Raw genomic sequence first — 55118 nt, 5'->3', positions numbered from 1 at the left:
CATGAATGTCATCTGAAGAGTTTACCGTAACTCCTTGGAGCGTAGAAGGAGAGATTGACTATGATAAACTCATGGTAAAGTTTGGCACAGAAAAAATTTCACCCGAATTAGAGGCACGAATTGAAAAGATTACTGGAGAAGTTCATCCAATGCTAAAGCTGGGTTATTTCTTTAGCCACAGAGATTTGGATAAAATCATCACAGAATATGAAAAGGGAAACAAGTTTTACTTGTACACAGGAAGAGGTCCGTCTGGAAAGATCCACATGGGACACTTGCTACCCTGGATTTTCACAAAATATCTCCAAGAAAAGTTTGATGTTAAATTAATATTCCAATTAACTGATGATGAAAAGTTTCTCTACAGCGACCAAAAGTCAATGGAGGATGTTAAAAAATTCACTGAAGAGAACATTTTAGATATCATAGCAATAGGATTTGATCCAAAAAAGACCAAAATTCTAATTGATACCAAAGACATCAAGAGAATTTATCCTATAGCACTTGAAATAGCAAAGCGAATTACTTTTTCAACTGTAAAGGCAGTATTTGGATTTGAAAATTCTACAAATATTGGCATGATTGGATTTCCTCCAATTCAAGCAGCACCATGTTTTCTTCCATCAATAATAGAAGGCAAGCCAACTCAAGTTTTGATTCCCGCTGCAATAGACCAGGACCCATACTGGAGAGTTACAAGAGACATTGCAGAAAAGATGGGATACCCCAAGCCTGCGCAGATCCACTCCAAGTTCTTGCCAGGATTAGGAATGCAAGGAAAAATGTCATCATCAATTCCAGAGACTGCAATATTTACAACAGATGATGATAAAACAGTAGACAAGAAAATTAATAGTACTTTTACTGGGGGTCAGCCTACTGTTGAACTTCAGAAAAGTCTTGGAGCAAACTTTGCCATCTGTCCAGTGTTTTGGTATTTGAGATACTTTTTTGATACTGAAAAAAAGTCTGATGAAAGGGCAAGAAAGTGCAAGAGCGGAGGATTGCTTTGCGGAGAATGCAAGGGCAACCTAAAAGATGCAACAAAGCCATTTCTTAAAGAATTTCAAGATAGAAGAGAGAAAGCCAAAGATATAGTAGATAAATTCATGTTTGAATAAAAATGAAGAAAAACATAACCTGCGCAGACAGTTACGAGGCACAAAAACTCGCCAGCCTGATATACATCAAAGACGATAATGAAATTTTCATCAGTGGAATTTTAGAAATTATTGAAAACGAGATTGTTATATCTCTAAAGGATAAATCTGCACACAGTGTTTTATTCCGAGATAAAACACAAGCTGATGAATTTGCAGATTTTATCCAGTCTGTAATTGATGGCATAAACAAAATTATCAAGACCGAAGTTATCGAAGATATAATAGAAATAACTAAAGAATAGTTTTAGACTAGAGCCTTGTCCATTTCCTGAGTAACCAGTTCTTGTACTTTGAGAAAATACAATCTAGTGGTATACGGCATGGCATCCAGATTGTCTTCAATTGCCATCATCAGATATCGAACAGCTCGCTTTGAGATATCAAGATTAAATTTCAAATATAGTATAGGATCTTGCTTTACTCCAATCTTATCTACTAGCCACGGTGGTGCCATCTCTTTTGCCTCTGCTATTACTTTTTTGTACCAAAATGCAATATTCTGAGGATCAAGACCATCCTTTAGACCTATAATATCTGAGGACATTTTGCCCATCATCCTATCTGTGAGTTCTTTCAATGATATATCAGAAATTCTAGAGTTTTATGGAAACGACTCAAAGATTGAAAAGTTATTTGTCAATTTAGTATATTGCCATCAGAATCAATCTCAGACTTTTTGATTCTTGTCGTAGATATCCTAGTGCCGTCTTTTGCAAGTACTAGTGGAATTACTATTATCTCCACAGGCGGAGAGTTCTTGGCAGCTCTTAATTTATTCAACTCTATTCCCTTTGATGAGGTCTCATCACTTACAACTAACGCCTCGACCTCTTTTTCTAGCACAGCCGGTCCAAAATCACTTTCAAGTTTTGCTATATGATATTTAGAATTTGCAAAGTTTTCTCGTATTATATTTTCTAGCGTTTTGTATCGTTGGGAGTAGTCATTTTCAGGATCTTTACCTTTCTTTTTGGCAAACTCGTCACTAGTCAGACCGATTATTACTTTATCAGATATGGAAAACGCGCCTTTGAGAAGTTCCAGATGGCCTTTATGTACAATATCAAACGTACCTCCCATTGCAACAAGTTTGAATCTAGTCATGGAAACAATTTGTATTTACTATATTATCATCTAACAAGTACTAGATTAACTGATGGCACTGATGAAGACAGAGGAATATTACCATAATCCCACACATAGGTCTCTATAAAATACGAACCTGCTACATTTGGAGTCCAGTTTACAGAGACTTTTTGATTGTCAGAGCTAACAAGTACTCCCTCATATTTTCCTATGAATGCTGTTTGTCCACCAAAGTGTTTGACTTGAACATAATAGACAAACGATTGTGTTGAAGTGAGAAGATAATTTACGTTACTGGATATAGTTACTGGAGTATTTACCGGTATGGCACTAAACGATGTATCATTAGGACCAGTGACAGTTGTATTGCTTACTAGAACAGGCAATGAAACTTGAACAGCAGTTACAGGAGTTAGTTTTGATTGATAACTATCAGACTCTGCTACAATCATGTATGATTTTGCCTTGGGACTAGAATCTGATACAATACTGAATTGGGAATTTTGATTAATGCCAACATCAACCGGAGAAGAAACTCCAATGCCAACTATTCTTTGAAATGCATCATATGAAATTAAATAAAATATTGTATTGGTAGATTTTTGGGCCCCGTTGTTTGTTACAGTACCTGAAACAATCAAGCTGTTAGATACTTGAAGAGAACCAGGAGAGACAACTAGTGATAGTGGTCTGTCAGATGATGACTGGAAACCCGCAATTTTTACCTGGATTTGTGAAATGGAAGAATCTGCTTTAGTTGAAGACATTGAAAATGGAACCATTCCTCCAGGCTGGACTACCTGTAAAAGTGTCGAGCCAGTCTTGTATTCTATTTGGTTAGAGTTATCATCCATGAATGTAACACCAATAGTTACACGATTAACTGGAGAACTGAGATTATTTTGAACTTCGCCATATACTATAGTGGAACCATTAATTGCCTTGTGAGAGTAAACAGTTGCATCAAGTACTACAACTCCCAGATTTGTGGAAAGGGGAAGATTCTCCTGAGCCCAAACAAAGTTTGGTGTAAATAATGTTATAATCAACATACCAGAAAGAATTACATTTCTCATACCCACTTTTAATGATATTAAGGCATTAATCATATACTGCATTCATAATCTATACAACCTAGTATAGAAGGTTCTACTAACTTTCGTTAGGATCTCAAAATTATAAAAAGAAGATAAAAGATTTGGTTGATTTACTTGTGTTTCTTTGCGGTAATTACACACCAGTAAATGAATCCTGGAATTAATCCTACCATCAGTGGTATGTACACGCCCGCTTGACTCCAATCTTGCATATCTAAATTACCTAATCAACAAAAAAACAGAATAGTATTTAAATCCATCTTTAAGACGCCTAATTTTTGCCAGATCGCCCGTGGATATAATTACAATCATAGTTCCTTAAATAAAACTTGAGCGTGATTTTGAATTACATTTGGAAATTATAATTGAACCATGGAAGCAACTTGTCATTCATGAAGTACTGGAACAGAAATTTGAAGACTGGATTACACAGATTATAGCAGGTGCAAGGTCTGGCGGTGGTGGAATACCAACAATATTGTGGGCAGGAGGAATAGCATTTCATTTTGCGACATTTCCGGATACTGAAGCTATAGTGCAAGAGAAACTCAAAGGACGAATTCATTATTCATCGGTGACATTTGCCATCAAGGAAAAGTTTGACAAACAAATAATCCGTGAAGGAGGAACTGTTAATTTCTCAGATGTTTCCCACAATGAGATATTTAGTAGTTTAACAGAAAAATTAAAGACACAATCAAAGTTTCGTACCTAGTTCCTTCTTTCTAGATTTATGAAGAACCAATATCCCACCTACTACAATCAGTCCAAGACCTAGAGCCAGATAATATGGAGGAGGGTACGCAATGAAAAAGATGCCAGCTGTAATCATGCCAAGGTAAACAAGCATTGTCCGGTCAATATCAAAAGGCATTAACAATAGCCTCTTTTTTCCGTGCTATAAAGAATACTAATGTTTTTTATCATTTACTTGTCCTTATCTCAACTTCACTTCCTTCATAATTTACAATCATGCTAGTAAATGGATACTGTCCAAGGTTTTCATCTAAAACTCCGCCCCGGAATTTTTTGACCACAGTAGTGTTATAGTATAAATCTGAAAGTTGCTTTCCAGAGTTTAGATTTGATGTAAAGTGAAGATCTGAAATTAAAAGAACATGACTTGTGGGAGCAGGATAATACAATAAGGCTCTATAATCTGGTAAAACGTCACTGATGTGGTAAACGTACTGGAATACCCACGAGTAAATTGGGCTAGAGACAATTGTTATGTTGTTTGGATCATTTTCAATATTACTATTGTGAACATTTTGAAGAACATATGCTGCAGCGTCATACTGGCCTGATACATTTGAATTAATCAAGAAAAATGACATTGTCAATCCAAATATCCCTATACAGGATATTACAACATAAGGAGCAATATGCCGAAAATTTTCTTTTGCTTTTGCACAAAGATCTATGATGAATCTAGCTGCAGCAATACAGAGAACTGGCAAGACTGGAATCCAGTAAAAATACTGGGCATATCCTACAGAGGCAAGAAATACTAGAAACGGAACAAACCACAATAAAATTACAGAGTCTTTTTTTAGTATAGCATAAAGTATCCCAGCCAGTCCTAAAATTAGCAAGACAGGATCAAAGAAAAAGAAATTTTCCAATATGTTGACAAAATTATTATTTTGTCTATGTACTTGGGATATAATATCACCAATAAACAAGTGAGATTGATTGTCAGATAAACTCTGGATTGGCCAGATCATAGGAATCAAAATCACCGGAATCAACCACAGTCCCAACATTTTGCGATTCTTGGCACCCTGATACACCATGATTGCAATCAATGGAATCATGACAGCCATCGTCTCTTTTGTAAATAGTGCTATTCCAAGAAATATTCCAGAGAGTATGACAAGTAATTTTTTATTTTTAGAATCTTTTGCGTATATTGCAAATAAAATAGATGATAGCAAAAATGGCAATAAGATAGAATCTAGTAAAATTCTCCGCGTAAGCCAGGTAATTGGCATTACTGCAAACATGACAGATGCCAGCAGGGCGACATTTTTGGAATAACGTCTCTCGGATATTTTGTATATCAAAAAAGTATCAAAGATTGCAAGTATTCCCATCAATACACGCGGAACAAGGTAGAGCATCTGTATTGAATTTGCATCAGTTGTGGGATGGAGTGAATTTGGATATCCCGTTAAAGATAATATGCCTGCCAAGAATAGCTGCCCAAAGAAGGGATGATCATGAAAATAATCAATCTGTAGTCCACCTCCAGACATCAAATGCATTGCTCTGTACATGTAAACTCCCTCATCATAGAAGATATCTGGAAACCCAACTGGATTCCATAGATGTGTAAATGCAGCCAAGACCAAAGGTATTGCAATAAAGAGAATGGCGGTATTTTTTATGTTCATAAAAATGTCTTGTACATTTTCAGACTATACTATACATTAGCATATTGATGACATATGCAACAAAAAGATTTTCCAATTTTATTGATAAAAGAGTGGACTGGAGGGGATTTGAACCCCTGACCCCTCGCGTGCAAGGCGAGTATTCTACCGCTGAACTACCAGCCCATTGCATGATTTGAAAACCGCTTAGATTTTAATTGTTCCCTTTGTGTGGGCAAAGATTTTATTGATATTATCTTTCAAAATATTCATGGTACTACTAAAATCAGAGGTTGTCCTAAAAGCAGGAGACAAGGCTCCAGATTTTAATTTATTAGGAATTGATGACAAGAATCATTCTCTTTCTGAATACAAAGACTATAGCGCCAAGTTGATAATTTTCATGTGCAATCACTGTCCATATGTTCAAGCCAAAGTAGATGCATTAAATGAGATATATGAAAAATTCAAGGGAAAGATTGCCATGATTGGAATTAACAGTAATGACGCGGTAAAATATCCAGATGATAGTTTTAGCAGCATGAAAAAATTTGCAAAAGAGAAAGGTTTTGGATTTACGTATCTAGTTGATGAAACTCAAGAGGTTGCAAAAAAATATGGCGCAGTTTGTACTCCAGATCCGTTTCTTTTTGACAAGGAAGGAAGATTAGTTTTTCATGGTAGAATTGATAACGCAATGAAACCAGAAGACAAGCCCACAGAGAAAACAATGATTCAAAATATAGAGCAAGTTCTTTCTGCAAAGAAGATAGAGAAAGATTTTGACCCATCGATGGGTTGTTCAATAAAGTGGAAAAGCCAGCAGACTTAAATGACAGTCGGATAAAAAAAAATTTGGGCCGATAGCTCAGCTTGGCTGGAGCGTTCGACTGATAAAATTATTCAGATATCGAAAGGTCGTGGGTTCGAATCCCATTCGGCCCACTAGTTTTCAATCTAAAAATGATAGATTTCAATAAATAGGAACAACCCATTACACTTTTGTTGTCAATATTTAAGCTATCAATATATCTCTCAGACGAGGAAATAGCATAACATGGACAAAGACGAGTTGTGCAAAAAAATCCTCGAGTTAGAACCATTGATAAGATTTTCAGGTTTGATCAATACAAACGGTAGACTGATTGCAGGTGGAATGAAACCGGGGTTTGAGTCTTTAGAAGATGCAAGAGATGATGAAATGATGTACATGGAACTAGTTTTGAGGGCAAAGATGCGAAGGGAATTTGACAAAGTATTGGGTCCAGTAAAATTTGCAATGTCATACAGAGACAAGCTGATAATAATGAGTTTTCCAGTAAATGAGAATATACTTTTGATTTCAGTTGAAAAGGAAATTGATTTTTCCAAACTTCCATTCAAGATTTTAGAACTTATCAATCACTGATTTTGGTAACTTTCATACACAGTCTGGCACCACTGCAATAAAGTTTCCACATCAGCAGATACAAAATCAGCACTAGTCTTTGTTTTTTTTCCAATCCTAGTACACAGTGCAAGATGAATATTCTTTCCATATTTTCCCTTGCTTGCTTCGATGGCTTGAGTAAAGAATTTGATTTCAGCTTCCTTTGAAGCAAATACTACTATAATCATTATGCCATCGCGCTTGGGCCAGATTTTATTTAGAAATCTTTGCAAGTCTATATCAAACATTACATCAATTGCAGAAGACATGTCACCAAGCAGGGATACTTTCCATTTTTCAGTACGAAGTGCGCCAGAAGCGGCTTGTGCAACTAGAGCATTCTGATAATCACTAGACAAAATGACAATATTCTTTTTTTGATCCACCTCTTCTTCTGATAGACCAATCAGAGAGATTGAAGTTGATATTATTTCATCATAGAAATTCTTCTCTGATCTTCCCATCTTTCCACTATCATAGGAATTTTCAATTGATTCAATTGCTGGAATTATAACTTCACTTACTAATTTAGTAGGCGTGGCTCCAGAATGAAGCGACGTTCGAATTAGAGTATGTGCCTCTGGAGTTGATCCCGATAAGACATATTCCAGATACTTGTTTTTAACTTGGAAAAAATCTGCTGGAAAATTGAGTTTGTCGGCACCCTCTTCAATGAACCAAAGATTGACACTGCCCATATTTTTTTGTTTTATCAGGCCCTCACCTGCAAAAACTCTGAGATATTTTGACATTGTTACACGATTTACCTTGAGTTTTTCTGAAATCTCAACTCCTGTCAGCCCAGTCTTTGATTGACTAAGAGCATCAATTAGTTTTTCACGTATTTTTTCTGTACTATATTCTCGTACCACAAACTTTGTGTAATTTTCTGGTATATAGCATTAATAAAATCAGCAAAGGACCTGTGATGAAAAGGTCCCCGCTGACCGGTACTTTGGTATGGTCTGGTTGGTCCAAGTAGTGGTGTGGTATGTCGTATACTACAATCGCACTGTTTGTATTATATCAAAAAAGTAATTAAGAAAACCTCAGAATTCATACTAAACCCTTAATAGTTTGATCACAGAAATTTGGTTTTCAAACGTATCACGGGATATAAATCAAATTATATTTTGAATATTTTTTTAATTAAATTTTAAAATTATTTTAATTATAATATAATTAACATCTACAACACTGTACATCTCATTATATAATTAGTTGACATGGAGCTGACCTTTGGTTGGAATCTTTACAGCCAAAAGTATTAAATATTAGTACTTTAAAGTACGGTATAGATAAGTAATGCCAAAAGCAGGTTTTAAATCAATAACAATTTCAGAAGAAGTGTACAACAGATTCCACGATACATACAAGAAAAGTAAACACGACCTTGCAATGAAGGGTGTAAACAGTTTTGCAGGATACATTACTTTCATGATGGAAGACCTCATGCAGAAGGATGATACTTTTGCAAGATATGCTCCAAAACTTGAAAAGATTTCAGTTGATGATGACAGAGTTGTAGTAAAAGACAACATCAAAAATAGAATAGCTGAAGTTGCTGTCCAGAATAATGAGCTCTATTGTTTATTGTGTGAAGAGAAAAATTGTGTCCATGTTGGATTTGTATTTTCTCTTCCTGAGATTTATGAAGTTCTAAATGCTAGAGGAATAAAGCACCAAAGATAAAGAGGTGCAGGAGGTGGGATTTGAACCCACGAACCCCTAAGAGACGGGATCACCCATTTGTATGATCTTAAGTCCCGCGCGTCCAAAGGCCATCAGACCTACTTTGGCCAGGCTCGGCGACTCCTGCGTTTTATTAGCGAGATGTCGGAGAAATTAAACGTTTTATGAAAATTTTTTCTAAAACCAAGTAAGATTAATAAGGATTCACAAGAGCGAGCTTGTCATGCTTCGATAGCTCAGCCTGGTAGAGCGTTACCTTGGTAAGGTAAAGGTCGCGGGATCGAATCCCGTTCGAAGCTTGATGTTTTCTAATTATATCATGAAAGAATTGAGAAATAAAATGTCGTACCTTCCGCTTCTTTAGTGTCAAACCAAATTTTTCCACCAAGATGTTCAACAATTCCTTTACAGATAACCAACCCAAACCCACTACCGCCATATTTTCTCTTATATGTAATATCTACCTGATAGAATTTTTTAAAGACAAAATCTTTCTTTTTCTCCATTATTCCTATCCCATTGTCTTTTACATGAAACACCATAGAATCGCCCTCCTCCTTGGCACCTATCTCGATTCTTCCTTCCTTTGTAGGCACAAAATCAACTGCATTTTGTACTAGATTAAAAAAGACCTTACTTAACAGGGCTTTGTCACTTGTTATTGTTTTTTTGGTGCTAGAAGAATCTACAAACTCTATATTTTTGTCAGCCATCATAGGTTTACACAATTCAACAACTTGTTTCATCAAACCGTCAACATCAAATGATTCCTTTTTGAATTCCATGGTTTTGGTGTTGAGTTTTTGTACGTCGATTATGTCAATCATTAATTGATCCAACTTGGCTGCATTATCATGAATTTCAGTTATCGCCTCGACTTGTTTTGCAGTAATCTTTCCACGCGGAATCTCCTTTAGAAGCTGCTCAGAATATTTTAAAATTGGAGATATAGGAACTTGTGATTCTTTTGCAACCGTCATGTAAAATTCTGCTTTAGAAGAATCCATTTTTTGTAGTTCATCAATCTGGATTTTTTGTCTTTCATGTTCTTCCAGAACTTTATGAGCCTGATAAATTTCAGAGATATCTCTTATTGCGGTATTGCTTCCTATCAATTTTCCTTTATCATCATAGATATTATTGGCACTAAGTAGTCCAGGGAAAGTTGTCCCGTCTTTTCTTTTGAACCATATCTCAACATTCTCTACCCTATTAGATTTCTTCCAGGCTTCAAAGCATTTTTTCATATCATCCAAACTTTTTTCTGAAACATGATCAAAGAGAGATTTCCCAATGATATCTTCTCTTGATAATCCAAAATTTTTCACATATGCAGAATTACATTCTAGTATTACTCCAGAAGTATTTACTGTCCTTTGTGGAACAGGTGATCCTTCATAGATATTTTTGTATTTTGAATCTGCATGGGATGATGTTGTTTTTTGAGATATCACCTGATATGGTTGTGTTTGAAATGTTTTTCCCTGTCTCATACTAGACCATACAATAACACCTCCACTTGCAACACAACCTACTCCAAGAATGAATGCGTAAGTTGAGAAATGTCCTTGCACGTTTAATCCATAGGCTGCAATTAAGAGCCCAAAGATTGCCAACAACAGTCCACCAATATTTCCAAAACCGGCCATCTCTTATTTGCAAGCCTCCATCGATAGATTTTTGTTGCATAGATTTGACTGCAAAACATGTAACAGGAAATTGAATTTTATTATTGATGAATTATTTTTGATAATAATTCTAGTAACAACTAGCAGATTAACTTTTCATGGCATACAGATTATTGCATCTCTAGTAAAGAGATAATCATATCAAGCAACTCTTGAATTCTCTTCTTTACACCTTCTAGAACATGTTTGATCTCATCTTTTGAGATTCTTGCTTCATAAATTAAAATTTTTGAGATCTCATCCAAACCGTATTTGGATCTGAAGTTGTTAAATTTATCTAGAAACTTTGCTTCAACCACTATAGGATTGTTACTTTCCAATTCCCTAATTGGATGATATATTGTAGACTGTCCAAAAAGAGCAACTATTGTGGGGGACAGAGAGATCAAGTTCCCATAAAGATCATGAAACTTCCAGTCAGTCTTCCTATATGACGGAAGATTTTGGCACAGATCATCCATTGTCTTGCATTTTACCAAATAGCCATTAATCTCAAGGTCTATCCAGGTGTTTTGATCAGATATTCCAGCCATCTTACAGATACTCTTGCAGGTCTCCAAGATTCCATGCAAAGGCCTTGTTGATTCCAAGAGTTCTATGCTTGCAATTTTGGCAGCTTTTAGAGCCTGTTCTTTCTTACTTGAATCCAATTCTATCAAGACTGGAAAATTATCTTTGATTTTACTCTACTGGTTGTCTGGCATAATGACTATCCTTAGTAGTTTTTAATCAATAGTTCAGTATGACCAGTTCTATTTTTTGAAACAGAGTTGATGAATCTATTTGCGTTAATTTCCATAATACCATCGGAGAACTCTTGGAATAGATCTATAATTTCATCAGATTTTGAATTTGATAACAATACCTTGACGCCCTTTTTGTCAAGAGACTTGAATTTGTTATAGAGCCTCTTTTGGTCACTAAAATCAAAATCACTGTCTGTATAGCTTGTAAAACTTGCTGTAGAACTAACCGGTTGATAAGGTGGGTCTAGATAAACAAAATCTCCTTGTCCTACTCCTTTTAGGGCATCTTCAAAATCCTGACATTTTATTGATATGTCCTTTGATTGCAATATCTTGCTTACCTCAAAGAGATTTTCCTTGTTTACAATGTTTGGGTTTACATATCTTCCAACAGGGACATTGAATTTCCCTTTACTGTTTACTCGGTATAGTCCATTAAAGCAAGTCTTGTTGAGAAATATCAGTCTTGAAACTTTATCAATCTCATTTTTGGGATTGGCTTCTCGTATATTGTAATAATAACCGCTTTGATTTTTAGAATAATGTGCAGTATGATTTTCTAACGATGAAACAAGTTCCTTTACTTTATCTCTAATGGTAACATATGACAAGACCAAGTCAGAGTTTAGATCAGAGATGAACCACTTTGCTTTTCGCTCTTTTGCAGCCAAAGAAAAAAAGACTGCACCCCCGCCTAGAAACGGCTCAAAATATCTATCAAATTTAGTAGGAATATTTTCTGATATTACTGGCAATAGCTGTCTCTTTCCGCCTGCCCATTTGACAAACGGTCTTGGAGCAACAGAGATTACATGATATTGTTGTTTCAATATCAATTAATTGTTAAATTATATTTCCTTTAATTAGATAACAAAAGATCACACCTTGTGTAACTTTTTTTAATCAAAAATAAAGATCAAGATAGCTTAGTAGTACTAAAATAATAAAAGTAAAAGGAAAGGGAAGTTAGTCCCACTTAGACCAAGCTGCCATCCACCTGTAAGTCCATGTTGTTAGTTTGGTTCCTAACGCAGTCATTGTTACCGTTAATACGGCACTAGCGCCTGCACCCAAAGCTACGGGACTATCATAGAACTTACCTACTTGTGGTTCTATCGGTGTCATGTATGGAGGCAATGTGGTTCTCGGGTATTTGAAAGCAGTCTCAAGAGGATCATCTATTGTGATTAGATTGATCATGTTGAACAACGACATAGACATTCCACAGAGCACACCGCCTATAAGGATCAAAGAGTGTTTGTTTCTCTTTGTTGCCCAATATGCCAGATCCATCAATATTGCAGATGGAATCCATATCGGAACAACGATGAAGCTGTATGGGTATCCTAAGGAGAACCACGCACCTTTTGCAATCCACGTATACACCGTCATTATCAGTGCATAGTATGTTGCCGTTCCTGGTACACCAGTGAACGTAAGGTAATATGCTGCACCGACTGCGAGCATCAATGATTGTGATAGTGTAAATATCACATATGATGTCCATGCCCAATCAGTGTAGAATATGTAGTCTCCTGCGTTGATTACCAACAGGGTCGAGTTGACTGCTACCACTACTATGAATAAGTAGTGAGTACATCGTCTTAGCCAGACCATTGGATTGTATTCAGGAAGTGATGTATATAAAATTTTATCATGTGCGAGATCAGCAGAAATGATCTTAACTAAAGTTGAATCTTAATAATAAAAGAAAAGATGAAAAGGGAAATTTTCTAACCGAAGAAGAAGCAATCTGTAAGCAGTGTGGCGATTGCTACTGCTGCGATTATGCCAGCGATTGCACCATTGTATGTCTTTGCTTTTGATGTACCTTCAGTTACTACTTTAACACAGAACAAGTAACCTATTGCCTCGATAATTGTAAGGCAAGTCAATGCAAAGTGTGCGCTTGGCGGTGGATATGCCCAAGGATAGTAGACGCATGCGACTGCTATTCCAGCCCATGTTCCTCCCCATAATGCGAGGAAGAAGGCAGTAATAATTCCGAAGTGATCTTCTACACGTCGCCCTATCATCTTGCTTATGTCGGAACTTGAAGCTCCGCCACCAGTACCGAATCCTTTTGGTAAGGTCATTTGGATTTATTGACAGATGTATGCTTTTAAATCTTTTCCCAAGATGAGACATAACTTACGTTAATTTGATCGAGAAAAATAAAAGAGAAAAAAGCGCTTGTGCGCGTTTATGGGATTGATCTGCTGTACAATTTGCCCTCTAAGGCCATCTTGTACATTTCTGCAACATATGGGTTCTCACCTGGGGTTTCTGCTCCAAGTTCGACGAGTCGTGCATATACTCTTACTACATAGGCAAGTGCGCCCATGAAAGCAACGACGACACCCATGTTAAACATCCAGTGGTTTGGAACTGCAAAGATCTCCTCTACATACCAGAAGTGCCACATCTCATTAACACCAATGGTAAACATTGTTGCCAAGTAACCAAGGATAGTCATCTTAAGACCTGTGTTCATTGAGTTGTTTGGACCTCTCAGGATTGGTACCTTTCTATCATACATAGCTACCATTCCCCATCCTAATGGAAGAGCAATGAAGTGACTGTATAACCACCAGTGTGCTGGTGTGAAGGCACTGTCTCTGATTGATGTCTGGTGTAAAGATCCGTCTACGAAGTTATCAACCTCTACTGATGCTGCAATCGATCCCAATGCGATGATGATAAGCCAGATCTTCTTCAGTCTCTGGATTTCAACTTCTTTTGGAATTAGTGCGGGCATTTGTGCCATGGAGTAGTGAGTGGTTGATACTTATTTAAACCATAAGTTATAATTTCTGTAAAATATAGTATAATTCCTATATTTTTATGCCCAAAATAATATTAATAACACTTGAATCTATACCATAATATGATAATAATAATACAGATAAAATCATTCTATTCATGATTAACATGGATGCTATACACCATTACTATCGTCAGATGGATCAGGCAGGGCAAAATATATATCGTTGTAGTTTCTCATTTGGTTTAGTTCAATATGGTCGATAAGAAGTTTATTGTGGCTGCAATAAGTGTGATAGTAGCACTTGGAGCAGTTGGACCATCAATGGCACAAATGTTCCAACATGCTGAGGCACATGGTGTCCAGGCACAACTACAGAGTCGTTTCGTTAGAATAGATGGTGAGACTTGGTCAAAACAATCTGTTCACACCGGAGACACTCTGACAGTATCTGGAAAATTTGTAAGTCTTGTAAATAGAGACTTACGAGGATGGTACACCGTATACGGTGACTCACCAAACGCTGGTAATAGATGGGAAATTATGGCAAGAGATCCACCTGGTAACGTAATTACAATACCAGCAAACGGAGTGGTTCCATACAAGCTAACCATCATGGCACTTGAACCAGCAGTATATCACATGCACACACAGCTTAACATAGCAAGCATCGGTCCAGGTCTAGGTCCAGGACAAACAGTCGTGGTAACAGGCGATCCAATCGTAAAACCAATTCCATATGTCAATGTAGCCTATCAATCGATAGTCATTGCAGTAGGATATGCGGTTACTTTCGCAACAAGACCTTGGCAAGTGATTTAAAAACAATCACCCCCTCTCTTTTCATTTTCTTACTTTGATGTAGTGTAAACTATTTTTTTAGAACATAGACGGAGTTTTATTAAATTCCAAAGTCCACTTTCGCACAAAGTAAACAGGAATTAAAACAGATATTGGTAGTACAATCATCACTCCAAATGGCCACGATATATTCATCTGCAGTACCAAGTCTACAAAAAATATTATCACTTCAATTATGATACCATAGGTTAGTTTTCGTATTCTATAAAATGCAAATAACTGGGTCACAAATGTAGGTATGACTGCAAGTATCATCTGAGTCTTGAGAAATTTTTCTTGGGCATCATTTGATTCCATATTGTTGTAACTTGAGTTTATACAAATCTCTTGCAATTTTAGTGTAAGTACCTTAGAACCAGTTTTAGAACAAATTTGTAATGTTAATAGCACTCACTTGACATTATAACATCACGAAAAATAAGACAATAGAAATAATTGCATTATGTTTTGCCCTTGTACTTGTTACTACAATTCCTGCTTCATATGGTTATACTCTGAAAAACAATGAGTCAAGTAAATCATACATCATCTCCATCATAGGATGTCTGATAAACGAGTCTTGTTTTATTCCATGTCAAATAACCATTACAACAGGAGACACCATCACATGGATAAACAAGGATACAGTTAACCACATGATAATAGGCGGAAATGGACAAGGTGGTTCAGATGGACAGTTTTCAAGTTTTATCATGCCACAAAATGGAATATTTTCACATGTGTTTGATAGAAAAGGTGCGTTTACCTACTATGATAGTATGAATCCTTTAGCACAAGGTGTTGTAATAGTAGATTCTTCATTAAACTCAAATTTTGTCAAGCTTCAAGAGTCATACTTTACAGATTGGTGGTGTACTAGATAGAGACAGGTTTGTCTAGTATTCTATTTTAAGATCATCAAAAAGTGCATTAGTGTCTTTCTTAGTCCACAGTCCAACTTGTCCTTGCAAATAATTGTGATCATTTGCTCGTAGGATAACCTGACCATCAAGATATGCAGCTATTCCCTGCGAAGATACCAATGCTTTGAGGGTATGCCATTCCCCGGGAGTAATTGTGACGGTTTTTTCATAAATACATAATAAAAAGTCAGGAGTATTCTTGCATAAAGAGAGCCTGTTTTGGCCAGAATCTGCCATCAAAACAAAATAATGTTTCATGTCAATGAATCGAAGAATCATACCTGCAGACTTTGCATTTTCGCCTGATACAATTTTAAAACTCATGGTAACATTTTCAGTATCAACATTAGGCGAATTTGGAATTAATTGCAGATGATAGTCATTTGTATCATTAATCGGTAATTTTTCCAATACATTTGGTGGAGATGGTGCACTAGTGTCCGATATTATTACCCAAGAAGGTATTTGATCAGTAGATAGTGCAGCAAAGCCTTGGGGAATTGTTCCATTTTGATATGAATCAAAGTTCCATGTTACAGTATGTTTAAAGCCAGAATTAACTTGTGAGTTATAAAACGCATATGATATTCCAACCATTGTAATTATGGCAAATATTACCAAACGTTTCTTCTTACTAAATGGCGGTTTTTTTGATGACAAGAATATCTACAGGTAGAGTGCAAATCGTGATTGATATAAAGATACCATTATATGAAAATAAAAAATTAAAACATAAAAAAATAAAATTATCGTTTCTTTTCGCGTTTTCTTGGTTTGTTTTTACCTTTCCATTTGTCAAAGCCCCAGCGTGTGGCACCAAATGTTCCAAGTGTAAAGAAGAGTCCTCCTACCATTAGAAAGATGAAACTATGATCAACAAGATACCAAAAACCAAATCCAATTGCTGCACTAACAAATTGTAATGCAACAAAAACTAACCACTTGTCTGCCATTTACAAAGTTTGGTAAATTGACATCTATTTACTGTTTCTCAATTTAGAAAATAATAATCAATCAAGAGTGACTTGAACAAAACATAAAAATGAAAAAGGTGGGAATAGTTTACTCTGCGAATCCAGAGTATGCGTGTTCGCCTACTTGAGATATGTCCAATCCTACTTCTTCTTCTTTTGGTGTGACTCTAACTCCACCTGGCCAAATTGCATCTTGGATTCTCCAAATGATGTAAGTTATGCCAAATGACCAAGCTGCACCAAATCCTGCACCCATACAATTAATTACAAACTGCATTGGGTTTCCAAAGAAGAGACCATTGTGTCCAAATGGATTGATTCTGACTTCACTGAATGCACCTGTAAGTAATGCACCAACAACACCGCCCATTCCGTGTACACCCCAAGTATCCAGCGCATCATCTATTCTTGCCCTGTTCTTGATTAATACACAGTAGAAGCATACCGTTGCACATGCAAATCCTACTATTATGGATGCCCATGTTCCAATGAAACCAGAGGCTGGCGTGATTGCTACAAGTCCAGCTACAGCTCCGTTTACTGCACCTATGGCACTAGTCTTTCCTGTATGTGCCCAGCTTAAGAACATCCACCATATTGCTGCAACCGCAGTTGCAATGTTGGTGTTCTGGAATGCTTGTGTTTCAAGGAAACCAGCAAATCCTGCACTACCAGGGTTAAAACCAAACCATCCAAACCAAAGTAATGATGCACCCAAAATTATAAGCGGAATTGAGTGTGGTTCAAATGGTGCTTTACCATATCCTATTCTTCTTCCCAAGAACATTGCGGTAGCTAAACCTGCAAATCCTGAGGTGATGTGAATGACTGTTCCACCCGCAAAGTCTTCTGTACCGATCTTGGCTAACCAGCCCATCGCGGTACCCTGACTTGCAAGAGACCAGTTTGCATGTCCTACGAAATCATAGACGAATGTAGTCCACAATACAACGTGTATTAGAAATGCACTCATCTTTACTCTGTCAGCATAACCAGCTATGGCAAGTGACGGAGTGATGGCAGCAAACATCAGCTGGAACATCACATAGGCTAAGTGTGGAATAGTTGGAGCGTATACATCGGCTGGCGCATTGTGCGATACGTTATTCAAGCCTACCCAGTCAAGGTTTCCGATAAATCCAACGGGATCGGCAGAAGGACCAAACATTATCGAGTATCCAAAGACTACCCATTGAACACTGACAATTGCATAGACCATGAATGCCTGTAAAATTACTGTTAGAGAGTGCTTTCTTCTTGTAAGACCTCCATACAAGAATCCCACACCACCAGGAGTCATTATCATGACGAAGACTGCTGCTGCGTACATGAAGGTTGTATCTCCTGTGTCTATACATGGGGCATTACTTCCACCGAACGTTCCATTACCCGGAGGTATCATCGGCTGAGCACAGTGAAGCTCATTTGTCTTTTTAGGATCTGCAAGAGCTCCTAACGGACCAAATTGAGCGTGTGCATCCTGTATTGCCGCGAATCCGGATAACCCGACTAATAAGCCTGCGAGCACAAAAACTACCGGCCATTTGTGTTTTGTTACTATCTGAATTGGCGATTTAGAAATTGTCTCCAGCATCTTTCGATAGAGATGTTTCTCATCTATAAAAGGCATTTTATCCTAAAATATTTTTTTTATGATATTATACCATGTCGATCAATATTTTGTAAAAATTTTGGTATCATAGAATTTGAAAAAATTCTAAATAAAATTATTATACCACTTCCCAACTAAACCACGCATGACTGAAGCAGACATAACAATTTTCATTGCAACTGCAGTGACTCTTGTAATGACAATAGCAATTTACTTCGGTGAAAGAGCCCACAGGTATAATTTAGCAAAGAAAGGAAAAACTTGGGGAACCTACGGCATGAGATACGAAGGTCAAGGTCACGCCTAGAACAAATCCCTTTACCACATTTTTGCATCATCACCAGAATTAGATAGATTGATTTATTCATAAAATATGCTGAACGAATTATGAGAGAAAATCTCGAAGAAGAAGAGTACATCATTGCGTCACTTCCTCAGATTTGGGGAATAGCGTTAGGGTTAAGTGGTTTCTTTCATAAAAATAAAGAAGGAGTTCTTGTTCTTACAAACAGAAAGGTAATTTTTGTCCCACGTTACATATGGATAACTGGAAAAGAAAAGGTGAGATATTTTGCAGACGACAAGGCAAGCATAGGAAAGATGTCAGATTACAATGAATCAGATCTTGATGAGGATTTGACTGAGAATCCAAAATCTTGGATAATGCCATTAAATTCCATTATAGATGTCAGAAGCATAATAGCAAGAAATGTAAATTTCTTACGAATCACATTTACAGAAAAAGGAAAAGAGAAAAAATATGATTTTGGAATTTCAAAAACGGTAACAAATTACCCTTCTCGTCAACCTCTTGTTTTTAAAAATTTGGACTGGAGTCTATGGGTAGGTTTGATAGCATCAAAACTAAAAAAACCATGACTGTAGAACTATTTTTTCCCCTCAGCCTGTTTGAGTCTTTCTCGTGCCTGTAAAACGATAAAATCATCAACGATATCTTGATTTTTTAGAAATTGTACGTCAATCACCTTCTTTTTGAACTTGAATATCTCAAGTTCATATTTTTTGTTCTTGGGGGAATAGTTTGCAATTTGTAATGATGCAGACCCATTGTATTCTTCCATAAACTGTTGATAGTGATCCGACATTTTTAGTGATTTCAAGAAAACATTTGTTGTTTGCAATATACGAGATTGGCAGTACAGAACAAATTCATAGTTGGCATCTCCTTCAAAAAATCTCATTTTGATTTCATAGTCTGGCCAATATTTTATTATCTGATTCCACGCATTGACAAGTTTTCTTTTATTATCAAATATCAGGTATACAGTAGGTCGTACATCAAATACGTGATATCCCAAGCCTATAAAATCTTCAAACCACTCTATTTTTGAATCAGACATGTCAATTCCAAGAAGCAAGATTGTATTTAATGATTAGATTGCCAAGCAAAAGTTTCCAATAAGAAAAGTTAAGATGTTCAATTAATTCAGATTATTTTGAATAACATGGGAACAAGAAAGCGGATAAGCGAAATACTGAAGATGAATGAAGAGGAATTATACCAATATCTCAGACAAGAAGATAGTTCAATCCAATCAACTGACAAAATAGAGATGAAACCTTTTGAACATGGCATCAAGATTTTTTATTTCCACAAGGATTCTGAAAAACCCTACAAGACACGAGTTTTTCTAAATCCAGAAGAATCAGAATCTCTCAAATAATTTCAAAATTATCTTTTGGGTATTAGATTAAAAATTAAAATGAAAAAAGTTGTGATTATAGGAAGGGTTTTGGTTTGAGTTCACGCCACTTGCCACGAGCCCAGAATCCCCATTTCTGTTTGTCTTCATTTGCGTAGTAACATTTCTCATTATGAGGACATTCCATGCATTTTTCAGATGGTTCGATTGCCGGAGCAATATTGTTTGTCAGCAAGGTATTGAGAATTTTTGCTCTACGTTTTGTTTCGTTTAAGAGCTTCTCACTTTTTGGAACATTGAATTCCATTTCATTTCCTTCCCTATCAAAGTAGACAATCACGCCTTCTGGTTTGTCAAACATGAACAAATAGGAGTTCAGATGTATGAAATCTGCCGGATATGGCATTTCAGGTAATTTTTCTGAACCTCTAAAGAGCATCACTACTTCATCTTCAACTCTGTCAGCTCTACCGACAATCTTTACGTTAGAACCTGCATCGAGTTGACCATCAAGTGGTTTTTCCATGATGCTAAATGCGCTCTTTTTCATTATCTTTGACACCATCTGTTTGTGATTGCTTTCAGACGGATCCTTTCGATCAAGGTATGCATTTCTTAAACATCCGCTTACCTCATCTACTGTGATCTTTCCTTCATCAGCTACTTGTGGATTAATTGCTGCAAAGACTTGCTCAATGACATCGTAAACATCTACTCGCGGTGGTGAATCAGATGCTGCACGATAGTTTTCAATTCCTTCCTTAATTTTGTCTTGAACTTTTCCAATGATTTTTGCTTTTTTGTAGCTAGCTTTGGATTCTGTCATTCTTTTGAGAAATGGGATTTCATCTATAAAAGGTATTTTATCCTAAAACAGTTATTTTATGATAATATTCTGCATTTTGGAATATTTTAAGCAATGATTTTAATAAAAGCATTTCATATGTGCAATGAATCATGACCATGAAAAAAATCGAGGCTATAATTCCAGAAGAGAAATTGGATTCCGTCTTCTATGCTCTGGTAGAACTTGACATTGGAGGATTTACGTATTTTAATGTCAAGGGTAGAGGTCAAAGAAAAAGAGAAATGGTTTCATCTGGTAGAGGAGGACGTGTAGAAGCTACACACAATGTGAATGCTATCATCATTACAGTTGTAAATGAGAGTAAGGTGGAAGCAGTAGTGAACGCAATAACTTCTCATGCAGGTACTGGTCAGGCTGGAGAAGGAAAGATCTTCATCTATGATGTAGCAGATGCTGTAGATGTAGGAACCAAAAAACGCGGCGAATCCTCACTCTAAATTTCTTTTATATATTTTAATTATTTAAAAAATAATATCTTAATCTATATAACTCTAGAAAGGACATCAAAGTCATGTTCTGGCCTGGAATGGGAGATCCGTCAAAACGTAAAAAAACGATCAAGTTTCTTGCAATTTCAGCCGCTGTAGGAATAGCAGTTGTCTTGATTAGCACTACAGCCATTTCACAGATAAAATCACAAGATCCTCTTTATCACAAATGTCTCAATGGACTAAATATCCAATATCATGTATCGGCCTCGCTAGAAGTTCTAGTTGATGGTAAAAAATGGATAAGACCAATTAGTACTATGGCGATTCCAGCAAATTGTCAAAGATCCATGGTTTTTACAGATGATGGAACAATTACTGGTACGTGGGTAAACGAATATCCATTTGAGGTAGGCCAATTCCTATGGTTATCAGGTTTTCCTTTACGGGATATGGATGAGATCAAATCAAAGATATACGAAAATGACGCAGAATCATCTCAATTTATTCATGCAATAGTTCATGACGGATCTCATTACAGAGCAGAATTTGTCACAAAGAATGCCGGAGCCCCAACATTTACGCCTCCAAGTAACTATACAAAATAAAATTAGACCAAGTAAAATTATTCAAAATGATATAATCTAGAGATTAATTAAAAATAAGAAAAAGAGTTGGAGTTTACCAGTATTTACCGTTGTCTGGGATAAGACCAATGCCTTCTCTTTCAAAGTGCTTGTTGAGTTCTGCGACCCATCTTTCTCGTGTGTCGCCACCAAGACCGTGCACTCTGAGCCAGAATGCAATTACTCCTAGAAGGAATACTGAGAACATGATGGTTGCAAATATGTAGACCATCACATCATAAAATAGCGGGTCGTAGTTTGGACCTATCTGACCTGCAAAGTTTGACAGTATACCTACGAGCATAGTGAATATCGTGCTCATCATAATTGAAAACACTTTAGGTGCGATATATACATTTCTGTAAGGATGTAAAAAATGAGATCAAAAATAGATTTGTTCAGGAATTAATAAAATAAGAAAAAGAGAAGAATTATTGAGATCTCTTTGCTTTTTCCGCTTGCTTTGCTTTTACGACAAAAGCAATGAAGATTCCACCGAATATTCCACCTGAGATGATTGTTGCACCTACTACACCGTTTGCATCAAGGTATGGAGTACCGGAACCTGCGTGTGGATTATTTTGTGCTGCTGTCACTTTAGCTCTTGCTAGTGCCAATTCCTGTTCGAGCCCAAGACCACCGCCTGGTGTATACTGAGCCGCAGCAAATGGAACAAATGTAGAGACTACAAATAGAGCCAACAGTACAGTTCCAACAATTATTGGTGTTTTCATATGAATACCTATTGTAAATCCAATCCGTAGATATTTAACTTTTTTGTAATTATCATGCTTGCAGAGAGCCAAGTAACATTTATGTTTCCTTAAAAAACAAGCGGTTCGTGGGACGACTTCATTCACACAGACACGGAAAATCACATTCAACAAGACCGATCACTCCTAGTGCACCTACATGGGTAAAACAAAGTCCAGCCGAGATCGAAGAACTTGTTGTAAAATATGCAAAGGAAGGTTTCACCCCAAGCAAGATCGGAATAAAATTACGTGATCAATACGCAATACCGATCACAAGACAAATTGTCAAAAAATCAATTACAGACATTCTTGAAGAAAAGGGAATAAAAACAGACATGCCTGAAGACTTGAATAATCTAGTAACCAAGGCACTAGGTCTGCAAAAACATTTGAAGGAACATAGATCAGATAAAAGAAATGTTAGATCACTTGAGCTCTTAGAGGCAAAGGTCCATAGACTATCTTCATATTACAAGAAAATGGGCAAGATTCCCAAAACTTGGAAATATAAGGCAGTCATTGCTCAACTCGAGTAATGGTAAAGTTAGACCAAGCATTATCTTATTTTCATGACAGAGTTTCTGATTGTATCAAAACAGGAAAAAATATTTCAGTTATCACTCATCTTGATTGTGACGGTATAACTTCTGGCAGCATTGTAACAAAATCTTTGATAAGAGCAGGTGCCAAATGTACTGTTCGCACAGTTAATGAATTTAGTAAAAACATTCTTGAGAAAATGAAAAGTGATTCAAGACAATTTCATATAATCACTGATCTTGGTGGAGGATTTGCAAAGGATATCGATAATGCATTAGGTGAGGAATGGATTATAGTTGATCATCACCAAATACCACAAGAAGAATTTGATAATCAAAAAGTCATCAATGCTTGGAAGTATGACGTAGATGGTGGAAAGGATGTATCTGCTGGAGGTATGGCATATCTTGTATCAAAAGCACTTCACAAAGAAAATACAGATCTAGCATGGATTGCAGTGGTTGCAGCATTAGGTGATCGTCAAGACCAAGGTGAAAAGAAATCTTTTACAGGACTGAATTTAGAAATTGCAGCCATAGCAAAAAAGAATAATCAAGTTGAAATTGATTTAGACATATTACTAGTTGGAAGAGAGACAAGGCCACTACCAGATTCACTTGCATTTACTTCTCAGCCTTTCATAGAAGGCCTAACATGGAATCGTGATGCCTGTCTTTCACTTTTAAATTCATCAGGAATAAAATTAAAGGATGGTAGTAGATGGAGAGTTCCTGCTGAACTTACAGAAGATGAAAAAAGAACTTTACTTCAGACCATATCAAAATACATTTCTACAAAAAATGCAAGCGATATACTAGACGAGCTTGTTGGATATACATACACGTTATCTGGTGAAGATAAGCGAAGTTTTCTTCGTGATGCAAGAGAGTTTTCAACAATGTTAAACTCTTGTGGTAGAATCAGAAAAGCTGGAGTGGGCGTTGCAATCTGTATGGGAGATAGAACCAAGATGTTGGAAGAGGGTGAGAACATTTTGGTGGAATATAGAACATTTTTGAGAACATACATGAATACACTTTCCAGTGAAAGATGGAGAATAACTGATAACGGTTCATACTTGATGGTCAATGGCGAAGGTCTTGTGCCAGAGAACATGACAGGTGCAGTATCATCACTTCTTGGCGGTTCACAGAAAAATACTGGAAAAATAATCATACTTCGAACAAACGGTGATGAAGGTACAATCAAGTTCTCTTCACGCAAATCTACTGGTTGCAAATCTGAAGTAAATTTAGGACTATTAATGCGAGAATGCGCTGCAAAGGTATCAGGTGTAGGAGGAGGTCATGCCGCAGCAGCTGGAGCAAGGATTACAAAAGACAAATTGGATGAATTTCTAGATCATCTGGAAAAAAATGTCACTAGAATGTAAAGTTGAAGTGTTTCTGAATAACCTTTCAGAAAAAAGGATAGATTCCATAAGAAAATCTTTGGAGCCTGATAATGTAGATTTTCCAGAGAATCTTTCTTTTAAAATAGAAAAGAAAGAGACATCTCTAGTTTTCATATTTGAGGGTAAAGGAAATATACGAACCTTGATTTCTACTATTGATGAAGTTCTTGAACAAACCCAAGTTATACTCAAAGTGACTAGTTGATGCTTGATCCAAAACTTCTTCGAGAGAATCCAGAGAAAATCAGAAACATGTTGGAAGCAAGAGCTGTCAAATTTCCTCTTGATGAACTAATATCATTAGACAAGGAAAGAAGAGAACTAATTATAAAAACTGATGAATTGAGGAAAAAAAGAAATGAGGTATCGTTAGAAATTTCAAGAAAAAAGAAAGCAGGACAAGATGCATCTAGCCTCATTGGGCAAATGCAAACAGTTTCTGATGATCTTCGCAAATTAGAAGAAACGCAGATAAAGATAGAAGATAATTTCACAAAACTTTCTTTAACACTACCCAATATGGTACACGAATCAGTTCCTCTTGGAAAAGATGATGCTACAAACATAGAGATAAAAAAATGGGGCAACATACCCACTTTTGATTTTGAGATAAAGGATCACATTGATTTGACACAGAATCTTGATCTTGTGGATTTAGAAAGAGCTGCCAAGGTCTCAGGAGCAAGATTTTACTTTCTCAAAAATCAACTTGTTAGATTAAATCAAGCGTTACTACAATTTGCACTTGATTTTCTAACTGAGAAAAATTACACTCCCATACAAACACCATTTTTGATAAATAGGAATGCAATGGAAGGTGCCATAATTGCCCAAGATTTTGAAGAAGTAATTTACAAGATTGAGGGAGAAGATCTTTACCTCATTGGGACAAGTGAACATGCAGTAGCATCAATGCATTCAGATGAGATAATTGATGGTAAAAAATTACCTCTACGATATGCAGGAATAAGTACATGTTTTAGAAAGGAAGCAGGAGCTCATGGTAGAGACCAAAAGGGAATATTTCGAGTACATCAATTTGAAAAGGTAGAACAGTTTGTCTTTACAAGACCTGAGGATTCATGGAATGAACATGAAAAAATGCTTGCAATAGCAGAAGAATTTTATCAAAAAATTGAGATACCATATAGAATCATGTTACTATCAAGTGGAGATTTGGGCAAGATTTCTGCCAAGACATATGATCTTGAAGCATGGATGGCAGGACAAAAAAGCTATAGAGAAATAGTATCTTGTTCAAATTGCCTTGATTTTCAAGCAAGAAGATTGAAGATAAGATTTAGAGATAGAACAGATGAACAACCCCAATATCTCCATTCCTTGAATAGTACACTGGTTGCAACTACACGAACTATGGTTGCGATAATAGAAAATTTCCAGACAAAAGATGGACATATTACAGTTCCAAAGGTATTGCAAAAATACGTAGGCTCTAACCTAATCTAAAATGTCGTACAACTTATATTTTGGCCTCAGAAGTTCATCATAGTTGGCTCGTCAAAAGACATCAAGAGTAAAAGACAAGTGGAGAGAGAAAAAGTGGGTCACAGTATTACTTCCTGCTTCGTTTGACAAAAAATCAATTGCCTATATTCCAGTAACTGATGACAAGGCTGCAATTGGCAGAGTAATAGAATGCACATTACACGACATACTAAAAGGAGATCCTTCCCAACACCAGTTCAAATTGTATTTCCAGATTGACAAAATAGATGGAGAAACGGCAACTACAATTTTCAAGAGATTTGAATATGCAAAGGAATTTCTTAGAAGTTTAGTAAGACGTGGTTCCTCATTGATTAGTTTTATTGCAGATTTTAAGACAAAGGACGGTTATATTTTTAGAATAAAGATAGTTGCCTTGACCCAGAAGAAATTGAACACATCAAGAAAACATGCAATCAGACTAGTAGCACAAGAAGTAATGTCAAAGACTATACCAGATATGACAATAGACCAGTTCATCCAAGCGACAGTATTTGGAAAGATAAATTCGGATGTCATGGCAGCTGTCAAGAAGATAGTTCACGTAAGACACGTAGGAATTGAAAAGGCAAAGCTCATCAGAACTGCAGAGGGTGAGATTGCCCTACTACAAGCCTAATAGATATTAGCCCATTCTTCACATATTATACAATATGACACATCAGTTCGAAGTAGAGGTTGAATTAATCTTACATGCAACAGAGGATAATAAAAAAATCTTTGAACCAATCTTTGACTTGTTTCAAATAAAAGAAGACGAGTTTACCATAGAAGAAACTCTTGGTCATTACGGAAACCCAATATTGTTTGCCAAGATAACACTTTCAAAAAAACGCGCAGAAGAATTTGTTAAAAAATTAGCCTCTAAAATATCAAAGACCCAGATGAAAGATCTAATAGAAAACATAGATTTGCATTTTGAAGACACTACACTTTTCTTAAGGATAGGTAAGAATGAACTTGTAAGTAAAGAAATCAGCCTACAACAAAATAATGCAATAAAAATCAAGATAAAAATGCCAGTCTACAAAAAAGATGAAATTTCAAAAAAATACATTGAATTACTTACGGTTTGAATAAAATCTGCAACTCCAGCATAGTTTAATAATATTTATCAACCTTAGAGAAAAGGGAATGAGGTAATATTTTTGCCGCTCCAGTCTGAGCACGCGCTGTGAAGAAGCCGCGACGAACCGACCCACAATACCTTTTGATCTATTTTCATACGGTTCTTTTAAATAGAGTCCATCCTGTTTTTTCGCTGTGAAAACAGATTATGATATAATTGTAGCAGGGGGAGGCCTTGCAGGAATGATTGCTGCACAATCTGCTGCATATTATTCTAAACAAAAATTATCAATTCTTGTAATAGATAGAAATCCCGAGATCACAATTGGCATGAAGACACTCAATGGATGGGTTTGTGGTGATGCCGTTGGAAAAAATACTGTAGATTACATGACTGAGAGGATAAAAATTTCATGGGGTAATCCAGAGATTGAGCATCCCGTAAAAGGAGTGATGGCATTTTCCCCAGATAGAGAAACATCAATTCCTTTTGATGGGGAGGGATACATGTTAAACAGACAACAGCTTCCTCAACGTCAGCTTCGTGATGCAAAAAAAGCCGGAATTAATATCCAGTATTCTGTTGCATTAAGAAATTTAACATATGATAATGGAGCCGTTGTTGGAGTAGAAGGAACAAATCTACTTACAAAGGAACCATTCAAAAAAACTGCAAAAATTGTAGTTGATGCCACTGGTGTTACTTCAATGTTAAGAAATGGTCTCACCATAGGTACAAAAATAGAACGAAAAATAGATCGTGATGATTTAGAATCTACCGGAAGACACATCATGAAGTTTGATCAAGGTATAGACGATAAGAAAGAATTTGATCCAGATTATTGCATAATTCATCTTGATCAAGATATAGCTCCTGGAGGATATGGATGGGTATTTCCAAAAGGAAAAAACAAGGTCAATATCGGTTTAGGTGTACAGCAAAAAGAGTTGGTGAAAAGAAACCAAAGATTAGGAAAACATGATGATGTTACTAAATTAATTAATGACTATGTTAAGATGAACAAGGTCATAGTCAATCCAAAATTATCAGACGATTCAATGGATTCCAATAATGTAACAGGTAATTGGCAAGTCTCTGTAAGAAGACAAAATGATTGCTTGGTTACAAATGGATACATGCTTGTTGGCGATTCTGCATGGATGCCAAAACCACTTGATGCGGGAGGAATTGGTCCAGCAATAGTTGCAGCAACCATCTTAGGTAAAAACGCAGTAAATGCAATTGAAGCAGGAGATGTTAGCGAAGCAGGGCTTTGGCAGTACAATATTGATTTCATTAATGATTATGGATACAAAACAGCAGGTCTTGAAATTTTCAGACGTTTACTCCAGACTCTAACAAATGAACAGATAAACTATGGAATGAAGCACTTTTTGTCAAAATTAGACGTGGAAGCAATTAGCAAAGGAGAGCATCCAGACTTTGGAACTGTTGGAAAACTAGGTATGATGATAAGAGGTGCACTTAACAAAACCCTTGCAGATGGACTTAGATTCACTGCACAACAAAATAAAGCATTAACAGAGCATTATTACAACTTCCCCAAGAAACCAGATGGCTTTGATGCTTGGCATAAAACCTTGCATCATATTTTGGATGAATCATACGCAAAAATAGGCGTATAGAAAATTCAAAAACATTCAGATCAAGGAATATTAATTGGAACAGAACCGCTTTTCATATTCTCTGAAGATTAATTCTCCTAACCTAGTGCTAAACAATGAGACATTTTTAAATTAAGGAAAGAACTTTGTTCAAACATGCTTACAGAATCATTGTATATTGATTGGAATAATTCATTTGAAGTTCTAGACAAGGCATTTACCGCTGATCTTTTTGTTCTTATAATAGGTCCCAAGGGCACAGGTAAGACTACACTAGTAAGAGAATTTGCCGCAAGAAAAGGAATAAAGCTTGAGTCAATCAATTTTAGTTTAAGAACACGTGAGAGTCATCTGGTAGGAGCAAAAACAATGGAAAACGGCGCAATCGGATTTGAACAAGGAATTCTAGTCAAATCCATGAAAGAGGGAGATATGCTTTATCTTGATGAGATAAATTCTGCAGAAGCAGACGTACTTCTTCGCCTTGATGAAGCACTTGATGACAGAAGACAGATTGTTCTAAAAGAATCAGGTGGTGAATTGATAAAAGCTACTAAAGGATGGTTTGTTGTTGCTACAATTAATCCGTTATCACATGTTGGTACAAAAGAGCTTCCACCGCAATTACTAAGTAGATTTCCCATAAGACTTCGACTAGACTATCCACCAGAGGATATTGAATTTCAGATAGTCAAGCAATATTCATCATCTCACGAAAAAGAGATCTTACAAGGAATAAAATTGGCAAATATTTTACGACAGGCAGCTGCAGTTGAAGAGTTGTACTATTCTCCAAGCTTGCGTGAAACAATAGCATTTGCAAAGATTCTTGATTCAGGTATGAAAACAAGGCAGGCAGCAGAGGTAGTATTTGCCAATATATACTTGCAATGGGGTAGCGTAGAATTCCAAAAAGTAAATGACATCATAACATCGATGTTTGGTAGTTAATGCAATCATTACATCTTAGAAATGACACATTAATTGAGATAGCTACATTTCTTGTTAGAAGATGGTCTGGAAAAGAATCCATTATAGTTAGTATATCGGATCAAAAAGAAGTACAAACTAAACTAAAAGAAAATAAAGTCATAATGTTTCCATTAGAAAAATATCAAGGAACTGACTTTCAAAAATATAGACAATTCAGAACTGCCTTGTGGTATGAAGCAATGAGAATCAGATATTCAAGTAAAATTCTTAGTAATGATCACGCTTTTGGATTTATCCTCAATACTCTTGAAACAAGAAGAATCGAGACCATTGCAAGAACTGTTTGGCAAGGAATGGACGATGAGATCATTTTCAGATATGGAGTTGCTTGGCTATACAGACCATTATTAAACACGTTATATGGAAATACCCGAATAGTGGAAGGTTTTGCCCAGTATTTTCTTCTAGGCGATATCAAGGGAGAACTGCAGCCTAGTGCATTTGAGAAGGTCAAAAAGGCAATCAATCTTGCCTCAGAGATAGTAAAAGAGGCAATTGAAAAAAAATACGGTACAGATTGGCTTGAAAAAAGAGTACCTGAAATAATCAAGATCTTAGAGATTGACCCGCTTTTAACTATCCCAATATCAATTCCTAAAATCAGTTCAGGTATGGCACTTTCAGAAGAGGAATTTGTAAAGACTCTAAACAAGATTGCAAAATATCGTGAAGACGATTTTGGAGAATTAGATCCCCAGAAAATTTCTGAAGGCAAAGAGGTTTTTGAAGAATTCAAAGTTTTGCTTGAAGAAGCAAAAAGAACAGAGAATAAAGGTTTGAGTAGTGAAACAATTGGAATCAACATTCCCACTGCAACAAACGTGGATGAAACAAAGATTATTGACATAGATCTAATAAATCACCTAAAAGCAAAATTCAAAGAATGGAAATCAGGATGGAAGGAAGAACATGTGTTTTCAGGAGATGAGTTTGACGAAGAATCACACATTGACGGCCATAAACCATTTATTTCAGATAGAAAAATTGCAATCAAGACTAGGATCATCATACTTTTAGATCACTCTTCAAGCATAGCAAGTCAGGAGATACAATACAAGAAAGCTACACTTGCTCTTTGTGAAGTTTTAGAATATTTAAAAGTAAAATTTTCTGTCTATGCGTTTAACACAGAACAAAAACATGTCATATGTTGGCTAATAAAACCAGAGAATTTAAAATGGAATAATATTTCTGCCAAAAGACTTGCACAAATAAAAGCAAATGGAAGTACACCACTGGCTGAAGTTTACAACATGTTATTGCCATCTCTTCGTTCAAAAAAACCAGACATATTTTTAACATTAACAGATGGAGAACCCTCAGATCCTGATGCAGTTCGTTATTTAATGAGAGATTTCAAATCTATTGGTATAAAGATGGTCGCCATAGGCTTTGGACCTGATACAGAAGATGCCATATTAATTGCAAATAATCTTAGAAGATTAGGTTATGAGAGAACTCTTGCTGTTAGCAGGTTAAGTGATATTCCAAAAAGAGTTTTGAATGTTTTGGGAACTAGCTGAGAAATGAAATGCCTCTCAGTATCTCAACCTTATGCTGACTTTATAATAAATGGTAAAAAAACTATTGAACTAAGAACATGGAATACAAAGTTTCGAGGAGAGTGTCTAATTCATGCACCAATCAAAATCAAAAATGATGTATGTGATAGATTAGGCATAGAAAAATCCAATCTAAGAACAGGAGTAATTATTGGAAAAGTTGAGGTTTATGATGTAAAATCATACAATTCCTTGGAAGAACTCAAAAAAGATCATGGCAAACACCTTTTCAACGAAGATATTTTCCGTCACAAATTCGGGTTTCTGCTTAGAAAACCGCAGGCTCTTCGAGTTCCAATTCCATACAAAGGTAGTCTAGGTTTTTTTGAGGCTAAGATAAAATCTAGACAGTCTAAAAATGACATAAAATCAGAACTATTTGATGAAGAATACAGATATCAGTGGATAGGAAAACACTAACAAAATTTTAGAGAAAAATTTAGAGATTGATGTTTGGATTATCTTTTTTGAGTTTTTCCCAATCTAAAAGAAAGTTTTTCAGACCTACATCCGTTAATGGATGTTTTAGCATTTTACCCAATACATCAGGTGGTAAAGTAACTACATCTGCTCCAATTTTTGCAGCTTCTACTACATGCATAGGATGTCTAACACTTGCCACAAGAATTTGTGTACTAAATTTATAATTTTGAAATACTTGGCGCATTTCTTTAATGAGATTCATTCCATCTTGCCCATTGTCATCTAGTCTTCCAATAAATGGACTAACATATTTTGCACCGGCTTTAGCTGCTAATATTGCTTGATTTACTGAAAAACAAAGTGTAACATTTACTGGAATGCCCTCTGATGTCAAGATCTTACAAGCTTTGAGACCTTCAGGTGTCATAGGACATTTTACAACCACATTGTTGCCATATTTTCTTAGCCTTCGACCTTCTTCCAACATTCCACTAGTCTCCATACTCAATACTTCCAAGCTCACATCACCTTTGATAATTCGAACAATTTCCTCCATGACTTTTTGAGGATCGCCACCTTCCTTTGCCATAAGAGATGGGTTTGTAGTAATTCCATCAACAAGACCCATGTCATTATACATCTTTATTGCAGAAATATTTGCAGTATCAAGAAATATCTTCATCGGATTTGACTCCGAATAGACTTGACGGCATTAGATATATGAATTGATGTGATACCGTGTTTTTCAAGCAAGAGATGAATCTCAGCATCTCTTGCAGATTCACCAAATTTGTCTTGTACGCCTATACGTTTTACAGGAACAGGATATATCTCAGAAACTGTCTCAGCAACTGCAGAACCAAATCCTGCCATTACATTATGTTCTTCACAAGTAACTATTCCACCTGTTTCACGAGCAGCTTTTTCCAAAAGTTCAGAATCTATAGGTTTGATTGAGAACATGTCAATTACTCTACATGCTATTCCTTCTTGCTTCAAAGCATCAGCTGCCTCAAGAGCAATACTAACAGTTATGCCACATGCAACAATTGTACAATCTGAACCATCGCGTAATACAATACCTTTACCGATTTGAAAGTCTTGTTCTTTTGAATGGATTACTGGTGTCTTTGATCTTGCCAATCGCATGTAACATGGACCATAAACCTGTGCAAAGATTTGAGTTAATTTTTCCACCGTTACAGTATCAGATGGAATAAAGACTTTGACATTTGGAATGACTCTCATTATTGCAATATCCTCAATCTGTTGATGTGAGCCTCCATCAGGGCCTACACTAAGACCACCATGAGATACAACCATTTTTACATTCAACCCATTTTTACCATTTCTCGAAGGATATGCTATTGCATTACGTATTTGATCAACACACCTACCAGGAAGAAATGCGGCATATGTGCTTGCAAATGGAATTTTTCCCTCGTTTGCAAGACCTGCTGCAATAGTGATCAGGTTGGCTTCAGCAATACCAACATTGAAGAATCTATTTGGAAACTTTTTTCCAAAGGGCTTTGTCTTTAATGAATCTGTAGTATCAGCACCAACTACTACAATATCAGAATTTTTCTCACCTAACTTGATTAAAGTATCTCCATAAACTGTTCTCATATCAGCAAACTCTGTCATACAAAACCTGCCTTCTGGGCAATCTGTAAGAGTTCGGTCTTTTTCTTTCCTACTTCATGTAGATCAATCCATTTTTTCACAAGATCAACTCCACCAAGGTTGTGAGCTTTGTTAATCAGTAGATTTCTTCTTGCATGTACGATCTTCTTTCTAAATTCAAGGATTGTTGTCCTAACATCTTTTTGTCCTATTATGGCACTACCGCCTACAAACACTCTGGCACCGTCCAAGAAAACGGATTCTACGTTAGACAAATCTACACCACCATCAGCTTCGATTAGACCCTCAAATTTTCTTTCAGATAAGAATTTGGCTATTCGTTGAGTCTTTTCGTGTGTAGATTCGATGTATTTTTGACCTGATTTGCCAGGAATTACGGACATTATTATTAGTTGATCCAAATCTGAAATAAATTTCTCAGACCATGTAGGCAATTCAGTACTAGGATTAATTGCAAGACCAACACTTACTTGGTTTGAACGAAGAATATCATGAATCTCCCCAAAACTTGATTCATCACAGACTTCGGCATGTACTGTAATTATATCACAGCCAGCATCAACATAATTCTTGACATGTTTTACTGGTTCATTAATCATAAGATGAGTATCAAAAGGAATTGGTGTAATCTGTCTTAGTTGTTTTATCTTTTCATGATCAAATGTTTTAGTCTCAACAAACATTCCGTCCATCACATCAAGATGAATAAAATCTGCTCTTGCATGTGCAGCTCTCTTAACCTCATTTTCCAAGTTTGCCATATCTCCAGCGATTATAGATGGAGATATCAGAGATTGACAATCTAATTCTAGATCAATTATTGGAGATATCTGAGGATTTGGTGCAACACCGTGCCATTTCGGATTATCTTCCATGTGTTCTACTGATTTACCTTTGATGGTACGAGCTACAATAATAGATGGAGTTCCCTTTGTTTGAAGTGCAGAGTTTACTGCCTTGACGATTTGTTCTATACGATGACCATCAATTTCTAAAACATTCCATCCAAAAGATCTCCACTTATCTCCCACTTTCCACCTTGCCGCATTTTTCCACATCTCAGAAATATCATCACCTACAAGCTCCTCATCCAGAGGCATTATTTTTTCAGTATAGTCATCTTGTTGAATGAAATTTCTGTCCAAGAAAACAGTGAGATTATCAACTCTATATTTAGAGCCGGTCATAGCAGCTTCCCAGACTTGTCCTTCATCAGATTCACCATCTCCTATTATTGTGTAAATATGATGATTTTTCCCATCAATTCTTGCTGCAAGTGCCATTCCAGTTGAAAATGATAAGCCTAATCCAAGTGACCCACCACAGAATTCAACTCCTGGACATTTGAAATCAGGATGACCTTGCAATCTACTTCCAAACTTTCGCAAAGTCTCCATTTCAGATTTGTCAAAAAATCCAGCTACTGCAAGATTTGAGAATAGTCCAGGGGAAGCGTGTCCTTTTGATAAAACAAGTCTATCCCTATCTGCCCAGAGAGGGTTCTTTGGATCATATTTTAGGAATTTAAAATACATGCACCCCATAATTTCAGCCATTGAGAATGAACCACCGGGATGACCAGACCCTGCAATAGTAATTCCCTTGATTACAAGTTTTCTTGCTTCTTTTACTCTCTTGAAAATATGATAGTAATTTATGGCCATGCCCATTCCATAATTTGAATTTCAGAATAATTACTAGAATCCAAATTCATGATTTTTACCGTATTTGTATCAAATAAAAAGTTATTTCACAAAACATTAATCCAAAAACAACTTACGATAAACATGAGCATTAGAGAACTTGTTCCCCTTGTGATTTATGATGATAAATGTTATCTTTGTTCAAAATTTGCTAGTATTGTTCATACCTTTGCTAAAGACAAGATCTTGATCGTAGGTCATTATTCCGATATAGGTATGAAAATAAAATCAGAGATTTTTAAACAAAATTATGATTCAACTATGATGTTCTGGTTCATAACAAAGAAAACTGCCTATGGTGGAAGAGCAGCAATTTTACCTCTCCTTCAAAGCATTCTGATGAGCAAGTCAAGAAGAAAACTAGAGTACACGCCATCTTCCAGTTGTAGTCAAGATTGTAAAACTTCTAGAGCATTTTTTACAAGAACAAAGAGTTTACTTTCCAATAGTGAAAAAATACCTCTCAAGTCTTAGAATTAGTATCCTCTACTGTTCCTGTCAGGAGTTCCAGTATTTGGATTTCTAAATCCATGCTTATCCATCATATGATTTAGGAATCTAATGTCATCAGAGAATTTTTCTCCACATATAGAACAATTGCTCATTATACTACTAAATGACCGCGATCTTTTTAGGTTTTGTAAACAATACAATATAATGCAAAATAACCAAAAAATACACAAAATCACCTTTACCATAACACCTAACGCAAACGGCTATGTCATATCATGTAGTGAGATACCATCACTATTCACAGATACACCATCAATTGTAGAGGTAGATAGAATTGTCAGAGAACTTCTCCTGGAATATATCAATGACTTTCCAGATGATTCGGAAAAAAAGGGCTTTGATAAAGACACACCAATAGAAACGATGTGGTATGCCACTCCTAATTCTGTAGCACTAGAATAGAAAAGGCGCCAGCACTACTGCTTCCCAAGGGCTCTCGCACCTTAGTAGCACAGTAGCGACATTGGGTTTGACTTCCGGGTTCGGAATGGGACCGGGTCGGACCCCAACGCTGTGGCCGGCTTATTTTCTTTAGTTTCTAATGTTATGTATTAATCTTACTTGATAGAGATATAAATTCAGAAAGGGCGTGGTTATACATGACCCATCGAGTAGCAGTCTTAGATAAAGAAAATTGTCAGACCAAAAAATGTGGATTAGAGTGTATAAAATATTGTCCAGTAAATAAGATGGGATCAGAGTGTATAGTTCTAAATGAAGAAATCGCCAAGGCTCAAATCGATGAGGACATTTGTAATGGATGTGGAATTTGTGTCAAGGTTTGTCCATTTGATGCAATAACAATTGTCAACTTGGCAGAGGAATTAAAATCAGATAAGATTCATCAATATGGACAGAATGCATTTAGACTCTATAAAATTCCAAGTTTGAAGAAAGGTCAAGTCATGGGTCTGCTAGGAAGAAACGGTATAGGTAAGAGTACAGTTGTAGGTATATTATCTGGAAATCTAAGACCAAACTTGGGGAATTTTGCATCACCTCCAGAATGGAGTGAAATTTTAAAACATTTTCAAGGTACTGAGCTTAAACCGCATTTTGAGAAAATTGCAAATAACGAATTAAAGGCATCTATAAAACCTCAGCAAGTCTACAACTTGGCAAAAGTATTTGATGGTACTGCAAAAGAACTTTTTGAAAAATATGATGAACGTGGAAAAGCAAAAGAATTGATTCAACAACTTGGATTACAAAATTCTTTAGAAAATAGACTAGCAGATCTAAGTGGAGGAGAATTACAAAGAATAGCTGTAGCAGTTGCCGCGTCAAGAGAGTCAGACTTCTATTTCTTTGACGAGCCTTCATCTTACAACGATGTATTTCAGAGAATTGGAGTTGCAAGAGTGATTCAGGATCTTGCTAAAATTGGAAAGAGTGTGATGGTAGTAGAACATGATCTAACATTGCTAGATTATCTTAGTGATTTTATTGAGATTCTTTATGGTGAGCCTGCAGCATATGGCATAGTTGCAAGCATGCTATCAACCAAGGTTGGAATCAATGTATTCCTAGATGGGTATCTTCCTAATGAAAATGTCAGGTTCAGAGATATCGCATTCAAATTTGATGCAGTTAACACCATAGAGGAATTTGTTACGATTGAGAATATTATGACATATCCAAATTTAGAGAAAAAATTTGCAAATAATTTTTCTCTTTCAATTGAAGCAGGCAGAGTAAGGAAAAGCGAAGTTCTAGGCATTGTAGGTGCAAATGCATTAGGAAAAACAACCATGATGAAGATGATTGCAGGTGTTGAAAAGCCTGATTCTGGAAACATAGAAAGCAAAGTAAAGATTGCGTACAAACCGCAGTATCTAACAAATGATTACGATGTTGATGTAATTACACTTCTTGAAAAAGCACATGGTGGAACGATAGATGAAACTCCAGAAGAGGAGATCATAGTCAATCCAATGAAGATAAAAAAATTATACAATAAATCTATCAAGAATTTATCAGGTGGAGAACTTCAAAAAGTAGCAATCGGAGCATGTCTTTTGCAAAAAGTTGACATTTATGCACTTGACGAACCTTCTGCATTCTTGGATGTTGAAGATAGAATAGCTGTAGCAAAACTTATTCAAAGATATGTTAGATCATATGGAAAATCTGCAATAATAGTTGACCATGACATTCAACTAATGGATTTGATTTCTGATTCAATTGTTATATTTCATGGAACTCCTGGAAGAGAGGGTCATGCAACAACTCCAAAACCTAAAGTTGAGGGCATGAATGAATTCTTGAAATCTCTTGAAATGACATACAGACGAGATGAAACAAGTATGAGACCCAGAGTAAACAAATTGGAGAGTCGACTGGACAGAGAGCAAAAACAATCTGGAAAGTTTTACTATAGAAATTGACAAAGATGCTAAAACAGGCAATGATTGGAATCCTCACAGAAGTAGAGGCAGATGAGATTTATGGTGCCTTTGATCAGATAGGAAATATAATCATACTAAGAATTCCAGATTCTCTTTTACACAAAAGAAAGACAATTGGTGAAGTACTTTTAGATAAAGTAAAGACTGCCAGATCAGTCTATTGTCAATCATCCCCAGTTGAAGGAGATTTTAGAATAAGAAAGCTCGAGTTGCTTGCAGGAGAAGACAAGACTGAAACTGAATACAAAGAACATGGTTGTAGATTCAAACTAGATGTGGAAAAGACCTTTTTTTCTCCTAGGCTTTCAACGGAGCGAGATAGAATTGCAGGATTAATCAAAGAAGATGAAACAATAATCAATATGTTTGGTGGTGTTGGGATGTTTTCCATCGTTGCTGCAAAGAAAAAGAAATGCCATGTTTACAACATAGATATCAATCCTGATGCAGCTAGATTATGCTCAGAAAATATACTATTAAACAAACTAAAAGGAACTATTGAATCAATAGAGGGCGATGCTACAAAAATAATAGAAGAAAGATTGCTTGAAACAGGAGATAGAGTTTTAATGTTATTACCTGAAAGATCAGATGAATTTCTGGATTCTGCCATAAAAGCAGCAAAGAAAAAAGCAATAATTCATTATTACTGCCATATCCATGCAGAAAAGAAAGATCAGGTCGCGTCACTTGCACCACAACATTTTCTAAGTGTTGTAAATGTCAAATCGGAAATTCTTGGAGCAAAGATAGTAAGACCAGTAGGTCCAAGATTTTATCAAGCAGTTGTTGATGCTGCAATATCCAAGTGATTACTTGTCATCTGTTACAAGAGAGGATGGTGATGGTCTAGAAGTTGCCATGTTGTATCCTATCCAAGAAATGACTCCAAGAATTCCTCCTACTGCCATCAATACTGATAGTTGTAGTACAATAGGACTCCATTCAGAGAGCATTAGTAGATATGCATAGAGAAAAAATCCTACAATTGCTAAGACAAAGATCATAATTCCAATAGTTCGTTGTCGTGTCATAAGCTAGAGTCTTTTTCTGACTTATTTATTTTAATCTAGTAAGCAAACTCAATTGCCATAAGATAGGCATCTTCGCCATCACGATAATAGGCTTTTAGTCTCTGTTTTATAATAAATCCAAGTTTTTCATACAATTTTACGGCTTCATTGTTACTACATCTGACTTCAAGATAAAGCTCATCACATTTTTTCAGTTTTACTCCTCCAATAGACTCTTGAACTAGACCTTCTCCAATTCCCTTTCGTCTATACTCTGGCAATACCGCCACAGATACAACATGGCCTTTTTTTACAAATCCAAGTTTTTTGAAGTTTGAAAAGCCATATTCAATTTTACACATTATATATCCAACAAGTTTCTTGTCTACCTCAGCTACTAGAAATGCTTCAGGTAATTCAGCAAGTAGACTTTCATAGAAATAGTCGGAATAGTGCTCTGGTAATGTTTTTAGGTTAATCTCCATGGTTGAAATTAAATCAGATAGATCGCATCTTCTAATAACACAGTTTCCAATTTCTCTTAATGCTACCTGCATCCTGATGATACTGGAATTATTAATTATTTAACTTTAAGCAAATAAGGGAAATAATTAAAGCCAGCCAAAGAAGCATATATGAACATATCAACTCTTGACGAAGTTCTATCTGATGTTTCTTCATATTTTACCATAATAGGATTTAATCAAAGTCCAACTATACTGCAAATCGAGATTTCTGGAAATAATATAACTATGAAATTCCCTCAACTGGTTCAAAAGATGGAATCAAAGAATATGATAGTCAGATTAGAAGCAAATTTTGGGAAAACATTTTTACTGATTTCAAGATTTGTACTTCCAAAGTCACGGCGATCTTGGATTCCAAGAGTATTGTTTATGGCAACAATAGTAACTGTAATGATAGATGGTTACTATCGAGCCATCAGTACAAACTCAATTGTAAAAGGAGACGACCCGATATACATTGCTGTTCTATACACCATCTCCTTGATCGGAATACTTGGAATTCACGAACTTGGTCACATGATTGCATCAAAGATACACAAACTCAAGATCAGCTGGCCTTATTTCATTCCAGGAATTCCAATACTTGGTTTCATACCAACTTTTGGAGCTCTCATAATGTCTCGTGGATTAATTGTAAATAGAAACATACTTTTCGATATTGGGATTTCGGGTCCCATAGCAGGCCTTATTGTAGCAATAATCGTTTCCACATATGGCGCATACATATCTCCAATGGTACCAAGCTCACAAGCCCATGAACTTTTAGAAAAATCAGGTCTTATGGAATTACATTCCAGCATACTAATGGATGCAACAATTTCCCTTGTTGGAAAACATGTTCCTAATCAAGAACTTGTAATGTCACCAGTTTTGTTAGCTGCATGGTTTGGATTTCTCATAACGTTTCTCAATCTTTTGCCAGCATGGCAACTTGACGGCGGTCATATAGCTAGAGCAACTTTTGGCGTTAAATGGCACAGAATTTTGACATATGCAAGCATAGGAATTCTAGCTTTGACAGGATATTACATAATGGCATTGTTTGTTTTGATGTTTAGTTTGAGGAGTCAAGATGTAAAACCATTAGATGACATTTCTCCATTATCTAAAAAAAGAAAAAGAATGTTTTCACTAGTTATTGCACTTGCGTTTCTTTGTGCACCCTTACCATTTTCTATTTTTACCTAAGTAGTACATGTGAACCATCAGAAACAATTACAACTTTTTGTCGTTCACCATATGTTTTAAGAACATAATCAATGGCCTGTTTTGCCCCACTAAATGGAATCATTCCAAGTTTATCTTTAGTGAAAAGATGTGGTAAAATTGATACAATACCCATCCCAAATTTTTTATGTATTTCTGTTAGAAATAAAAGATCATCCATTCCATCTATGTACTTGGAAGGACTCTTCAGTCGATCCAAGCTCATTCTACCTTCCACATACTGCTGGATTGCATCAGAGCCCAATCCGTGCTTACACTCTGCAAGAAGAATTACCAATCCTTCTTCCTTTATAGCATTTGAGCAATTCCAGATTGTAGATAGAGATCTGCTCAACGTTTCATTGCTTGCCTCTTTTCCAGTGCTAACAATTGCCACTCTATGTTTTTCAGTCTGATGTATTGCAATGGATGATAGTGATGTTGAGAGTAAAGAAGTCGATGATGGGTGACCAGTTGCAATATCAACTACTCCCATTTGATTTGCTACTATCTCTATAGCAGATATTTCAAATTCATCAGTAAATTTTTTTGCGACATCCATAGTTTTTAATTCATAGCCAGGAAGAGGAAGATTTCCTTCCCTTTTCTCATATGCCTCAAGCATACTGTCTTTGCCAAATCTTCGTAATAATTTAGTAGAGATGTTATTGTATCCAAACAAACCATCAAATTCCATCTCACCAATAAAAATGAGATTTGCATTAGAAAATTGTAATGCATTAAATTCTGATATAGATATTGTAGGATCAGAAAAGACACTTTTTAGAGAATGTAAATTTGATTTATCTACCAAGAATTTTGGTTTTGGAAAAGATTTCTTTGTACAAATATCCAACAAAACTGAGATAACTTTTTGAATAGTTTTAGAATGCTCCATAATAACAAATTCTGTAGGTTTTGACATGTCAAGAGATTCCAATTTCGTTGCAATCTCCGAATCAGTCAAGTTTACACCGCCAGGAACTATCTGTTTTTCTAGATTCTCTGCCTTTACATCAAGAACTACGTCTGTGGGTCCATAACTGAGCCAGATTTCAGGCATACCATACCGATGGGACAGTTAAAATAAATCTAGTTCGGTAAATTTTGCTGTGGATTTTGTCAAAGAATTTGCGATATTTTTGCAAGAAAGCGGCGCAATCAAATTTGGAAATTTCAAGCTTTCCAGCGGAAAAGAAAGTGCATATTATGTAGATCTGAGACTAGTACCAAGTTTTCCACACCAATTTAGAAAGATGGTAAAATCTCTTCAAAACTTGATATCAGAGAAAATAGGTTTAGATAATTTTGATTATATCGCATCGGTTCCAACATCAGGACTTGTAATAGCATCTGCATTGGCCATAGAAACTGTAAAGCCTCTAATCTACATCAGACAAAAGCCAAAGGACTATGGTACGGGTAGCCTCATAGAGGGAAAGATATCAGAGGGATCAAAAGTAGTCCTAGTAGATGATGTTGGAACGACAGGCCATTCATTACTTAATGCTGTCAGGGCTCTAAAAGATGCCAAAATAGTAGTAGATTCTGCATTTGTCATAGTCAATAGGCTTGAGGGTGCAAGGGAAAACTTGGAAAATGAGAAAGTAAAAATGTATGAGATTACAGACATACTTGCAATTTCCAACGCTTTGTACGCTGAGAAAATTCTCGACGAACAAACTTTGAATAGAATTAAAAAACAGATGAATACAATATAATTTCTAACAGATTTTCTAAATTAGCTATCGTAAACCATTAGTTCTTTTTCTTCTAAAAGTGTGTGCACGTTATGTACTGATCTGTAAACATCAGACTCTTTTTTTGCACCAGTACATACAAGTTTGCCAGATGCAAATAATAGTAGTACAGTTTTAGGATCAATCATTCTATGTATTAACCCAGGAAATTGCTCTGGTTCATACATACTTCTTGGAAGACTTCTAGCAGCTTGCTCTAAATGTATTTTCCCACCAAGATTAGCAGAGGCAACCATATTTTGTATTGTAATGACCGCATCTTTTTTTATCTTAATTCCACCTTTTCTTAATTTTTGAACAACAGTTCGTACTGCAGCGATTGATTGTTCTTCTGATTTTGCTCCAGTGCAAACCATTTTTCCAGAACTAAAAATCAATGTTGCAGTTTTGGGAGACTTTATTCTAAACACTAAACCAGGAAATTGTTCAGGATGATATTCAACATCAGGAAATGTTTGAGTTATAACATTAAGATCAATTTTTTGATCAACAGAAGCTGAAGCCACAACATTTTCTATACTGATAATAGGTTTTGTTTGTGGCATTTTCGTGAATATATATGCGCTTTATATATACTCTATAACATTTCTTGTAGAAATTCTTTGTGTCAAATTTATCAAATTATTTCTAGAAGAGAGGCAGCTCAGACAAATGCCTTAACATCATCAGTTCAGTTATAACTCTGATTCTTCATTGCGGCCAAATGAAGATAATTTACTGCTTATTTTAAAATTAGTATATCAAAATGAAAATTTAGAAAATCATGATTATTGCTTGTTAATTCTAGATCAACAATTTACTAATGAAGAAAAATGGTCATAGTTGATACAGTATAACAACAAAAGGAACTAAATAGTGGGCCCAAAGGGCTTCGATCCCTTGGCTCACCGGTTATGAGCCGGTTACTCTACCAAGCTGAGTTATGGGCCCTACGAAAGAGCAAATTGAGATGCGCTATAAAATAGTATAGAGTTAACAGTATGCATCATAGCAGCTATCAAGCAATAGATTTTGAGCTACTAAGGATTTGTTGGCTGTTTCTACTAAATCATCCTCTTGTGATGCAGAAGTTTTTCCTAAGATTTTTCGCCAAAGAGCTGCATGTCTTATATCAGCTTCTGCATGAAGTCTGAAATATTCTATTGCATCATCTTCTGACAAACCATAGAATTTTCTCAAACCATCTATCTTTGATAAACTAATTTTTGGAATTTCCTGCTCCAAAGCATACATTGCGGCAGCTCCACCCTCAAAGGAATTCATAAGACATGAAAGATTTGAAATAGCTTGTTTTGTTTTATCAAGACCGCCATAATTTCTTAGTTCATTTTGTGATACACCTAATGCACTAGCAAATTTTACCCATGGTTCTATGTGCTCAGATTCTTCATCTCTATTCGAAGCAATTTTACTCTGAATTTCAGATGGGCTTTTCACCATAACTTTGTCTACAAATGAGGGAACTGCTTTTACTAATTGGAAGTATTCTTTTGAATATCCACTAAGAGATTCCATTGATAATTTACCTTCACTCCACATAACATAGAATTTGTGCTTTAACAAACTCTGCTCGTCAATTATCTTGTCAATTCTTTGAATAAGAGAACTCATAGCTATTATCAAATTCCGGTAATAAAAAAATCTTTTGAATGGCTGCAAAAGGATTTTATGGATAACAATTAGGATGCAATTTGGGCTCCAGTGGTGTAGACCGGTCAAGCATGGGGGACTTTCAATCCTCCGACCCGGGTTCAAATTCTTAATGATGAAAATCCCGGCTGGAGCACCACTCTCAAAAGCATTAATATTCTAACCGTGATCTACAGTTGCTAGTGTAATTCTTGGATAGAAAGAATTTCGAGATAAATCCACTCATAAAAGACTTTGAAAGTTACATCGCTAAGGTCGATGATGCAATTAAGCAAGAATTAGAATTGTATTCTGCCTCAGAATTTTTCGAACCATTACAGTATGCCTTGGAAGGAGGAAAAAGGATAAGACCTTTGATTCTCATCCTAGCAGCAGAAAGCATTGGAAAATGTGATGAAAATGCATATACCGCATCATGTGCTGTAGAATTTTTACATACAGAATCTGTGATTCATGATGACATAATTGATAATGAAATTCTAAGAAGAAGAAAAGATCCTTTTCACATAAAATATGGATATAATACAAGCATAATTACTGGCGATTTTGTTCTTGGTTTAATTTTGAACATATCATCTCGTCTAGATAATGCAAGAATGGCAAGAGAGCTTGCAATTACTGCAATGATGATGAGTGAGGGGGAAATGCTTGAAACTAGGCTAGAGACAAGTGATGATGTTACTTTTGATGATTACGTAAAGGTCATGGAATACAAAACTGCTACTGCATTTGAAGCAGCTGCAAAGATTGGAGCAATATTAGGCGGAGGTAATGAAGAACAAATCATGGCATTTGCTGAATATGGTAAGAACATGGGAATCGCATATCAAATCAGAGATGATTTACAAGATTGGAATAATGAAGATAAATTATTCAATATACTGATAAAGAAAAGTTCTGATCCGCGTATCGTATTTGACCGCATGGATGAAATGCTAAAGAATTATGCCAGTAAAGCAAAGTCAGCATTAAGAAAAATCAGCGACAGTCCTGTAAGAATGAGATTAGAAAGTCTTCTAGACTTTACTATGCTTAGTGTATAGCTGGCAATCCGCTTAGAATAGGAACAGCTGATTTTGCAAATTGTATAACTGGATCTGGGTATAGTCCTATTCCTACCATGAAGATTATCGAGAATATCATAACTGCGATTATTGATTTTGGTTCTTTTAGTCTCTTGTTTGATTCTCCCTCCTCGAAATACATTTTTCTTATTATCCAACCATAGTAAGCAAGTGAAAGCGCACTGTTAAGAACTCCTGCCACGGCCAAATATGGGGCCCATGATAAAGTGCGACCTGCATCTATTGCTGATCCAAATAACATTAGTTTACTCCAAAATCCATTAAGAGGAGGTACACCAGCTAATGCAAGTAACGAGATTGTAAGACCAAGTGCAGTAATAGGCATTCTTTTGCCAAGACCTTTTATTTTCTCAATGTGCGTTACACCAAGAGTTGTTACTATCCCTGCAACAGCAATGAATGCGGCAGCCTTCATTACTGAATGATTCAAGATGTGGAATAATGCGGCTTGAATTCCAATTGGTGAAACTGGTGCCACACTTAGACCAATCAGAATGTATCCGGCTTGACCAATACTGGAATAGGCAAGCATTCTTGTAAGATTTCTTTGTTTTATTGCAGTTAAATTTCCTACCGTCATAGTGACTACAGCAATAACAGCAAGTGCAAATGCCCAGTGAAGATTTAGTGCTATTGCACCCATGATTATTACCCTCAACACTGCTGCAAAGCCAGCTTTCTTTGTACCAGCTGCAAGTAATGCAGCAATTGTAGGTGGAGAACCTTCGTATGTATCAGGTAACCACATGTGGAATGGAACTAGACCAATTTTGAATCCAAAGCCAGCTATGAACATACCTACTGCTAAAATTGCAAGAGGTATCATGTCAGGACTAAGTTTTGAAAATCCAGTGATTACTTGTTCTATATTGGTAGAGCCCGTTAGACCATATGCAATTGAGATTCCATAAATTATGATTCCAGATGATAAAGCTCCAAACAAAAAGTACTTGATTGCTGCTTCATTTGATGCAGGATCTTTTTTGAGATATCCTGCCAAGACGTATGTTGGAATGCTCATGAGTTCCCATGCTACAAATAACATTACTAGATCAGTAGAGTATGCAATCAGAATCATTCCAATTGATGAAAGTAGAATTAGTGAATAGTATACAGCCGGGTTTGCTCTTCCGCGCATGTAGTTAAATGAGCCAACTGTTGTCATAATTCCAACAATTAGCATTGCTATTGCAAAGAATGATCCAAACCTGTCATCAACAAGAACATTCTGTGAAAATATTGCAGACGGTGTGACGTTCTTTGCAAGTATTTGATAGATTACAACTCCGATTGCAGATAATAGCGCTCCAAAAGTTATAGCTCCATAAAGTGAGGAACCTTTCTCTTTTCTAGCTACACTGATTACTGGAATTATTACTCCAACTGCTCCAAGTATCAGAGTTAACAAAATTGGTGTTGATGTGAATTCTATCATTTTCTATCTCCTAAATTAACAATAGGAATACTACTACGAGTATACCCACTCCAAAAATGTAAAGATATGATTGTGAAACTCCTGTTTGTGTTGCTTGCATTATTCTTGCACCGCCAGCCATAGTTTTTTCTGGGACCACATTGAATCCTTCCAATACAAAGTTCTCAAAGTATTTGTAAATACCTCTAGCAATGTATAATGGAGCTACTACAAATCCCCAGTAGATCAACGCGTTAAGGTACCATCTGTTTAAGAAGAATTTGTGAATAGCGTAGAAGAGTATGTTTGAATTTACAAATTTTACAGGATCGGCAAATCTTCCAATATAGAAAACATATCCAAGTCCAAATCCAATAGCAAATGCAGATAGTGATGCCACAAGAGCTATAGGGTTAACACCTTGTAGTAATCCACCAAGTAATGGTTGAGATTCTGTTGCGACCGCTCCTACATTAGATGTAATTCCAAATGTTGAACCCAAGTAATTAACGAAGAGATCGTGAATTTGGTGCTCAAATGCAAGACCCATTACACCTACTCCAATTGTCAATACAGCAAGAATTCCATATGGAATCCACATTGAAGGACTTGTTTCATGAATATGATGTCCTTCTTTTTCTAATTCCTCAATATGTTTACTCTTATCACCAAAGAAGACCAATCCTATCATTCTAGTTGTATAGAATGCAGTGATTACTGCAGTAATAACTGCTATTGCAAATAGTGGAAGAGCCCAAGTGTTACCAGATTCATAAACTGCTGCAAATATGGCATCCTTACTCCAGAAACCAGTAGTGATAAACGGAGCACCCATTAATCCAAGACCAGCTGCCCACATGAAAACATAGGTCTTTTTCATGTATTTTCTAAGACCACCCATATCAGTCATGAATCTAGAACCTACAACATGGAGTATAGAACCCGCAGCCATGAATAACGATGCCTTGAACATAGCATGTGAAATCAAATGGAAGAATCCTGCAGTATAACCATCAACAAATTGTTTTGAAAGACCAGCAACACCAAGTGCCATCATCATGTAGCCTATCTGTGATCCAGTAGAATATGCAAGTACTTTCTTGATCTCAGGATGCACCATTCCTTGAGTCGCAAGAAGAAGTGCAGTTATTGCTCCAACCCATGCAATTACTTCAAAGAATTGATCCATGTTAATTCCAATTGCGGCCAATGCAAAGAAGAGAGGAGCTAATCGTGCCACCAAAAATACACCGGCCTTTACCATTGTTGCAGCGTGAATTAGTGCTGATACTGCTGTAGGTCCTGTCATTGCCTCTAGTAACCACTCATTTAATGGGAATTGTGCAGATTTTCCTATTGCACCGCCAAATAGCAAAACTGCAGCTGGAATTAGCAAGTGTTGTGAAGCCATTGCGGTAGCCCAACTTGTATTTGCAGTTAATTCCCTAAATCCAAAAGTACCTGCAAATGCAAAAATTAGAAACATTCCTGCCAGCATCATGACATCACCAACTTTTGTCATGATGAATGCCTTCATTCCTGAATGAGTAGGAGAATAGTAATCCATCAGACCAAGTACATGTCGTCCTTCTATTCCCACATGATCCTTCTTCTTGTCTTTATACCAAAATCCTACCAATGCGTATGATGCAAGACCTACTCCTTCCCAACCGAAGAAAAGTTGCAAGAAATTATCAGATAAAACAATAAGCTGCATGGATCCCAAGAAGAATGCCATCCAGAAGAAGAATCTAGTTAGGTCTTTGTCCCCTTTCATGTAACCGGTACTATAGACAAATATCAAAAATGAAATCCATGCAACAACATTACTCATTATGACTGCTAGTGGATCTGCAAGTACTCCAGCCTTGAGTCCAATTGATGATATCCAAGGAATTTGGTTGTGAATTTCGTGATTACCAAGAGCTGATGGAAGAAGAGATAGAGCTGAAACTGCACTTGCAAGAGCAAATGCTACTGCCACCCATCCTGTTGCACGCTTTGATCCTTTTGCAACAGCTGGAATTATCAGAGCTGCAACAAATGGTAGTATCCAGATACCCCACACCCTTAATGCTCCTAATCCAAAACCAAGATCAAAAGGTAAAATAGCCATCTTCTAAACTCCCACCAATCCTTTCATGAAAGGAATTATTTGATTAAAGAATATGTCTGGATATATTCCAATTACGACACTAAATCCTGCCAAGACCATCATCGGACCTGTAACATACCAGTTGGCTTCTTTTGTATTCTCTAGATTTTCTGGAAGTTTTCCAAAGAAAACTCGTTTTATCATCCATAGTATGTATGCCATGGTGATAACCGTTGCAACTAAACCTAAACCAAATGTAACCATCCTAATCATAGAGCCTTGTTGAATCGCAGTTTGGAGTGCACCATAGAACATGGTCCATTCTGCCATGAATCCACTAGTTGGTGGAACTCCCATCAGAGTAAGTGCTCCAATCATTGCACAAACTGCTGTTATTGGCATCTTTCCTGCAAGACCTCCCATCTTTGTAAGGCTACGAGTCTTGACTTGCAAAATTATTGCACCTACCATCATGAATAAAATCACTTTACCCAAGCTATGAGAAACAAACATCATTTCAGAACCAGAAAGTCCAAGTACGGAAACAGTACCAATTCCAAATAAAATATAACCCATTTGACTTATACTAGAATAAGCAAACAGCTTTCTGATGTCGTCTTGCACTAGTGCCATTACTCCACCGTAGATCATTGTTACCAAGCCCCAAATGTTTAGGGCTAGCGCAAGATGTTCATATTGTCCAGGCATTAGCATTATTATCAATCTAAAGAATCCGTATGCTCCAACTCCAAGCATTGCTCCAGAAGATAATGCGTTGAGCGGTGTTGGTGAAGATCGATAAACATGTGGAAGCCACATATGCACTACAAAGGCTGCCATTTTTACTGCAAGACCTACAATTATTGCAACAGCTGCAAGACCTAAAACATGTGGCGGTATGCCATGTGCTTTGATATCAGCATAGTTGAAGCTGCCAACACTTAGACCAATTGAAAGAAAACCAAGTAAAAGAATTACAGCCCCTACATGAGTCCAGAAAAGGAATAGTAGTGCCACTCTTCTTCTTGATTCATATCCCCAGATTGCCAACATGAAGAATGCTGGAATTAGCATCAGTTCAAAGAAGACATAAAATTCTATTAGATTAGTTGCAAGGATAGTTCCAAGCATTCCCATGGCCATGACAAGAAAGAGCGCATAGTATGCTCCAATTTGATGATTAAGATGATCTTTTAGAGAAGAAGACTCTATGACTTCAGTACCGCCTCCCACCAAATGTTTTTCAGAATTCATTCGTTCTTCAAACATGATAGTAATTCTGGAAACCATGTAAGGTTTTGAAAATAGTACAAGTACTGTAGATATTACATAAATTATAATTGCAAATGGAGAGGCAAGACCATCAAGTAACAATCCAAATTCTCCAAATAATTGAGTCCATTTGTAGTGTTCCTCATAACTTCCTGAAAGTGCTGGAGTAATGACTAGTACAGTACAATACAACAATATTCCAAAAGTAAACCAGGCTGCTACATTAGGTCCAGATTTTCGTCCCAAGTAATATGCCACAGGAGAAAGTAGTAGAGGCAAAAAAAGAGCCTGTAGTAATACGAATTGCATTATCCTTTCAAACTCCTAAAGTCTGCAATGTCAATGTTTCTGTACATTCTATATGCCACAATCACAAGTGCTAATCCAACTGCAACTTCTGCAGCTGCTATTGCGATAGAAAATAGTGCCAATGTCTGACCCTGACTATTTGGTATATATCTAGAAAATGCAACCAAATTGAGATTGGCCGAATTAATAATCATCTCTATACCAAAAAGCATGCGGATTGCATTTCTCTTTACAGCCATCCCATAGATTCCAATGGCAAGTAGTGCCACTGAAACCAAAATAAAATCAATCAGCGCGTTGGTCATCTATTGCATCCTCTCTTCTTGCTAGTGTCATTGCTCCAGTAATTGATGAAGCCAAAATTAGTGCCATTACGATCAACGCAGGTGAATAATATGTCAGAAAGTCTTCTCCTATCTTTTTGTAATCTACCATAGGTGAATTAGTATCCATTGTTTTTAGTCCAGAACCAATGATTATTGTTCCCATGCCTAGCATAAGTGCAAGCATCAATCCTATGCCAGCATATCTTCGACGTTTATCTTCGACTTTATTGAAAATAAGTTCTCGTCGTACTAACATAACTGTGAATAATATTAGAACCGCGATGGAACCAACATAAACTGAAAGTTGAAACATTGCTACAAACGGTGCATCCAAAAGCAGAAAGAATCCTGCTACTCCAGATAATGTTATCATCAGTGCTATTGAACCATATATCAGAGATCGTATCTCAAGTGCCACAATAGCAGAACCAATTGTTAGAACAGATAGAGCTAGAAATACTGAATCAACCATGTGAAGCACCCCTGTCACTTATTTTTATTTCAACATCTTGTGAAATCTTTGGTTTTATAGCAAGCTGAGCAGGGGTGTAAATAAGAGCAGATTTGGTAAACGAAGAAAGTTCATAGTCGTTTGTCATGTATAGTGCATAAAACGGACAAGCATCTACACATAGTCCACAGAATACACATTTACCATAATCAATCTGTGGCATTATTGCTTTCTTGTTATGCTTCCACGTTTCAGCTACCTTGACCATACTTATGGCCTCTGCTATCCCCTCACATGCCACAGAACAAAGCTGACAACCAGTACAATTTTCATGGAACAATATGTGTCGACCTCTTAACCCAGCTATTCCTACTCCTATCTCTGGATTGTATTGAAAGCCATCACCTACGAATTTTAATTTCTGCTCAGGATATCGTAATGTGAATCGCTTTACTGCAAGATGTTTAACTCCAGAATTTAATGCGCGGATTATTCCGATAACATTACTCATTGTAATAATCCTCCAGGTCCCAAGACACCTGCGTATAGCAATCCGAGAGCTATAAAGATGTTAATGAAGGCAAGACCAATTAGTTTGTACCAACCAGTGTGTAATGCTATATCCATTCGAACTCTTGGGAAAACTCCACGAGGTAGTAGAATCAAAAGTATAACTCCAACAGTCTTTATCACAAACCACAGCGTACCATTGAGCATTTGTTGATCAAAGAGTGGCAATCCAGGGAATTTGGCAGTTACAGGACCAATGGTAATTCCGTTAGTTATGATATCTTGTGGGAAAGGTGGCCAAACCATCGGACCGTTCCAGCCACCAAGGAATAGTACAACGAACAATCCTGCAAATGCATATAATTTCAGATAAGTTCCAAGCTGAATTAATCCATACATCATTCCAGAAAATTCTGTTAACCATCCTGCAACAATTTCACTTTCTGCTTCTGGAAGATCAAATGGGATTCTTTCAAGTTCTGCAAAGATTGTAATGAAAAAGACTATTGCTCCAATTGGTACAAAAGTGATCCACCAAAAGTGTTGTTGTGATTCAACAATATGTGAAAGATTTAGACTTCCAGAGAGTATTACTACTCCAAGAAGTGATAAAATTAATGGAATTTCAAAAGCAACCATTTGATGGAGTGCTCTAAGACCACCAATGAACGTCCACTTGCTATTTGCTGCCCATGCTGTTAGCACGGCAATTATTGGAAAGAAACCTATGATTGCAAATACTGCTAAAAGACCAACAGAAGGATTTGCAACTACCCATCCAGGAGCAACTGGAATCAGAGAAACAAAGGCACCTGCTGCACCTACAAACAATAATGGACCCATCCAGAAAATGGGTTTGTCTGCTTTTGCAGGTATTATGATCTCTTTACTCATTAGCTTAAAACCATCACCCATCAGTTGTAGAATTCCTTCTATTTTTCCACAATAAAGCGGTCCTACTCTAAGCTGCATTTTTGCAAGAAACTTCCTTTCAACAAATATTGTTGCAGCTGCAAGTAGAGCTGCAAATCCAAATCCTGGAAATACCATTACTCTAAAAATAGTTGTATGAATGAAATTTTTGACAATTGGAAGAGTACGTGATGGATCAGCCATCCAAGTCATTGAAAGATATGGCGTCATGAGTTGACCGTTGATTATTGGAAGCTTGATGTAAAATAATATGATAAAGACTATTGGTAATCCAACTAGGCTGAAGATCAGAAGTACCCAGAATATTAAATCAAATAGAGAAGCAATGAATCTACTGAATCTAAACTGCGGTGCGATAGTAGACATTTATCGATCTGCCTCCACAGGCCAATAATTAAGACCCCAGTAGACTGCTGGCATGTTACCTAATTTTTCTCCCTTCAATAAATATGGCATACAGATCAAGTTTCTAAATGAGCCAACGCTTATCTTCACTCTATAAGGTTCTGGCCTATTGTTAGACACAATGTAATATCCAATTGCTCCTCTACCAGACTCTACTCTACGATAAACTTCATCATTACCACCTTTTGGATTTGGTTTTAATTTTGTACGCACAGAACCAGACTTTGGCATCTTTTTTAACGCGTCTTTAATTATTCTGCAACTCTCAAACATCTCAAGATAAGGTACACGAGATCTTGCATAGGAATCACCTTCTTTCATCACTATTGTTTGAAAGTCTAGATTTTCATAGACATCATATGGTTCTTTTTTTCTTACATCAAAATCAACACCAGATGCTCGCAGTACTGAACCAGTTGTTCCAAGTCGGATAGCATCTGTTCTTGATAATATTCCACTACCTTCTGTTCTTGCTTTCAAGAGAGGATTCTGATAAAAAATAGCCTCATACTCTTTTAGTCTCTTCTCAAAATATGCAACTTGTCTTAAGCATCGCTCTTCAAAGTTAGACGGTAAATCATTTCGTACTCCTCCAGGTACTAGATATGCATGAGTTACTCTTGCACCAGACATTGCTTCTAAAAGGTCAATGAAAAGTTCTCTATCACCTGCAGGCCACATAAACATGGTAGAGTGACCTAAGAATATTCCATAGATAGCCAACCAGTACAAGATGTAGATGCAACGATTCAGTTCTGCGGCAATAACCCGGATGTATTTTGCTCTTTCTGGAACTTCAATTCCCAATAATTCTTCTACTCCAAGACAATATGGATACAAGATATTGGAAGAGTCGTGGATTACAGGTCTTTCAAGGTGAGGAATATTCTGAATATAATTTCGATATTCAGCCATTTTTTCTTCTCCTCGATGTACATAACCTGGATCAGGATCACATGAAACAATGTAATCACCATCAACTTTGATAATTAGTCTCATATGTCCAGAACCTGGATGTTGAGGTCCAACATTGAGTGTCATTATTTTTTCATCCACTGTCTCAATATGCATTCCGGGAGGTAGTTGTGTTGTCATTTTATCTTCCCTTTATCTTGAAATCTTTTCTAAATGGCGGTATATCTGCCCAATCTTCTGGGAGAAGCAATCTTCGCATGTCAGGATGACCTTCAAAATAAACGCCAAACATTTCAAAACATTCTCTTTCATGAAACTCTACACTATAAAATACATCACGTAATGATGACATTCTTGTTCTATCTGAACCAGGGTTTGGAATATCTTCTCTTGGAACTCGGGTTGCAAGTGCAAGAATTTGTCGTCCAAGTTTTTCATCAGTATAAGAACCCAAGTGGTATACAACTTCGATTTCATTTGCATCTGGATAGTCAACTCCAGATACAGACTCGGCATGATCATATCGAAGTTCATCTCGAATAAATTTAGCGACATCTACAATGTTTTCTTTTTTACTAGTTACCCTAATTCTGTCAGATCTAATATAGTCTACATGTATTTTATCGCCAAATTTTGAAGAAATCTTATCTGCCAAAGATTTTTCAAATTCAGGGATAGGTTTTGGTTTAACAGGAACGTCTGGAGATAAGTCAAGTCCTTTTTCTTCATAAAATTTTTTTGCTTCATCTTTTGACATGGAATCTGAACTTGTAGTATTTTCAGAATTAGCAGGATGTTCTTCTGCAATATCTTTAACTTCGTCCTTTTCAGTTCCAGAGCTCATGGCTATTTAGCCTTCATCCGTTTTATTTTTTCTTGAAGTAACATACATCCTTGGATTAGTGTTTCTGGTCTAGGTGGACAACCTGGAACATAAACATCAACGGGAAGAACCCCATCGATTCCTGGTAGTACGTTATATGAGTCAAAGTATAATCCTCCAGTTATTGCACATGCTCCCATTGCTATGACATATTTTGGATCAGGCATTTGATCATATACCATTCTCAATCTAGGAGCCATCTTTCTGGTTATAGTTCCCATGACAACAATA

At 36.4% G+C, this 55118-nt stretch carries 69 protein-coding genes, 6 tRNA genes and 1 rRNA gene; 33 read left to right on the top strand and 43 right to left on the bottom strand.

Annotated elements, in window-relative coordinates; all coding sequences use genetic code 11:
- Window positions 1-5 precede the first annotated feature (5 nt).
- Both C0Q33_RS06070 and C0Q33_RS06065 read left to right on the top strand, forming a co-directional pair.
- Window positions 6-1121 carry a tryptophan--tRNA ligase gene (locus C0Q33_RS06070; protein WP_101477709.1) on the top strand — a complete coding sequence of 372 codons (1116 nt, stop codon included), beginning with the start codon at window positions 6-8 and terminating at the stop codon, window positions 1119-1121.
- A gap of 2 nt (window positions 1122-1123) precedes the next feature.
- A complete protein-coding gene (locus tag C0Q33_RS06065) occupies window positions 1124-1405 on the top strand; it encodes a hypothetical protein (protein ID WP_101477708.1) in 282 nt (93 codons plus the stop codon).
- 2 nt (window positions 1406-1407) lie between these two features.
- Here the strand turns inward: C0Q33_RS06065 and C0Q33_RS06060 are convergent, their stop codons facing one another.
- From C0Q33_RS06060 to C0Q33_RS06050, 3 genes are all read right to left on the bottom strand, one after another.
- Complete coding sequence (locus tag C0Q33_RS06060; protein ID WP_101477735.1) at window positions 1408-1719, bottom strand: hypothetical protein; 312 nt, start codon at window positions 1717-1719, stop codon at window positions 1408-1410.
- An 80-nt stretch (window positions 1720-1799) separates the two neighbouring features.
- Window positions 1800-2267 (bottom strand): phosphopantetheine adenylyltransferase, encoded by a 468-nt coding sequence (locus tag C0Q33_RS06055; protein ID WP_101477707.1) that lies wholly within the window; start codon window positions 2265-2267, stop codon window positions 1800-1802.
- A gap of 26 nt (window positions 2268-2293) precedes the next feature.
- Entirely contained in the window at window positions 2294-3325 is a 1032-nt protein-coding gene (locus C0Q33_RS06050) for an FxLYD domain-containing protein (RefSeq protein WP_133121025.1), read from the bottom strand.
- 373 nt (window positions 3326-3698) lie between these two features.
- On the opposite strand from C0Q33_RS06050, the gene C0Q33_RS06045 reads away from it, so the two are divergent.
- Window positions 3699-4061, top strand: coding sequence for a hypothetical protein (locus C0Q33_RS06045; RefSeq protein WP_101477705.1), 363 nt, complete (start codon window positions 3699-3701; stop codon window positions 4059-4061).
- Here C0Q33_RS06045 and C0Q33_RS09255 read toward each other — a convergent pair.
- The 3 genes from C0Q33_RS09255 to C0Q33_RS06035 form a co-directional block, all read right to left on the bottom strand.
- Window positions 4044-4220 carry a hypothetical protein gene (locus tag C0Q33_RS09255; protein ID WP_165776447.1) on the bottom strand — a complete coding sequence of 59 codons (177 nt, stop codon included), beginning with the start codon at window positions 4218-4220 and terminating at the stop codon, window positions 4044-4046. The two genes, C0Q33_RS06045 and C0Q33_RS09255, sit on opposite strands and share 18 nt — an antisense overlap.
- Before the next feature lie 49 nt (window positions 4221-4269).
- Complete coding sequence (locus tag C0Q33_RS06040) at window positions 4270-5742, bottom strand: ArnT family glycosyltransferase (RefSeq protein ID WP_101477704.1); 1473 nt, start codon at window positions 5740-5742, stop codon at window positions 4270-4272.
- A 93-nt stretch (window positions 5743-5835) separates the two neighbouring features.
- Window positions 5836-5907, bottom strand: a tRNA-Ala gene (locus C0Q33_RS06035).
- Between the two features lie 85 nt (window positions 5908-5992).
- Between C0Q33_RS06035 and C0Q33_RS06030 the strand changes: the two genes are divergently transcribed.
- The 3 genes from C0Q33_RS06030 (at window position 5993) to C0Q33_RS06020 (ending at window position 7129) form a co-directional block, all read left to right on the top strand.
- Complete coding sequence (locus tag C0Q33_RS06030) at window positions 5993-6553, top strand: thioredoxin family protein (RefSeq protein WP_101477703.1); 561 nt, start codon at window positions 5993-5995, stop codon at window positions 6551-6553.
- Between the two features lie 25 nt (window positions 6554-6578).
- Window positions 6579-6666 (top strand) — tRNA-Ile (locus C0Q33_RS06025).
- A gap of 112 nt (window positions 6667-6778) precedes the next feature.
- A complete protein-coding gene (locus C0Q33_RS06020; protein WP_101477702.1) occupies window positions 6779-7129 on the top strand; it encodes a DUF6659 family protein in 351 nt (116 codons plus the stop codon).
- Here C0Q33_RS06020 and C0Q33_RS06015 read toward each other — a convergent pair.
- The gene (locus C0Q33_RS06015; RefSeq protein ID WP_101477701.1) at window positions 7123-8022 is read right to left on the bottom strand and encodes a transcriptional regulator; all 900 of its coding nucleotides are present in this window, start codon (window positions 8020-8022) and stop codon (window positions 7123-7125) included. The genes C0Q33_RS06020 and C0Q33_RS06015 overlap by 7 nt on opposite strands.
- Before the next feature lie 433 nt (window positions 8023-8455).
- Here C0Q33_RS06015 and C0Q33_RS06010 point away from each other — a divergent pair, with 433 nt between their 5' ends.
- Complete coding sequence (locus C0Q33_RS06010; RefSeq protein ID WP_101477700.1) at window positions 8456-8842, top strand: hypothetical protein; 387 nt, start codon at window positions 8456-8458, stop codon at window positions 8840-8842.
- Between the two features lie 5 nt (window positions 8843-8847).
- Here C0Q33_RS06010 and C0Q33_RS06005 read toward each other — a convergent pair.
- Window positions 8848-8969: transfer RNA gene (locus tag C0Q33_RS06005), tRNA-Leu, on the bottom strand.
- Between the two features lie 98 nt (window positions 8970-9067).
- On the opposite strand from C0Q33_RS06005, the gene C0Q33_RS06000 reads away from it, so the two are divergent.
- A tRNA-Thr gene (locus C0Q33_RS06000) sits at window positions 9068-9141 on the top strand.
- A gap of 18 nt (window positions 9142-9159) precedes the next feature.
- On the opposite strand, the gene C0Q33_RS05995 is transcribed toward C0Q33_RS06000, so the two are convergent.
- From C0Q33_RS05995 to C0Q33_RS05970, 6 genes are all read right to left on the bottom strand, one after another.
- Window positions 9160-10491, bottom strand: a complete 1332-nt coding sequence (locus C0Q33_RS05995) for a PAS domain-containing sensor histidine kinase (protein ID WP_101477699.1) — start codon at window positions 10489-10491, stop codon at window positions 9160-9162.
- A gap of 149 nt (window positions 10492-10640) precedes the next feature.
- Window positions 10641-11189 (bottom strand): AbiTii domain-containing protein, encoded by a 549-nt coding sequence (locus C0Q33_RS05990; RefSeq protein WP_101477698.1) that lies wholly within the window; start codon window positions 11187-11189, stop codon window positions 10641-10643.
- 56 nt (window positions 11190-11245) lie between these two features.
- Entirely contained in the window at window positions 11246-12106 is an 861-nt protein-coding gene (locus C0Q33_RS05985; protein ID WP_101477697.1) for a DNA adenine methylase, read from the bottom strand.
- Window positions 12107-12242: 136 nt separating this feature from the next.
- Complete coding sequence (locus C0Q33_RS05980) at window positions 12243-12893, bottom strand: ammonia monooxygenase family protein (RefSeq protein ID WP_101477696.1); 651 nt, start codon at window positions 12891-12893, stop codon at window positions 12243-12245.
- A 116-nt stretch (window positions 12894-13009) separates the two neighbouring features.
- A complete protein-coding gene (locus C0Q33_RS05975) occupies window positions 13010-13372 on the bottom strand; it encodes a hypothetical protein (RefSeq protein WP_101477695.1) in 363 nt (120 codons plus the stop codon).
- Window positions 13373-13479: 107 nt separating this feature from the next.
- Complete coding sequence (locus tag C0Q33_RS05970) at window positions 13480-14043, bottom strand: methane monooxygenase/ammonia monooxygenase subunit C (RefSeq protein ID WP_101477694.1); 564 nt, start codon at window positions 14041-14043, stop codon at window positions 13480-13482.
- Window positions 14044-14295: 252 nt separating this feature from the next.
- Here C0Q33_RS05970 and C0Q33_RS05965 point away from each other — a divergent pair, with 252 nt between their 5' ends.
- Window positions 14296-14862 carry a methane monooxygenase/ammonia monooxygenase subunit B gene (locus C0Q33_RS05965; protein WP_101477693.1) on the top strand — a complete coding sequence of 189 codons (567 nt, stop codon included), beginning with the start codon at window positions 14296-14298 and terminating at the stop codon, window positions 14860-14862.
- A 57-nt stretch (window positions 14863-14919) separates the two neighbouring features.
- Here the strand turns inward: C0Q33_RS05965 and C0Q33_RS05960 are convergent, their stop codons facing one another.
- Complete coding sequence (locus C0Q33_RS05960; protein ID WP_165776446.1) at window positions 14920-15234, bottom strand: hypothetical protein; 315 nt, start codon at window positions 15232-15234, stop codon at window positions 14920-14922.
- A gap of 302 nt (window positions 15235-15536) precedes the next feature.
- Between C0Q33_RS05960 and C0Q33_RS05955 the strand changes: the two genes are divergently transcribed.
- Window positions 15537-15764 carry a cupredoxin domain-containing protein gene (locus C0Q33_RS05955; protein ID WP_101477691.1) on the top strand — a complete coding sequence of 76 codons (228 nt, stop codon included), beginning with the start codon at window positions 15537-15539 and terminating at the stop codon, window positions 15762-15764.
- 12 nt (window positions 15765-15776) lie between these two features.
- Here C0Q33_RS05955 and C0Q33_RS05950 read toward each other — a convergent pair whose 3' ends face one another.
- The 3 genes from C0Q33_RS05950 to C0Q33_RS05940 all read right to left on the bottom strand — a co-directional run bounded on the left by C0Q33_RS05950 (window position 15777) and on the right by C0Q33_RS05940 (window position 18371).
- Complete coding sequence (locus tag C0Q33_RS05950; protein WP_101477690.1) at window positions 15777-16463, bottom strand: hypothetical protein; 687 nt, start codon at window positions 16461-16463, stop codon at window positions 15777-15779.
- A gap of 86 nt (window positions 16464-16549) precedes the next feature.
- Window positions 16550-16756, bottom strand: coding sequence for a hypothetical protein (locus tag C0Q33_RS05945; protein WP_101477689.1), 207 nt, complete (start codon window positions 16754-16756; stop codon window positions 16550-16552).
- A gap of 109 nt (window positions 16757-16865) precedes the next feature.
- Window positions 16866-18371 (bottom strand): ammonium transporter, encoded by a 1506-nt coding sequence (locus tag C0Q33_RS05940; protein WP_245867352.1) that lies wholly within the window; start codon window positions 18369-18371, stop codon window positions 16866-16868.
- A 163-nt stretch (window positions 18372-18534) separates the two neighbouring features.
- Between C0Q33_RS05940 and C0Q33_RS09250 the strand changes: the two genes are divergently transcribed.
- Both C0Q33_RS09250 and C0Q33_RS05935 read left to right on the top strand, forming a co-directional pair.
- Window positions 18535-18696: a hypothetical protein gene (locus C0Q33_RS09250; protein WP_165776445.1), complete on the top strand. Its 162-nt coding sequence runs from the start codon at window positions 18535-18537 to the stop codon at window positions 18694-18696.
- An 80-nt stretch (window positions 18697-18776) separates the two neighbouring features.
- Window positions 18777-19268: a hypothetical protein gene (locus tag C0Q33_RS05935; RefSeq protein WP_101477688.1), complete on the top strand. Its 492-nt coding sequence runs from the start codon at window positions 18777-18779 to the stop codon at window positions 19266-19268.
- Between the two features lie 8 nt (window positions 19269-19276).
- Here C0Q33_RS05935 and C0Q33_RS05930 read toward each other — a convergent pair whose 3' ends face one another.
- Window positions 19277-19750: a hypothetical protein gene (locus tag C0Q33_RS05930; protein ID WP_133121024.1), complete on the bottom strand. Its 474-nt coding sequence runs from the start codon at window positions 19748-19750 to the stop codon at window positions 19277-19279.
- Between the two features lie 105 nt (window positions 19751-19855).
- Between C0Q33_RS05930 and C0Q33_RS05925 the strand changes: the two genes are divergently transcribed.
- Window positions 19856-20074 (top strand): hypothetical protein, encoded by a 219-nt coding sequence (locus C0Q33_RS05925; RefSeq protein ID WP_101477686.1) that lies wholly within the window; start codon window positions 19856-19858, stop codon window positions 20072-20074.
- A gap of 55 nt (window positions 20075-20129) precedes the next feature.
- Here the strand turns inward: C0Q33_RS05925 and C0Q33_RS05920 are convergent, their stop codons facing one another.
- Entirely contained in the window at window positions 20130-20879 is a 750-nt protein-coding gene (locus C0Q33_RS05920) for a PD-(D/E)XK nuclease family protein (RefSeq protein WP_101477685.1), read from the bottom strand.
- A 131-nt stretch (window positions 20880-21010) separates the two neighbouring features.
- On the opposite strand from C0Q33_RS05920, the gene C0Q33_RS05915 reads away from it, so the two are divergent.
- Window positions 21011-21358, top strand: a complete 348-nt coding sequence (locus tag C0Q33_RS05915; protein WP_101477684.1) for a P-II family nitrogen regulator — start codon at window positions 21011-21013, stop codon at window positions 21356-21358.
- 74 nt (window positions 21359-21432) lie between these two features.
- Window positions 21433-21957, top strand: coding sequence for a hypothetical protein (locus tag C0Q33_RS05910; RefSeq protein ID WP_101477683.1), 525 nt, complete (start codon window positions 21433-21435; stop codon window positions 21955-21957).
- 73 nt (window positions 21958-22030) lie between these two features.
- Here C0Q33_RS05910 and C0Q33_RS05905 read toward each other — a convergent pair whose 3' ends face one another.
- Window positions 22031-22297: a hypothetical protein gene (locus tag C0Q33_RS05905; RefSeq protein ID WP_101477733.1), complete on the bottom strand. Its 267-nt coding sequence runs from the start codon at window positions 22295-22297 to the stop codon at window positions 22031-22033.
- A gap of 109 nt (window positions 22298-22406) precedes the next feature.
- Complete coding sequence (locus C0Q33_RS05900) at window positions 22407-22709, bottom strand: hypothetical protein (RefSeq protein WP_101477682.1); 303 nt, start codon at window positions 22707-22709, stop codon at window positions 22407-22409.
- A 107-nt stretch (window positions 22710-22816) separates the two neighbouring features.
- Here C0Q33_RS05900 and C0Q33_RS05895 point away from each other — a divergent pair, with 107 nt between their 5' ends.
- From C0Q33_RS05895 to C0Q33_RS05850, 10 genes are all read left to right on the top strand, one after another.
- On the top strand, window positions 22817-23266 hold the full coding sequence (locus C0Q33_RS05895) for a 30S ribosomal protein S15 (protein ID WP_101477681.1): 450 nt from the start codon (window positions 22817-22819) through the stop codon (window positions 23264-23266).
- On the top strand, window positions 23266-24663 hold the full coding sequence (locus tag C0Q33_RS05890; RefSeq protein ID WP_101477680.1) for a DHHA1 domain-containing protein: 1398 nt from the start codon (window positions 23266-23268) through the stop codon (window positions 24661-24663). Before C0Q33_RS05895 ends, C0Q33_RS05890 begins: the two co-directional genes overlap by 1 nt.
- A complete protein-coding gene (locus C0Q33_RS05885; protein WP_101477679.1) occupies window positions 24647-24889 on the top strand; it encodes a KEOPS complex subunit Pcc1 in 243 nt (80 codons plus the stop codon). The genes C0Q33_RS05890 and C0Q33_RS05885 overlap by 17 nt, the downstream gene beginning before the upstream one ends.
- Window positions 24889-26151, top strand: a complete 1263-nt coding sequence (gene serS / locus C0Q33_RS05880) for a serine--tRNA ligase (RefSeq protein ID WP_101477678.1) — start codon at window positions 24889-24891, stop codon at window positions 26149-26151. The genes C0Q33_RS05885 and serS overlap by 1 nt, the downstream gene beginning before the upstream one ends.
- A 43-nt stretch (window positions 26152-26194) precedes the next feature.
- Window positions 26195-26809, top strand: a complete 615-nt coding sequence (locus C0Q33_RS05875) for a 30S ribosomal protein S3ae (RefSeq protein ID WP_101477677.1) — start codon at window positions 26195-26197, stop codon at window positions 26807-26809.
- A gap of 34 nt (window positions 26810-26843) precedes the next feature.
- On the top strand, window positions 26844-27266 hold the full coding sequence (locus C0Q33_RS05870; protein ID WP_101477676.1) for an RNA-binding domain-containing protein: 423 nt from the start codon (window positions 26844-26846) through the stop codon (window positions 27264-27266).
- A gap of 235 nt (window positions 27267-27501) precedes the next feature.
- Window positions 27502-28905 (top strand): NAD(P)/FAD-dependent oxidoreductase, encoded by a 1404-nt coding sequence (locus tag C0Q33_RS05865; protein ID WP_101477732.1) that lies wholly within the window; start codon window positions 27502-27504, stop codon window positions 28903-28905.
- A gap of 135 nt (window positions 28906-29040) precedes the next feature.
- Entirely contained in the window at window positions 29041-29835 is a 795-nt protein-coding gene (locus tag C0Q33_RS05860; RefSeq protein ID WP_101477675.1) for an AAA family ATPase, read from the top strand.
- A complete protein-coding gene (locus C0Q33_RS05855) occupies window positions 29835-31400 on the top strand; it encodes a vWA domain-containing protein (protein WP_101477674.1) in 1566 nt (521 codons plus the stop codon). Before C0Q33_RS05860 ends, C0Q33_RS05855 begins: the two co-directional genes overlap by 1 nt.
- Before the next feature lie 3 nt (window positions 31401-31403).
- Window positions 31404-31859 (top strand): ASCH domain-containing protein, encoded by a 456-nt coding sequence (locus C0Q33_RS05850; protein ID WP_101477673.1) that lies wholly within the window; start codon window positions 31404-31406, stop codon window positions 31857-31859.
- Window positions 31860-31878: 19 nt separating this feature from the next.
- On the opposite strand, the gene fsa is transcribed toward C0Q33_RS05850, so the two are convergent.
- The 3 genes from fsa to C0Q33_RS05835 are packed head-to-tail and all read right to left on the bottom strand — an operon-like array spanning window position 31879 to window position 35173.
- Window positions 31879-32544, bottom strand: coding sequence for a fructose-6-phosphate aldolase (gene fsa, locus C0Q33_RS05845; protein WP_101477672.1), 666 nt, complete (start codon window positions 32542-32544; stop codon window positions 31879-31881).
- A complete protein-coding gene (locus tag C0Q33_RS05840; protein ID WP_101477671.1) occupies window positions 32541-33509 on the bottom strand; it encodes a transketolase family protein in 969 nt (322 codons plus the stop codon). The genes fsa and C0Q33_RS05840 overlap by 4 nt, the downstream gene beginning before the upstream one ends.
- Entirely contained in the window at window positions 33506-35173 is a 1668-nt protein-coding gene (locus C0Q33_RS05835; RefSeq protein WP_101477731.1) for a ribulose-phosphate 3-epimerase, read from the bottom strand. Before C0Q33_RS05835 ends, C0Q33_RS05840 begins: the two co-directional genes overlap by 4 nt.
- 123 nt (window positions 35174-35296) lie before the next feature.
- Between C0Q33_RS05835 and C0Q33_RS05830 the strand changes: the two genes are divergently transcribed.
- Window positions 35297-35686, top strand: coding sequence for a hypothetical protein (locus C0Q33_RS05830; RefSeq protein ID WP_101477730.1), 390 nt, complete (start codon window positions 35297-35299; stop codon window positions 35684-35686).
- 2 nt (window positions 35687-35688) lie between these two features.
- Here C0Q33_RS05830 and C0Q33_RS09585 read toward each other — a convergent pair whose 3' ends face one another.
- Complete coding sequence (locus C0Q33_RS09585) at window positions 35689-35817, bottom strand: hypothetical protein (protein ID WP_281258832.1); 129 nt, start codon at window positions 35815-35817, stop codon at window positions 35689-35691.
- Window positions 35818-35869: 52 nt separating this feature from the next.
- On the opposite strand from C0Q33_RS09585, the gene C0Q33_RS05825 reads away from it, so the two are divergent.
- Entirely contained in the window at window positions 35870-36127 is a 258-nt protein-coding gene (locus C0Q33_RS05825; RefSeq protein ID WP_101477670.1) for a hypothetical protein, read from the top strand.
- Between the two features lie 3 nt (window positions 36128-36130).
- Here the strand turns inward: C0Q33_RS05825 and rrf are convergent.
- A 5S ribosomal RNA gene (gene rrf / locus C0Q33_RS05820) occupies window positions 36131-36250 on the bottom strand.
- A gap of 74 nt (window positions 36251-36324) precedes the next feature.
- Here rrf and C0Q33_RS05815 point away from each other — a divergent pair.
- Window positions 36325-38112 (top strand): ribosome biogenesis/translation initiation ATPase RLI, encoded by a 1788-nt coding sequence (locus C0Q33_RS05815; RefSeq protein ID WP_101477669.1) that lies wholly within the window; start codon window positions 36325-36327, stop codon window positions 38110-38112.
- Window positions 38113-38117: 5 nt separating this feature from the next.
- Window positions 38118-38945 (top strand): class I SAM-dependent methyltransferase, encoded by an 828-nt coding sequence (locus C0Q33_RS05810; RefSeq protein WP_101477729.1) that lies wholly within the window; start codon window positions 38118-38120, stop codon window positions 38943-38945.
- On the opposite strand, the gene C0Q33_RS05805 is transcribed toward C0Q33_RS05810, so the two are convergent.
- Window positions 38946-39167: a transcriptional regulator gene (locus C0Q33_RS05805; protein WP_101477668.1), complete on the bottom strand. Its 222-nt coding sequence runs from the start codon at window positions 39165-39167 to the stop codon at window positions 38946-38948.
- 35 nt (window positions 39168-39202) lie between these two features.
- Window positions 39203-39703, bottom strand: a complete 501-nt coding sequence (gene rimI / locus C0Q33_RS05800) for a ribosomal protein S18-alanine N-acetyltransferase (RefSeq protein ID WP_101477667.1) — start codon at window positions 39701-39703, stop codon at window positions 39203-39205.
- Between the two features lie 78 nt (window positions 39704-39781).
- On the opposite strand from rimI, the gene C0Q33_RS05795 reads away from it, so the two are divergent.
- The gene (locus C0Q33_RS05795) at window positions 39782-40861 is read left to right on the top strand and encodes a site-2 protease family protein (RefSeq protein WP_101477666.1); all 1080 of its coding nucleotides are present in this window, start codon (window positions 39782-39784) and stop codon (window positions 40859-40861) included.
- Here C0Q33_RS05795 and C0Q33_RS05790 read toward each other — a convergent pair.
- Complete coding sequence (locus C0Q33_RS05790; protein WP_101477665.1) at window positions 40854-41942, bottom strand: nickel-dependent lactate racemase family protein; 1089 nt, start codon at window positions 41940-41942, stop codon at window positions 40854-40856. The genes C0Q33_RS05795 and C0Q33_RS05790 overlap by 8 nt on opposite strands.
- 49 nt (window positions 41943-41991) lie before the next feature.
- Here C0Q33_RS05790 and pyrE point away from each other — a divergent pair, with 49 nt between their 5' ends.
- The gene (gene pyrE, locus C0Q33_RS05785; RefSeq protein WP_101477664.1) at window positions 41992-42600 is read left to right on the top strand and encodes an orotate phosphoribosyltransferase; all 609 of its coding nucleotides are present in this window, start codon (window positions 41992-41994) and stop codon (window positions 42598-42600) included.
- A 20-nt stretch (window positions 42601-42620) separates the two neighbouring features.
- On the opposite strand, the gene C0Q33_RS05780 is transcribed toward pyrE, so the two are convergent.
- From C0Q33_RS05780 to C0Q33_RS05770, 3 genes are all read right to left on the bottom strand, one after another.
- A complete protein-coding gene (locus tag C0Q33_RS05780; RefSeq protein ID WP_101477663.1) occupies window positions 42621-43184 on the bottom strand; it encodes a TATA-box-binding protein in 564 nt (187 codons plus the stop codon).
- A 311-nt stretch (window positions 43185-43495) separates the two neighbouring features.
- A tRNA-Ile gene (locus tag C0Q33_RS05775) sits at window positions 43496-43569 on the bottom strand.
- A 42-nt stretch (window positions 43570-43611) separates the two neighbouring features.
- The gene (locus tag C0Q33_RS05770) at window positions 43612-44250 is read right to left on the bottom strand and encodes a TenA family transcriptional regulator (protein WP_101477662.1); all 639 of its coding nucleotides are present in this window, start codon (window positions 44248-44250) and stop codon (window positions 43612-43614) included.
- Between the two features lie 84 nt (window positions 44251-44334).
- On the opposite strand from C0Q33_RS05770, the gene C0Q33_RS05765 reads away from it, so the two are divergent.
- Window positions 44335-44428: transfer RNA gene (locus tag C0Q33_RS05765), tRNA-Glu, on the top strand.
- A gap of 52 nt (window positions 44429-44480) precedes the next feature.
- Window positions 44481-45332 (top strand): polyprenyl synthetase family protein, encoded by an 852-nt coding sequence (locus C0Q33_RS05760; protein ID WP_101477661.1) that lies wholly within the window; start codon window positions 44481-44483, stop codon window positions 45330-45332.
- Here C0Q33_RS05760 and C0Q33_RS05755 read toward each other — a convergent pair.
- From C0Q33_RS05755 to C0Q33_RS05710, 10 genes are all read right to left on the bottom strand, one after another.
- Window positions 45322-46809, bottom strand: coding sequence for an NADH-quinone oxidoreductase subunit N (locus C0Q33_RS05755; RefSeq protein WP_101477660.1), 1488 nt, complete (start codon window positions 46807-46809; stop codon window positions 45322-45324). The genes C0Q33_RS05760 and C0Q33_RS05755 overlap by 11 nt on opposite strands.
- A 10-nt stretch (window positions 46810-46819) precedes the next feature.
- The gene (locus C0Q33_RS05750) at window positions 46820-48904 is read right to left on the bottom strand and encodes an NADH-quinone oxidoreductase subunit 5 family protein (RefSeq protein ID WP_101477659.1); all 2085 of its coding nucleotides are present in this window, start codon (window positions 48902-48904) and stop codon (window positions 46820-46822) included.
- A gap of 3 nt (window positions 48905-48907) precedes the next feature.
- On the bottom strand, window positions 48908-50464 hold the full coding sequence (locus tag C0Q33_RS05745) for a complex I subunit 4 family protein (protein WP_101477658.1): 1557 nt from the start codon (window positions 50462-50464) through the stop codon (window positions 48908-48910).
- On the bottom strand, window positions 50464-50769 hold the full coding sequence (gene nuoK, locus C0Q33_RS05740) for an NADH-quinone oxidoreductase subunit NuoK (RefSeq protein WP_101477657.1): 306 nt from the start codon (window positions 50767-50769) through the stop codon (window positions 50464-50466). The genes C0Q33_RS05745 and nuoK overlap by 1 nt, the downstream gene beginning before the upstream one ends.
- On the bottom strand, window positions 50750-51262 hold the full coding sequence (locus tag C0Q33_RS05735; RefSeq protein WP_101477656.1) for an NADH-quinone oxidoreductase subunit J family protein: 513 nt from the start codon (window positions 51260-51262) through the stop codon (window positions 50750-50752). Before C0Q33_RS05735 ends, nuoK begins: the two co-directional genes overlap by 20 nt.
- Window positions 51255-51752 (bottom strand): NADH-quinone oxidoreductase subunit I, encoded by a 498-nt coding sequence (locus tag C0Q33_RS05730; RefSeq protein ID WP_101477655.1) that lies wholly within the window; start codon window positions 51750-51752, stop codon window positions 51255-51257. Before C0Q33_RS05730 ends, C0Q33_RS05735 begins: the two co-directional genes overlap by 8 nt.
- Window positions 51749-53050 (bottom strand): complex I subunit 1/NuoH family protein, encoded by a 1302-nt coding sequence (locus C0Q33_RS05725; protein WP_101477654.1) that lies wholly within the window; start codon window positions 53048-53050, stop codon window positions 51749-51751. The genes C0Q33_RS05730 and C0Q33_RS05725 overlap by 4 nt, the downstream gene beginning before the upstream one ends.
- Complete coding sequence (locus C0Q33_RS05720) at window positions 53051-54184, bottom strand: NADH-quinone oxidoreductase subunit D (protein ID WP_101477653.1); 1134 nt, start codon at window positions 54182-54184, stop codon at window positions 53051-53053.
- A gap of 1 nt (window position 54185) precedes the next feature.
- The gene (locus tag C0Q33_RS05715) at window positions 54186-54761 is read right to left on the bottom strand and encodes an NADH-quinone oxidoreductase subunit C (protein WP_101477728.1); all 576 of its coding nucleotides are present in this window, start codon (window positions 54759-54761) and stop codon (window positions 54186-54188) included.
- An 89-nt stretch (window positions 54762-54850) separates the two neighbouring features.
- The coding region (locus C0Q33_RS05710; protein ID WP_133121023.1) for an NADH-quinone oxidoreductase subunit B at window positions 54851-55118 on the bottom strand (268 nt) is incomplete at its 5' end.

It is taken from the genome of Candidatus Nitrosotalea bavarica (assembly GCF_900167955.1).
Classification (GTDB): domain Archaea; phylum Thermoproteota; class Nitrososphaeria; order Nitrososphaerales; family Nitrosopumilaceae; genus Nitrosotalea; species Nitrosotalea bavarica.
This window is presented reverse-complemented; position numbering and strand designations above follow the sequence as displayed.

Coding starts and splice junctions, on each gene's coding strand:
- C0Q33_RS09585 (WP_281258832.1), bottom strand. CDS start 35,817: ATGAGCAATTGTTCTATATGTGGAGAAAAATTCTCTGATGACATTAGA.
- C0Q33_RS09255 (WP_165776447.1), bottom strand. CDS start 4,220: ATGCCTTTTGATATTGACCGGACAATGCTTGTTTACCTTGGCATGATT.
- C0Q33_RS06020 (WP_101477702.1), top strand. CDS start 6,779: ATGGACAAAGACGAGTTGTGCAAAAAAATCCTCGAGTTAGAACCATTG.
- C0Q33_RS05725 (WP_101477654.1), bottom strand. CDS start 53,050: ATGTCTACTATCGCACCGCAGTTTAGATTCAGTAGATTCATTGCTTCT.
- C0Q33_RS05945 (WP_101477689.1), bottom strand. CDS start 16,756: ATGGCAGACAAGTGGTTAGTTTTTGTTGCATTACAATTTGTTAGTGCA.
- C0Q33_RS05770 (WP_101477662.1), bottom strand. CDS start 44,250: ATGAGTTCTCTTATTCAAAGAATTGACAAGATAATTGACGAGCAGAGT.
- C0Q33_RS05935 (WP_101477688.1), top strand. CDS start 18,777: ATGAGAGAAAATCTCGAAGAAGAAGAGTACATCATTGCGTCACTTCCT.
- nuoK (WP_101477657.1), bottom strand. CDS start 50,769: ATGACCAACGCGCTGATTGATTTTATTTTGGTTTCAGTGGCACTACTT.
- C0Q33_RS05865 (WP_101477732.1), top strand. CDS start 27,502: ATGATTGCTGCACAATCTGCTGCATATTATTCTAAACAAAAATTATCA.
- C0Q33_RS05720 (WP_101477653.1), bottom strand. CDS start 54,184: ATGACAACACAACTACCTCCCGGAATGCATATTGAGACAGTGGATGAA.
- C0Q33_RS05925 (WP_101477686.1), top strand. CDS start 19,856: ATGGGAACAAGAAAGCGGATAAGCGAAATACTGAAGATGAATGAAGAG.
- C0Q33_RS05975 (WP_101477695.1), bottom strand. CDS start 13,372: ATGACCTTACCAAAAGGATTCGGTACTGGTGGCGGAGCTTCAAGTTCC.
- rimI (WP_101477667.1), bottom strand. CDS start 39,703: ATGCAGGTAGCATTAAGAGAAATTGGAAACTGTGTTATTAGAAGATGC.
- C0Q33_RS05805 (WP_101477668.1), bottom strand. CDS start 39,167: ATGACACGACAACGAACTATTGGAATTATGATCTTTGTCTTAGCAATT.
- C0Q33_RS05715 (WP_101477728.1), bottom strand. CDS start 54,761: ATGTCAAAAGATGAAGCAAAAAAATTTTATGAAGAAAAAGGACTTGAC.
- C0Q33_RS06070 (WP_101477709.1), top strand. CDS start 6: ATGTCATCTGAAGAGTTTACCGTAACTCCTTGGAGCGTAGAAGGAGAG.
- C0Q33_RS05970 (WP_101477694.1), bottom strand. CDS start 14,043: ATGGCACAAATGCCCGCACTAATTCCAAAAGAAGTTGAAATCCAGAGA.
- fsa (WP_101477672.1), bottom strand. CDS start 32,544: ATGAAGATATTTCTTGATACTGCAAATATTTCTGCAATAAAGATGTAT.
- C0Q33_RS05755 (WP_101477660.1), bottom strand. CDS start 46,809: ATGATAGAATTCACATCAACACCAATTTTGTTAACTCTGATACTTGGA.
- C0Q33_RS05905 (WP_101477733.1), bottom strand. CDS start 22,297: ATGAGCACGATATTCACTATGCTCGTAGGTATACTGTCAAACTTTGCA.
- C0Q33_RS05825 (WP_101477670.1), top strand. CDS start 35,870: ATGCAAAATAACCAAAAAATACACAAAATCACCTTTACCATAACACCT.
- C0Q33_RS05965 (WP_101477693.1), top strand. CDS start 14,296: ATGGTCGATAAGAAGTTTATTGTGGCTGCAATAAGTGTGATAGTAGCA.
- C0Q33_RS06055 (WP_101477707.1), bottom strand. CDS start 2,267: ATGACTAGATTCAAACTTGTTGCAATGGGAGGTACGTTTGATATTGTA.
- C0Q33_RS05870 (WP_101477676.1), top strand. CDS start 26,844: ATGACACATCAGTTCGAAGTAGAGGTTGAATTAATCTTACATGCAACA.
- C0Q33_RS05980 (WP_101477696.1), bottom strand. CDS start 12,893: ATGGTCTGGCTAAGACGATGTACTCACTACTTATTCATAGTAGTGGTA.
- C0Q33_RS05860 (WP_101477675.1), top strand. CDS start 29,041: ATGCTTACAGAATCATTGTATATTGATTGGAATAATTCATTTGAAGTT.
- C0Q33_RS05790 (WP_101477665.1), bottom strand. CDS start 41,942: ATGCCTGAAATCTGGCTCAGTTATGGACCCACAGACGTAGTTCTTGAT.
- C0Q33_RS05855 (WP_101477674.1), top strand. CDS start 29,835: ATGCAATCATTACATCTTAGAAATGACACATTAATTGAGATAGCTACA.
- C0Q33_RS05735 (WP_101477656.1), bottom strand. CDS start 51,262: ATGGTTGATTCAGTATTTCTAGCTCTATCTGTTCTAACAATTGGTTCT.
- C0Q33_RS06050 (WP_133121025.1), bottom strand. CDS start 3,325: ATGAGAAATGTAATTCTTTCTGGTATGTTGATTATAACATTATTTACA.
- serS (WP_101477678.1), top strand. CDS start 24,889: ATGCTTGATCCAAAACTTCTTCGAGAGAATCCAGAGAAAATCAGAAAC.
- C0Q33_RS05940 (WP_245867352.1), bottom strand. CDS start 18,371: ATGCTGGAGACAATTTCTAAATCGCCAATTCAGATAGTAACAAAACAC.
- C0Q33_RS05915 (WP_101477684.1), top strand. CDS start 21,011: ATGACCATGAAAAAAATCGAGGCTATAATTCCAGAAGAGAAATTGGAT.
- C0Q33_RS05955 (WP_101477691.1), top strand. CDS start 15,537: ATGATAATAGGCGGAAATGGACAAGGTGGTTCAGATGGACAGTTTTCA.
- C0Q33_RS05835 (WP_101477731.1), bottom strand. CDS start 35,173: ATGGCCATAAATTACTATCATATTTTCAAGAGAGTAAAAGAAGCAAGA.
- C0Q33_RS06065 (WP_101477708.1), top strand. CDS start 1,124: ATGAAGAAAAACATAACCTGCGCAGACAGTTACGAGGCACAAAAACTC.
- C0Q33_RS05885 (WP_101477679.1), top strand. CDS start 24,647: ATGTCACTAGAATGTAAAGTTGAAGTGTTTCTGAATAACCTTTCAGAA.
- C0Q33_RS05780 (WP_101477663.1), bottom strand. CDS start 43,184: ATGCCACAAACAAAACCTATTATCAGTATAGAAAATGTTGTGGCTTCA.
- C0Q33_RS05745 (WP_101477658.1), bottom strand. CDS start 50,464: ATGCAATTCGTATTACTACAGGCTCTTTTTTTGCCTCTACTACTTTCT.
- C0Q33_RS06030 (WP_101477703.1), top strand. CDS start 5,993: ATGGTACTACTAAAATCAGAGGTTGTCCTAAAAGCAGGAGACAAGGCT.
- C0Q33_RS05850 (WP_101477673.1), top strand. CDS start 31,404: ATGAAATGCCTCTCAGTATCTCAACCTTATGCTGACTTTATAATAAAT.
- C0Q33_RS05930 (WP_133121024.1), bottom strand. CDS start 19,750: ATGTCTGATTCAAAAATAGAGTGGTTTGAAGATTTTATAGGCTTGGGA.
- C0Q33_RS05920 (WP_101477685.1), bottom strand. CDS start 20,879: ATGACAGAATCCAAAGCTAGCTACAAAAAAGCAAAAATCATTGGAAAA.
- C0Q33_RS05910 (WP_101477683.1), top strand. CDS start 21,433: ATGTTCTGGCCTGGAATGGGAGATCCGTCAAAACGTAAAAAAACGATC.
- C0Q33_RS05840 (WP_101477671.1), bottom strand. CDS start 33,509: ATGACAGAGTTTGCTGATATGAGAACAGTTTATGGAGATACTTTAATC.
- C0Q33_RS05890 (WP_101477680.1), top strand. CDS start 23,266: ATGGTAAAGTTAGACCAAGCATTATCTTATTTTCATGACAGAGTTTCT.
- C0Q33_RS06040 (WP_101477704.1), bottom strand. CDS start 5,742: ATGAACATAAAAAATACCGCCATTCTCTTTATTGCAATACCTTTGGTC.
- C0Q33_RS06060 (WP_101477735.1), bottom strand. CDS start 1,719: ATGATGGGCAAAATGTCCTCAGATATTATAGGTCTAAAGGATGGTCTT.
- C0Q33_RS05900 (WP_101477682.1), bottom strand. CDS start 22,709: ATGAAAACACCAATAATTGTTGGAACTGTACTGTTGGCTCTATTTGTA.
- C0Q33_RS05830 (WP_101477730.1), top strand. CDS start 35,297: ATGAGCATTAGAGAACTTGTTCCCCTTGTGATTTATGATGATAAATGT.
- C0Q33_RS05795 (WP_101477666.1), top strand. CDS start 39,782: ATGAACATATCAACTCTTGACGAAGTTCTATCTGATGTTTCTTCATAT.
- C0Q33_RS05730 (WP_101477655.1), bottom strand. CDS start 51,752: ATGAGTAATGTTATCGGAATAATCCGCGCATTAAATTCTGGAGTTAAA.
- C0Q33_RS09250 (WP_165776445.1), top strand. CDS start 18,535: ATGACTGAAGCAGACATAACAATTTTCATTGCAACTGCAGTGACTCTT.
- C0Q33_RS05995 (WP_101477699.1), bottom strand. CDS start 10,491: ATGGCCGGTTTTGGAAATATTGGTGGACTGTTGTTGGCAATCTTTGGG.
- C0Q33_RS05810 (WP_101477729.1), top strand. CDS start 38,118: ATGCTAAAACAGGCAATGATTGGAATCCTCACAGAAGTAGAGGCAGAT.
- C0Q33_RS05750 (WP_101477659.1), bottom strand. CDS start 48,904: ATGGCTATTTTACCTTTTGATCTTGGTTTTGGATTAGGAGCATTAAGG.
- C0Q33_RS05815 (WP_101477669.1), top strand. CDS start 36,325: ATGACCCATCGAGTAGCAGTCTTAGATAAAGAAAATTGTCAGACCAAA.
- C0Q33_RS06010 (WP_101477700.1), top strand. CDS start 8,456: ATGCCAAAAGCAGGTTTTAAATCAATAACAATTTCAGAAGAAGTGTAC.